This window comes from Mesorhizobium sp. WSM4308, from assembly GCF_002294905.1.
Lineage (GTDB): Bacteria > Pseudomonadota > Alphaproteobacteria > Rhizobiales > Rhizobiaceae > Mesorhizobium.
Genome location: NZ_NSFW01000005.1, coordinates 271491 through 325906, shown reverse-complemented (window position 1 = coordinate 325906; position 54416 = coordinate 271491). Strand labels below are relative to the sequence as shown.

58 protein-coding genes and 1 tRNA gene are annotated in these 54416 nt (G+C 62.1%); 26 read left to right on the top strand and 33 right to left on the bottom strand.

Annotated features, from left to right (window positions below):
* Positions 1–102: 102 nt before the first annotated feature.
* Positions 103–1776, top strand: a complete 1674-nt coding sequence (locus CK227_RS12085; RefSeq protein ID WP_095770266.1) for a radical SAM protein — start codon at positions 103–105, stop codon at positions 1774–1776.
* Positions 1773–2900 (top strand): DegT/DnrJ/EryC1/StrS family aminotransferase, encoded by a 1128-nt coding sequence (locus CK227_RS12080; RefSeq protein ID WP_095770267.1) that lies wholly within the window; start codon positions 1773–1775, stop codon positions 2898–2900. The genes CK227_RS12085 and CK227_RS12080 overlap by 4 nt, the downstream gene beginning before the upstream one ends.
* Positions 2901–3129: 229 nt before the next feature.
* Here CK227_RS12080 and CK227_RS12075 read toward each other — a convergent pair whose 3' ends face one another.
* The 7 genes from CK227_RS12075 to CK227_RS12045 form a co-directional block, all read right to left on the bottom strand.
* Positions 3130–3738, bottom strand: coding sequence for a hypothetical protein (locus CK227_RS12075; RefSeq protein WP_095770268.1), 609 nt, complete (start codon positions 3736–3738; stop codon positions 3130–3132).
* Between the two features lie 252 nt (positions 3739–3990).
* On the bottom strand, positions 3991–4641 hold the full coding sequence (locus tag CK227_RS12070; protein ID WP_095204385.1) for an OmpA family protein: 651 nt from the start codon (positions 4639–4641) through the stop codon (positions 3991–3993).
* Between the two features lie 127 nt (positions 4642–4768).
* Complete coding sequence (locus CK227_RS12065) at positions 4769–5137, bottom strand: GFA family protein (RefSeq protein ID WP_032933394.1); 369 nt, start codon at positions 5135–5137, stop codon at positions 4769–4771.
* A 104-nt stretch (positions 5138–5241) separates the two neighbouring features.
* A complete protein-coding gene (locus tag CK227_RS12060; RefSeq protein WP_095770269.1) occupies positions 5242–5613 on the bottom strand; it encodes a hypothetical protein in 372 nt (123 codons plus the stop codon).
* A gap of 305 nt (positions 5614–5918) precedes the next feature.
* Positions 5919–7050, bottom strand: a protein-coding gene (prfB, locus tag CK227_RS12055) for a peptide chain release factor 2 (protein WP_140892126.1) whose coding sequence is annotated in 2 segments (ribosomal slippage) — positions 5919–6983 and positions 6985–7050 — 1131 coding nt in all. Because the reading frame shifts where the segments join, the coding sequence is not laid out codon by codon here.
* 126 nt (positions 7051–7176) lie between these two features.
* Complete coding sequence (locus CK227_RS12050; RefSeq protein ID WP_095770271.1) at positions 7177–9633, bottom strand: penicillin-binding protein 1A; 2457 nt, start codon at positions 9631–9633, stop codon at positions 7177–7179.
* Positions 9634–9847: 214 nt separating this feature from the next.
* A complete protein-coding gene (locus tag CK227_RS12045; RefSeq protein WP_095770272.1) occupies positions 9848–11110 on the bottom strand; it encodes an N-acetylmuramoyl-L-alanine amidase in 1263 nt (420 codons plus the stop codon).
* 650 nt (positions 11111–11760) lie between these two features.
* Between CK227_RS12045 and CK227_RS12040 the strand changes: the two genes are divergently transcribed.
* Positions 11761–14676 (top strand): ribonuclease E/G, encoded by a 2916-nt coding sequence (locus CK227_RS12040; RefSeq protein ID WP_095770273.1) that lies wholly within the window; start codon positions 11761–11763, stop codon positions 14674–14676.
* Between the two features lie 107 nt (positions 14677–14783).
* Here the strand turns inward: CK227_RS12040 and CK227_RS12035 are convergent, their stop codons facing one another.
* Positions 14784–15749, bottom strand: coding sequence for a glutaminase (locus CK227_RS12035; protein ID WP_095770274.1), 966 nt, complete (start codon positions 15747–15749; stop codon positions 14784–14786).
* A gap of 4 nt (positions 15750–15753) precedes the next feature.
* On the bottom strand, positions 15754–16902 hold the full coding sequence (locus CK227_RS12030; protein WP_095770275.1) for an aminotransferase class I/II-fold pyridoxal phosphate-dependent enzyme: 1149 nt from the start codon (positions 16900–16902) through the stop codon (positions 15754–15756).
* A gap of 146 nt (positions 16903–17048) precedes the next feature.
* On the opposite strand from CK227_RS12030, the gene CK227_RS12025 reads away from it, so the two are divergent.
* The 6 genes from CK227_RS12025 (at position 17049) to aat (ending at position 22354) form a co-directional block, all read left to right on the top strand.
* Positions 17049–18440, top strand: a complete 1392-nt coding sequence (locus CK227_RS12025; protein ID WP_095770276.1) for a M48 family metallopeptidase — start codon at positions 17049–17051, stop codon at positions 18438–18440.
* A gap of 64 nt (positions 18441–18504) precedes the next feature.
* The gene (locus tag CK227_RS12020; protein WP_095770277.1) at positions 18505–19305 is read left to right on the top strand and encodes a DsbA family protein; all 801 of its coding nucleotides are present in this window, start codon (positions 18505–18507) and stop codon (positions 19303–19305) included.
* Between the two features lie 145 nt (positions 19306–19450).
* The gene (aroQ, locus tag CK227_RS12015; RefSeq protein ID WP_095770278.1) at positions 19451–19885 is read left to right on the top strand and encodes a type II 3-dehydroquinate dehydratase; all 435 of its coding nucleotides are present in this window, start codon (positions 19451–19453) and stop codon (positions 19883–19885) included.
* Positions 19886–19911: 26 nt separating this feature from the next.
* On the top strand, positions 19912–20370 hold the full coding sequence (gene accB / locus CK227_RS12010) for an acetyl-CoA carboxylase biotin carboxyl carrier protein (protein ID WP_095770859.1): 459 nt from the start codon (positions 19912–19914) through the stop codon (positions 20368–20370).
* Positions 20371–20380: 10 nt separating this feature from the next.
* Positions 20381–21724 carry an acetyl-CoA carboxylase biotin carboxylase subunit gene (gene accC, locus CK227_RS12005; protein ID WP_095770279.1) on the top strand — a complete coding sequence of 448 codons (1344 nt, stop codon included), beginning with the start codon at positions 20381–20383 and terminating at the stop codon, positions 21722–21724.
* 12 nt (positions 21725–21736) lie between these two features.
* A complete protein-coding gene (gene aat, locus CK227_RS12000; protein WP_095770280.1) occupies positions 21737–22354 on the top strand; it encodes a leucyl/phenylalanyl-tRNA--protein transferase in 618 nt (205 codons plus the stop codon).
* 8 nt (positions 22355–22362) lie between these two features.
* Here aat and CK227_RS11995 read toward each other — a convergent pair whose 3' ends face one another.
* From CK227_RS11995 to CK227_RS11985, 3 genes are all read right to left on the bottom strand, one after another.
* A complete protein-coding gene (locus CK227_RS11995; protein ID WP_095770860.1) occupies positions 22363–22749 on the bottom strand; it encodes a hypothetical protein in 387 nt (128 codons plus the stop codon).
* Between the two features lie 75 nt (positions 22750–22824).
* Positions 22825–23418 carry a DUF2155 domain-containing protein gene (locus tag CK227_RS11990; protein WP_095770281.1) on the bottom strand — a complete coding sequence of 198 codons (594 nt, stop codon included), beginning with the start codon at positions 23416–23418 and terminating at the stop codon, positions 22825–22827.
* Positions 23419–23558: 140 nt separating this feature from the next.
* Positions 23559–23957 carry an NADH:ubiquinone oxidoreductase subunit NDUFA12 gene (locus tag CK227_RS11985; protein ID WP_095770282.1) on the bottom strand — a complete coding sequence of 133 codons (399 nt, stop codon included), beginning with the start codon at positions 23955–23957 and terminating at the stop codon, positions 23559–23561.
* Between the two features lie 230 nt (positions 23958–24187).
* On the opposite strand from CK227_RS11985, the gene panB reads away from it, so the two are divergent.
* Together panB and panC are read left to right on the top strand one after the other, a co-directional pair.
* Positions 24188–25048 carry a 3-methyl-2-oxobutanoate hydroxymethyltransferase gene (panB, locus tag CK227_RS11980; RefSeq protein ID WP_095770283.1) on the top strand — a complete coding sequence of 287 codons (861 nt, stop codon included), beginning with the start codon at positions 24188–24190 and terminating at the stop codon, positions 25046–25048.
* Positions 25045–25896, top strand: coding sequence for a pantoate--beta-alanine ligase (gene panC / locus CK227_RS11975; RefSeq protein WP_095770284.1), 852 nt, complete (start codon positions 25045–25047; stop codon positions 25894–25896). Before panB ends, panC begins: the two co-directional genes overlap by 4 nt.
* 65 nt (positions 25897–25961) lie before the next feature.
* On the opposite strand, the gene CK227_RS11970 is transcribed toward panC, so the two are convergent.
* From CK227_RS11970 to gatB, 3 genes are all read right to left on the bottom strand, one after another.
* Positions 25962–26660: an AIM24 family protein gene (locus CK227_RS11970; RefSeq protein ID WP_095770285.1), complete on the bottom strand. Its 699-nt coding sequence runs from the start codon at positions 26658–26660 to the stop codon at positions 25962–25964.
* 157 nt (positions 26661–26817) lie between these two features.
* Positions 26818–27309, bottom strand: coding sequence for a GNAT family N-acetyltransferase (locus CK227_RS11965; protein WP_095770286.1), 492 nt, complete (start codon positions 27307–27309; stop codon positions 26818–26820).
* 4 nt (positions 27310–27313) lie between these two features.
* Positions 27314–28813 (bottom strand): Asp-tRNA(Asn)/Glu-tRNA(Gln) amidotransferase subunit GatB, encoded by a 1500-nt coding sequence (gene gatB, locus CK227_RS11960; RefSeq protein WP_095770287.1) that lies wholly within the window; start codon positions 28811–28813, stop codon positions 27314–27316.
* Positions 28814–29103: 290 nt separating this feature from the next.
* On the opposite strand from gatB, the gene CK227_RS11955 reads away from it, so the two are divergent.
* Complete coding sequence (locus CK227_RS11955; RefSeq protein ID WP_095770288.1) at positions 29104–29361, top strand: YjhX family toxin; 258 nt, start codon at positions 29104–29106, stop codon at positions 29359–29361.
* Positions 29362–29408: 47 nt separating this feature from the next.
* Here the strand turns inward: CK227_RS11955 and CK227_RS11950 are convergent, their stop codons facing one another.
* Both CK227_RS11950 and CK227_RS11945 read right to left on the bottom strand, forming a co-directional pair.
* On the bottom strand, positions 29409–29840 hold the full coding sequence (locus CK227_RS11950; RefSeq protein ID WP_095770861.1) for a CBS domain-containing protein: 432 nt from the start codon (positions 29838–29840) through the stop codon (positions 29409–29411).
* A gap of 112 nt (positions 29841–29952) precedes the next feature.
* On the bottom strand, positions 29953–30687 hold the full coding sequence (locus CK227_RS11945; protein ID WP_095770289.1) for a rhomboid family intramembrane serine protease: 735 nt from the start codon (positions 30685–30687) through the stop codon (positions 29953–29955).
* 389 nt (positions 30688–31076) lie between these two features.
* Here CK227_RS11945 and CK227_RS11940 point away from each other — a divergent pair, with 389 nt between their 5' ends.
* The 3 genes from CK227_RS11940 (at position 31077) to CK227_RS11930 (ending at position 33342) form a co-directional block, all read left to right on the top strand.
* Positions 31077–31709, top strand: coding sequence for a PAS domain-containing protein (locus tag CK227_RS11940; protein WP_095770862.1), 633 nt, complete (start codon positions 31077–31079; stop codon positions 31707–31709).
* A gap of 119 nt (positions 31710–31828) precedes the next feature.
* On the top strand, positions 31829–32446 hold the full coding sequence (locus CK227_RS11935; protein ID WP_010909193.1) for a PilZ domain-containing protein: 618 nt from the start codon (positions 31829–31831) through the stop codon (positions 32444–32446).
* Positions 32447–32733: 287 nt separating this feature from the next.
* Positions 32734–33342: a transglutaminase-like cysteine peptidase gene (locus CK227_RS11930; protein ID WP_095770290.1), complete on the top strand. Its 609-nt coding sequence runs from the start codon at positions 32734–32736 to the stop codon at positions 33340–33342.
* Between the two features lie 116 nt (positions 33343–33458).
* Here the strand turns inward: CK227_RS11930 and CK227_RS11925 are convergent, their stop codons facing one another.
* Entirely contained in the window at positions 33459–34118 is a 660-nt protein-coding gene (locus CK227_RS11925) for a DUF2726 domain-containing protein (RefSeq protein ID WP_095770291.1), read from the bottom strand.
* Positions 34119–34500: 382 nt separating this feature from the next.
* Complete coding sequence (locus tag CK227_RS37210) at positions 34501–34866, bottom strand: hypothetical protein (RefSeq protein ID WP_245433478.1); 366 nt, start codon at positions 34864–34866, stop codon at positions 34501–34503.
* 119 nt (positions 34867–34985) lie between these two features.
* Here CK227_RS37210 and CK227_RS11915 point away from each other — a divergent pair, with 119 nt between their 5' ends.
* On the top strand, positions 34986–35576 hold the full coding sequence (locus tag CK227_RS11915) for an ankyrin repeat domain-containing protein (RefSeq protein ID WP_245317936.1): 591 nt from the start codon (positions 34986–34988) through the stop codon (positions 35574–35576).
* Positions 35577–35628: 52 nt separating this feature from the next.
* Here the strand turns inward: CK227_RS11915 and CK227_RS11910 are convergent, their stop codons facing one another.
* Together CK227_RS11910 and CK227_RS11905 are read right to left on the bottom strand one after the other, a co-directional pair.
* Positions 35629–36156, bottom strand: a complete 528-nt coding sequence (locus CK227_RS11910) for a gamma carbonic anhydrase family protein (RefSeq protein WP_095770293.1) — start codon at positions 36154–36156, stop codon at positions 35629–35631.
* A gap of 19 nt (positions 36157–36175) precedes the next feature.
* The gene (locus CK227_RS11905) at positions 36176–36511 is read right to left on the bottom strand and encodes a hypothetical protein (protein ID WP_095770294.1); all 336 of its coding nucleotides are present in this window, start codon (positions 36509–36511) and stop codon (positions 36176–36178) included.
* 117 nt (positions 36512–36628) lie between these two features.
* On the opposite strand from CK227_RS11905, the gene CK227_RS11900 reads away from it, so the two are divergent.
* A complete protein-coding gene (locus CK227_RS11900; protein WP_095770864.1) occupies positions 36629–37360 on the top strand; it encodes a hypothetical protein in 732 nt (243 codons plus the stop codon).
* Positions 37361–37408: 48 nt separating this feature from the next.
* On the opposite strand, the gene CK227_RS11895 is transcribed toward CK227_RS11900, so the two are convergent.
* Both CK227_RS11895 and cysE read right to left on the bottom strand, forming a co-directional pair.
* Positions 37409–37612: a DUF3126 family protein gene (locus CK227_RS11895; protein WP_019857879.1), complete on the bottom strand. Its 204-nt coding sequence runs from the start codon at positions 37610–37612 to the stop codon at positions 37409–37411.
* Between the two features lie 153 nt (positions 37613–37765).
* A complete protein-coding gene (cysE, locus tag CK227_RS11890) occupies positions 37766–38614 on the bottom strand; it encodes a serine O-acetyltransferase (RefSeq protein WP_095770865.1) in 849 nt (282 codons plus the stop codon).
* A gap of 247 nt (positions 38615–38861) precedes the next feature.
* On the opposite strand from cysE, the gene CK227_RS11885 reads away from it, so the two are divergent.
* Positions 38862–39464 carry a hypothetical protein gene (locus CK227_RS11885; RefSeq protein WP_095770866.1) on the top strand — a complete coding sequence of 201 codons (603 nt, stop codon included), beginning with the start codon at positions 38862–38864 and terminating at the stop codon, positions 39462–39464.
* Between the two features lie 6 nt (positions 39465–39470).
* Here the strand turns inward: CK227_RS11885 and CK227_RS36705 are convergent, their stop codons facing one another.
* Genes CK227_RS36705 through CK227_RS11870 form a run of 4 tightly spaced genes read right to left on the bottom strand, consistent with a single transcriptional unit; the run spans position 39471 to position 41621 of the window.
* Positions 39471–39623: a hypothetical protein gene (locus tag CK227_RS36705; protein ID WP_179296305.1), complete on the bottom strand. Its 153-nt coding sequence runs from the start codon at positions 39621–39623 to the stop codon at positions 39471–39473.
* 29 nt (positions 39624–39652) lie between these two features.
* Positions 39653–40420 (bottom strand): alpha/beta hydrolase, encoded by a 768-nt coding sequence (locus CK227_RS11880; protein ID WP_095770867.1) that lies wholly within the window; start codon positions 40418–40420, stop codon positions 39653–39655.
* Between the two features lie 19 nt (positions 40421–40439).
* Positions 40440–41000, bottom strand: a complete 561-nt coding sequence (locus CK227_RS11875; protein ID WP_095770295.1) for a DUF192 domain-containing protein — start codon at positions 40998–41000, stop codon at positions 40440–40442.
* A gap of 24 nt (positions 41001–41024) precedes the next feature.
* Positions 41025–41621 (bottom strand): cold-shock protein, encoded by a 597-nt coding sequence (locus CK227_RS11870; protein WP_032920553.1) that lies wholly within the window; start codon positions 41619–41621, stop codon positions 41025–41027.
* A gap of 216 nt (positions 41622–41837) precedes the next feature.
* On the opposite strand from CK227_RS11870, the gene gloA reads away from it, so the two are divergent.
* Complete coding sequence (gene gloA / locus CK227_RS11865; protein WP_010909179.1) at positions 41838–42278, top strand: lactoylglutathione lyase; 441 nt, start codon at positions 41838–41840, stop codon at positions 42276–42278.
* A 145-nt stretch (positions 42279–42423) separates the two neighbouring features.
* Complete coding sequence (locus tag CK227_RS11860; RefSeq protein ID WP_095770296.1) at positions 42424–42717, top strand: DUF2218 domain-containing protein; 294 nt, start codon at positions 42424–42426, stop codon at positions 42715–42717.
* Between the two features lie 47 nt (positions 42718–42764).
* Here CK227_RS11860 and CK227_RS11855 read toward each other — a convergent pair whose 3' ends face one another.
* Positions 42765–43322 (bottom strand): DUF1697 domain-containing protein, encoded by a 558-nt coding sequence (locus tag CK227_RS11855; RefSeq protein WP_095770297.1) that lies wholly within the window; start codon positions 43320–43322, stop codon positions 42765–42767.
* The gene (ilvA, locus tag CK227_RS11850) at positions 43319–44575 is read right to left on the bottom strand and encodes a threonine ammonia-lyase IlvA (protein ID WP_095770298.1); all 1257 of its coding nucleotides are present in this window, start codon (positions 44573–44575) and stop codon (positions 43319–43321) included. Before ilvA ends, CK227_RS11855 begins: the two co-directional genes overlap by 4 nt.
* Before the next feature lie 430 nt (positions 44576–45005).
* On the opposite strand from ilvA, the gene CK227_RS11845 reads away from it, so the two are divergent.
* Positions 45006–46112: an alpha/beta hydrolase gene (locus CK227_RS11845; protein WP_179295906.1), complete on the top strand. Its 1107-nt coding sequence runs from the start codon at positions 45006–45008 to the stop codon at positions 46110–46112.
* 142 nt (positions 46113–46254) lie between these two features.
* Positions 46255–47418 (top strand): alpha/beta hydrolase, encoded by a 1164-nt coding sequence (locus tag CK227_RS11840; protein ID WP_095770299.1) that lies wholly within the window; start codon positions 46255–46257, stop codon positions 47416–47418.
* A gap of 26 nt (positions 47419–47444) precedes the next feature.
* Here CK227_RS11840 and ade read toward each other — a convergent pair whose 3' ends face one another.
* The gene (ade, locus tag CK227_RS11835; RefSeq protein WP_095770300.1) at positions 47445–49262 is read right to left on the bottom strand and encodes an adenine deaminase; all 1818 of its coding nucleotides are present in this window, start codon (positions 49260–49262) and stop codon (positions 47445–47447) included.
* Positions 49263–49343: 81 nt separating this feature from the next.
* A complete protein-coding gene (locus CK227_RS11830; RefSeq protein ID WP_095770869.1) occupies positions 49344–49730 on the bottom strand; it encodes a hypothetical protein in 387 nt (128 codons plus the stop codon).
* 190 nt (positions 49731–49920) lie between these two features.
* Here CK227_RS11830 and CK227_RS11825 point away from each other — a divergent pair, with 190 nt between their 5' ends.
* From CK227_RS11825 to CK227_RS11810, 4 genes are all read left to right on the top strand, one after another.
* Positions 49921–50586: an outer membrane protein gene (locus CK227_RS11825; RefSeq protein WP_095770301.1), complete on the top strand. Its 666-nt coding sequence runs from the start codon at positions 49921–49923 to the stop codon at positions 50584–50586.
* 280 nt (positions 50587–50866) lie between these two features.
* A tRNA-Leu gene (locus CK227_RS11820) sits at positions 50867–50952 on the top strand.
* Between the two features lie 342 nt (positions 50953–51294).
* A complete protein-coding gene (gene hutH / locus CK227_RS11815) occupies positions 51295–52800 on the top strand; it encodes a histidine ammonia-lyase (RefSeq protein WP_095770870.1) in 1506 nt (501 codons plus the stop codon).
* A gap of 219 nt (positions 52801–53019) precedes the next feature.
* Complete coding sequence (locus CK227_RS11810; RefSeq protein WP_245317938.1) at positions 53020–53361, top strand: hypothetical protein; 342 nt, start codon at positions 53020–53022, stop codon at positions 53359–53361.
* 43 nt (positions 53362–53404) lie between these two features.
* Here the strand turns inward: CK227_RS11810 and CK227_RS11805 are convergent, their stop codons facing one another.
* Both CK227_RS11805 and CK227_RS11795 read right to left on the bottom strand, forming a co-directional pair.
* Entirely contained in the window at positions 53405–53716 is a 312-nt protein-coding gene (locus tag CK227_RS11805; protein ID WP_095770302.1) for a hypothetical protein, read from the bottom strand.
* 400 nt (positions 53717–54116) lie between these two features.
* Positions 54117–54338 (bottom strand): hypothetical protein, encoded by a 222-nt coding sequence (locus tag CK227_RS11795; RefSeq protein WP_095770303.1) that lies wholly within the window; start codon positions 54336–54338, stop codon positions 54117–54119.
* Between the last annotated feature and the right edge of the window lie 78 nt (positions 54339–54416).

Here is a 54416-nt window from a genome sequence, read left to right as displayed (position 1 = left end):
CTCATGGAATTGCCGTATACGTTCGACATGGCCCTGTATACCACGCCATCAACGACGTGAAACGCTGCCCCCCAGTAACTCCGGTCAGATCGGCTCAACACGATGCACAGTTCGCACCTCCCTTCGCCGCGCCGGCTTCGGATTTGTCTCATCAATCCGCGCTTCCATCCCTCCATCTGGACCCGCGATGAGGTTCTCGCCATTCTACCCGGCGGCAAGCGCAGTTGGATCGTGACGGGCTCCTTGCCGGCACTGGCGTCCCTTGCTCCAGAGCATTGCGATGTCGTCCTGGTCGACGAGAACGTCGAGGACATCGATTTCGAGCACCTCGGCGACTTCGACATCGTTGGCGTGACCGGCATGATCGTGCAGCGTGACCGCATGTTCGAAATCCTCGATCGGCTCCGCGATCTTCCGGTTACCGCAGTGGTGGGCGGTCCCTATGTCTCGGTATCGGAACCGGAATTTGTCGATCGTTGTGACGTGCGCTTCATCGGCGAAGCCGAGGAGACATGGCCACGCTTCCTGACGGCCTTCGCCCTGGGCGAGTCAGTGCATCGGCGTTACGAGCAAGACGCGAAAACGAACATGGAGACCGTGCCGACGCCGCGATACGACCTGCTGAAATCCGGACGCTACATGGTGGCATCGCTGCAGTTCTCGCGAGGGTGTCCCTTCCTGTGCGAATTCTGCGACATCATAACCATCTTCGGTCGCCGCCCACGCCTCAAGTTGCCCGCGCAAATGATCCTCGAATGCGAGGCGATCGTGAAAGCCGGATTCAGCACTTGCTTCCTGGTCGACGACAATTTTATCGGCAACAAGGCCAAGGCCAAGGAGTTGCTGCGCGTCCTGATCGATTGGCAGCAGGCAAACAACTATCCGCTGGTCTTCTCCACCGAGGCCAGCATCAATCTGGCCGACGATGAGGAAATGCTCGATCTGATGCGGCTGGCCAACTTCCGCCAGGTCTTTGTCGGGATCGAATCGCCCCGCGCCTCGTCATTGGCAGAAACCAGGAAGGTTCAAAACGTCCGCGGCGACTCCATGATCGAGAAGTTGCAACGCATTCGCGGCGCGGGACTGGTGATTCAGGCCGGCTTCATCGTTGGATTCGATGCCGATGACGAAGCGATCTTCGACGAGCAGTTCGCGTTCATTCAGCAAAGCGGCATCGCACCGGTTACCGTAAGCATCCTGTGCCCGATCCCGACGACTCCACTTTACGACCGGCTGAGGACCGAAGGCCGGCTGGATCTCAGTGACCCTCATGTCAGTTTTCATCCCAAGAACATGACGCGCGAAGTCCTCAAGGCCGGCTACGACAAGTTGGTGCGGCGTCTGTATGAGCCGGATGCCTATTTCGATCGCCTGGTGGACGGGTATGCCGGATCGCCGGGCTTCCGTCGCAGCCGGGCCGCCCAGGCGATGTTGGTTGGAAGAGAGCGTTCCGGCATGGGCCGGCTCGCAGAACTGGCTGCGGCCGCTCTGACGGCCACCCGTCTTCTTGGAACCCTGATTGCCAAGCGACAGGCCATATCGCTTGGCAGCGCCTATGTCAGGCATTGGCGCCGCAATCGTCGCCTATGTGGCCGCGAGGCGATACCATTCGGCAGCTTCGTGTTTCTTTGCATCGAACATTGGCATTGCTACGTTATCTCGCAGACCAGCATCTGGTTCCAGATCGGCAGCAGCCGGCCCGAAACGATGCGGCCATTGCCCGCCAATGAAGATCTTTACCTGCCCAAGATTGCCGACGGTCGCAAAGCTTCATGACGGGCAGATTATGGGATGCCGATCCCGATCCAGCGCCTGATGTCCCGGTCGCGCGCCCGCGCCTGCCAACGACGGACGACATCCTGCCCTATCTGCGCGAGATCGACGCGAACCGCTGGTACAGCAACAACGGTCCGCTAAATCAGCGCTTCCAGGAAGCTCTCAGGGCACGGATCGCCGTGGGTCATGTCGTGTGCCTGGCAAACGCAACGCTGGGGTTGGCGCTGGCGCTGATGGCGCAGAAACCGGCGAACGGCAGTCTCTGCATGATGCCGTCCTGGACCTTCGCCGCCAGCGCGCATGCGGCGGTCCTCGCAGGGCTCGTTCCCTGGCTTGTCGACGTCGACCTCGACACCCAGCAATTGTTGCCAGAGGCGGCGATGCAACTCCTCAGTCAGGCTCCTGGCAAGGTCGGTGCCGTCATGCCGGTCATGCCATTCGGTGGCCCGATGGATGCCGCGAACTGGGATCGGTTCAAGAGCGATACCGGTCTTGCCGTGGCAATCGACGCGGCCGCGGCCTTCGATTCACTGACGCCATCGCGGGTTCCGGCAGTCGTCAGCCTGCATGCCACCAAGGCACTCGGCGTTGGCGAAGGTTGCTTCATCGCGTCCGATGACGGCGCTCTGATCGACGAAATTGTGACGAGGGCCAATTTTGGTTTTGCAAATTCGCGCGAGGCGGCATCGCCGGGGTTGAATGGCAAGCTCAACGAGTACAGCGCGGCCGTCGGCCTCGCCGCACTGGACGGTTGGGCACTTACGCGTGCCGCCTACCAGCGTGTTGCCAGAGGCTATTGCCGCTCGCTCGATTCGACTCCCGGGTTGAACGTGCAGGATGGATTCGGCGAACGCTGGATATCCTCCACCGTTACCGTTGGCCTGCCGTCGGATTCGATGGAAAGGGCGCTCATGGTGCTGACGCAAGCCGGTATCGGTGTCCGTCGATGGTGGGGCGGCGGCCTGCATCGGCACACAGCCTTCGAACATTTTCCCAGAGTACCACTGCCGGTCACCGAGACGCTTGTTGCGACTCAACTGGGCCTGCCTTGCTGGACAGATCTTCCGGATGAAGCAATCCCGCGTATCTGCTCCATTCTCATCGACGCGCTGACAGCGGGCTGACGCAATATCTTAAGTGGGCTTACAACAAAAACGGCCCACGCGAAGGGCCGTTTTGTGGCCGGACAGACAGTTGGCGACCGCCAGCACCCGGCCCTGCGACCGATTGAAATTGTGCTGGTCGCCGCCGTCGAATCGGTATGGCCGAACACGTCGACGGTCGTCTGGCGGAACTTCTTCAGGACCAACCGCAACCGAATTCAGCGCCGACATGCATTGGCCTGGCCGGCCGCTACATCGGCCCAGGCATCATCTTGGTCGGCTTCTCCAGCATCGGAAAATCGGCCTTGTTGCATTTCACGTTCGGATTCGTCGGACTGAACATGCCGTTCGGATTGTCCCTGAACAGCCAGGCGTGAAGATCGTAGTGGACGAACTCCCTCGGGATGAGCGGATAGTGTCCCTCCATCGGGCCCATGAATTTCTGGCCAAACAGTGTGGGAGCCTCCTTGGTGTCCGGTGTCAACGGCACCAGCCATTCCACGCCGACCAACTTCAGGCCTTTCTTGGTCGGCTCGTAGATCAGCACGTTGGGCTTCATCGGGTCGAGCTTCTGGCCGACGCTTGGGACGTTGACGAAATGGACGCCCATGGCGCCTTTTGGGTAATCCATCGAGCCCGGTATCTTTTCGCCACTGTAGAAGACGCAGCCAACCGTCGACAGATAGAGATCGCGGACAGCTGCGGTGTAGTCTTCATACTTGGCCAGAGATTTCTTCAAGGCTTCGATGTCGGCCTTGTTGGCGTCCTCGGCCCGAGCCGTAGTGACGCCCAACCATGCGCCAAGGAGACCTGTCAAAGCGAGGACGCCGCAGCGCCCAAGGCTGGCTGTTCTTGTCATGCATTCCTCCCAGATTTCTGATCTGGCCGTGCAAGACCGAGGCGGGAAAAAATGCTGATCGCGCGGCCAGTAGTACCGCCTCATCCCCTCCGGAACAGCGACAATACTATTCCTTTCCACGGCTGCGGGGAACTTGTTATTTAGAACTAGCTAATACGCCAGCGCGCCAATCCGAAAGAGCGCGGGACGTCCGCTTAAACAGAAACGGCCCCCATGTGGGGGCCGTTTCGCATTCGCTTGCCGAACAGATCGTCAGGTGAGCGGCGACAGCTGGATCTCGACGCGACGGTTCTGCTCGCGGCCGGCGGCCGTCGCATTGGATGCGATCGGCCGCGTCTTGCCGAAACCGGTGACGGCGAAGCGGCGCTGATCGACGCCCTGACCGGACAGATAGTTGGCAACCGCGAGTGCGCGGCGCTGCGACAGGTCGAAATTGTGCTGGTCGCCGCCGGTCGAATCGGTGTGACCGAAAACATCGACCGTGGTCTGCTTGAATTTCTTCAGCACCAGCGCAACCGAGTTCAGCACCGGATAGAAGCCGGGCTTCACCGCATCCTGATCTACATTGAAGGTGATGTCCGACGGCATGTTGAGGATGATCTGGTCGCCGCTGCGGGTGACGCTGACACCGGTGCCCTCGAGTTGCCGGCGCAGTTCAGCTTCGTTCTGATCCATGGTGGCGCCGATGGCGCCGCCGGCCAGCGCACCGATGCCGGCGCCGATCAGCGCGTTGCGGCGGTCATTGCCCCCGGCAAGCAGACCAAGGCTGGCACCTGCAAGGGCACCGAGACCGGCACCCGCGGCCGTGTTGGAAATCTTCTGGTCGCCCGTATACGGATCGGTAGTGGTGCAGGCGCTCACCAGCAAAGCCGTCGCCACGACGACGAGCACAGTCTTCTTCATAGATGGTCCCTCTCCAAGTCGCGCCTTTTTCGACGGCGCCAAATCAGCCCTTGCCGCGACTTGTACCATGAATTGCGGCGAAAAACGGAATGGGAAAAGCGCCCGCGACGGCTTTTCCCAGGATCAGTTACCAGAGATTCTTGCCGTCAATGACCACCACTTCCACCTTGTCGAGATTGAAGTCGTCGAACAGCCGCGAGTTGACGCTGATCTTCGGATTGTCGAAATCCGGCTCGCCGGTCGACCAATCCGGCGTCTCGGTGAACGTGCCGCAGCCGCAGTTGGCGCAAAACCCATGTTTCACGGTTTTCGAGCCCCACTCATAGAAGGAGACGTTTTTCAGTGGCGTGATGAGCTTGAACTGCGACGGAGTATAATAGGCCCAGAGCGAGCCGCGTTTCGAGCAGAACGAGCAGGTGCATTGCGTCACCGTTTCCGGTGCCTCTGAAACCTCGAATGTCGTCGCCTTGCAGTGGCAGCTTCCCTTGATGGTCATCAACATCACCTCTCCATTGTCGGCCGCCCACGCGGCAGGGCACCATAAAGAAGCGATCCTGACAACTGCCTGCAGGCTCCGCCCCTGAACAGCAGGCAGCGAACTCAGTAGGACGGGGGCGGCACGAACAGGCAGATCGTCTTGCCGGCATCCAACCCGGCCTCATGCGCGCACCAATGGTATTCGCCGTCCGGCGAATCCTTGATGCGCCTGTCGCTGTAGGCCAGCACCTCCCCGGTGTCCTTGATGACATAGCCTTCCGGACGCTCGCTGATCGAGGTCTGCGACACCTCGCGGCAGTCGTAATTCGCGCAGCAGGCGAACGGATAACTCCAGCCTTGCGGCTTGACCGCGGTCGGCTTGGCGTCGTGCGCCATCGCCGGCGCCGACAGGAGCGCGACCACCGCGCAAAAGGGAAGGACAAGCTGGCCAACCGACGGAACGGCGATGGCCGATCTGGAACTGGCAGCAAACATGGCAACGCTCCTTTTAAACGAGGTTTCAAGCGTTTCGCTTGCCCGTTCCCGGAACGTGTCTTCCCAGCGGCCAATGGTCAGCAGATATGCCGCGACCGGCCATAAATGCTTTTGTCTCCTCCTGCCGCAAATGGTGAGCCGAAAAGTGAGTCGGCGCAAGAAATTGCTGCGTGGAGGCTGCGCCCGTTGCTGGCCGCCCAAGGCCGCAAACGTGCCCTTCATGACCACGCCAAGTCGTCGGGAGTGATGGACCCGCTTGGTCCACGAAAGTGCGAGCGGGTGCTATGGTCTAGTGGCGGACGGTGCTAGTCCAGATCCGCCACGGCCTCGCCCGCGCCGCCTTCGATGCGTTGCGACAGCGAGGCTTCCATGAAATCGTCCAGGTCGCCATCGAGCACGCTCGACGGGCTGGTGCTTTCGACGCCGGTGCGCAGATCCTTGACCAACTGGTAGGGCTGCAGCACGTAGGAACGGATCTGGTGGCCCCAGCCGATGTCGCTCTTCGAGGCTTCGGTGGCGTTGGCGATGGCCTCACGCTTCTTCAGCTCTTCCTCGTAGAGGCGCGAGCGCAACATCTCCCAGGCCTTCGCCCGGTTCTTGTGCTGCGAACGCTCGGCCTGGCAGGCGACCGCGATGCCGGTGGCGATATGGGTGATGCGCACGGCCGAATCGGTGGTGTTGACGTGCTGGCCGCCCGAACCCGACGAGCGATAGGTGTCGATGCGCACGTCCGATTCGGAAACATCGATCTCGATCGTGTCATCGATGACGGGATAGACCCAGACGCTGGCGAATGAGGTGTGCCGGCGCGCATTGCTGTCATAGGGCGAAATGCGGACCAGGCGGTGGACGCCGGATTCGGTCTTCAGCCAGCCATAGGCATTGTGGCCCTTGATCATCAGCGTCGCGGACTTGATGCCGGCTTCTTCGCCGTCATGCACTTCCAGCACCTCGACCTTGAAGCGGCGGCGTTCGGCCCAGCGCGTGTACATGCGCAAAAGCATCGAGGCCCAGTCCTGGCTTTCGGTACCGCCGGCGCCGGCATGGATTTCGAGATAGGTGTCGTTGGCGTCGGCTTCACCCGAAAGCAGCGTTTCGACCTGGCGGGCCTTGGCCTCGCCCTGCATCGAGCGGATTGCCGCCTCGGCCTCGGCGATGACGCCCTCGTCGCCCTCTTCCTCGCCGAGCTCGATCAGGCCGATATTGTCTTCCAGCGCCTGGGTCAGGCCCTTGACCGCCGCGATGCCCTCCTCGAGGCCCTGGCGCTCGCGCATCAGCTTCTGGGCTTCCAGCGGTTCGTTCCAGAGGCTGGCGTCCTCGGCCCGCACATTCAGGTATTCAAGCCGCTTTATGGCCTGATCCCAGTCAAAGATGCCTCCTCAGCAGGGTTATCGCCTGCCTGATCTCGTCGACAATATTCTGCGTTTCCGCGCGCATGGCCTGGTATTTTGTCCTGTTGCTGAAGTGACGCCTCGGTCGGCGGGATACATAGGGACGGCGCCGCCATGTGTAAAGCGAAATGGGCCGGCCCCAAGGCCAGCCCAGCGATCCGCATCCGGCCCGTCAGTAGAGCCCGCCGCCGCCGTCCTGGATGGCCTGGTTGGCCTGCGGCGACAGTGCGCCGCCCGACGCGTTGGAGCCGTCGGCGCCCATGCCGATCACCCAATAGCTGTCGGCGGGACCGGTGCCCGGCTTGAAGGCCTCGATGATGGTGCCCGGATCGCCCGACGCGGCACGCATACCCGTCTTGCGATTGATGGCGATCAGGTTCATGCCGTCCGGAACCTTGAAGTCGACATTGGGCGTGCCGTCCAGCGCCACGCGCATGAAATCCTTGAAGATCGGAGCGGCGAGACCGCCACCGGTGGCGCCATGACCAAGGCCGCGCGGCGTGTCGTAGCCCATGTAGAGGCCGACCACGAGGTTCGGCGTGAAACCGATGAACCAGGCGTCCTTTTCGTCGTTGGTGGTGCCGGTCTTGCCGGCAATGTGGCGGCCGAGTTCGCCGATGGTGGCGCCGGTGCCGCGCTGGACCACGCCTTCCATCATCGAGGTGATCTGATAGGCGGTCATCGGATCGAGCACCTGCTCGGAATTGTCGACCAGTTCCGGCTCCGGCTGGTTCTTCCATTCAGGCGCGTTGCAGCCTTCGCAGCCACGCTCATCCTGCTTGAACACGGTCTTGCCGTAGCGGTCCTGGATGCGGTCGATCAGCGACGGTTTGATCGACTTGCCGCCATTGGCCATGATCGAATAGGCCGAAACCATGCGCATGACGGTCGTCTCGCCGGAGCCCAGCGCCATCGGCAGATACGGCGCCAGATGGTCATAGACGCCGAAGCGCTCGGCATATTCGACGACCAGCTTCATGCCCATGTCGTTGGCAAGCCGCACCGTCATCAGGTTTCGCGACTTCTCGATGCCGGAGCGCAGGGTTGCCGGCCCGGCGACGGTGCCGTCATAGTTCTTCGGCGTCCAGGTCGTGTTGCCGCTCTGTATGGTGATCGGTCCGTCCATGATCACCGAGGCGGGCGTATAGCCATTGTCGAGCGCCGCCGAATAGACGATCGGCTTGAACGAGGAGCCCGGCTGACGCATCGCCTGGGTGGCGCGGTTGAATTCGGACTGCGCGTAGGAGAAACCGCCAACCATGGCCAGCACGCGGCCGGTGTGCGGATCCATGGCGATCAGGCCGCCTTCCACCTCGGGAACCTGGCGCAGGCTGTAGGCATTGTCGGAGCCTTCGTTCTTCTGCACGAAGATGACGTCGCCGGGTTTCAGCACATCGGCCGGCGACTTGGCCTTGACCGTCTTGCCGTCGACCATATGGCGCATGGCAAAGCCCATGTCGTCCTTGCTGACGGTGCCTTCGACCCGTTCCTTGACGATGTCGCCCGATGCCTGGCGCGCGGGCTGCAGGCCTATCGAGAGGCCTGATGCCGAGGAGTCGAGCACGACGGCGAGCGACCATTCAGGGACGTCCTCCAATCCCTTCACGGCGCCCAGCGGGACGCCCCAGTCGCCGGACACGTCGATTGACGTCACGGGCCCGCGATAGCCGCGCAGCGTATCGTATTTGATCAAGCCGTTCTGCATCGCCTTGCGGGCGATGAGCTGAACTTTCGGATCAAGCGTGGTGCGAACGGACAAGCCGCCTTCGTAGAGCGCGTTCTCGCCGTAGCGGCCGATGATCTGGCGACGCACCTCCTCGGTGAAGTATTCACCGGCGAACAGATAGGTGCCGGTCCGGCGCGGCGTCACGCCGAGCGGCTCGGCCTTGGCCTTGATGCCTTCCTCGCGCGTGACGTAGCCATTCTCGACCATCTGGTCGATGACCCAGTTGCGGCGCTCGATCGCGCGATCGGCATGCTTGAAAGGATGGTAGTTGTTGGGACCTTTCGGCAGCGACGCCAGGTAGGCGGCCTCGGCCACGGTCAGCTCGTTCACCGACTTGTCGAAGTAGGTGAGCGCCGCGCCGGCGACACCGTAGGCGCCGAAACCGAAGAAGATTTCGTTGAGGTAGAGCTCGAGGATACGATCCTTGGGATAGGCCTGCTCGATGCGGAAGGCCAGGATCATTTCCTTGATCTTGCGCTCGTAGGTCTGGTCCGCGGTCAACAGGAAGTTCTTGGCCACCTGCTGGGTGATCGTCGAGGCGCCGACCTGGCGCCTGCCCGAGCCGAAATTCTGCAGGTTGACGATGATGGCGCGGCCAAGGCCGGTCACGTCGATGCCGGGGTGGTTGTAGAAGTTCTTGTCTTCCGCAGACAGGAAGGCCGCCTTGACGCGATCCGGGATAGCCTGAATCGGCAGATACAGGCGCCGCTCGCGCGCATATTCGGCCATCAGCGATCCATCCGAGGCATGGATGCGCGTGGTCACCGGCGGCTCGTATTTGGCCAGCACCTCGTAGTCGGGCAGATCCTTCGACAGATGGCTGATGTAAATCGCAACGCCCGCCGCGACCAGAAGGGCCAGCGTCGTGCCGATGCCGAAAAAATAGCCAATGAGACGAATCATACCCGCTCCAGTCCTTGGTTCGGGAATTTCCTAAACGAAGCCGCCTTCCACGCAAGCTTTCGAGCCGGTCCCAATCCGTATTCGAAAACCCATGTCGCCACCATGTGGACAAAATACGGCAAGGCCCGACTTCGTGACCGCCCGCCGCAAAATAAAGGCACCGGGTGTTGTCATACAGCAACGCCGCCTCTGGTTGCAGGCGCCGCAAGACATGTCAACCTCCGGTTCCGACCCCGGCCCTGGCGGATGCGAACAGTGCAACGGCATTGGTGATGCTTTGTGCCGCCTTGCCGCGCCATTCCGCGTTAAGCAGCTGCGCCTCGTCCTTGGCATTCGAGAGATAGCCGAGTTCGACCAGAACCGATGGCACGTCCGGCGCCTTCAGCACCTTGAAGCCCGCGGAACGCTGCGGATTGTTGATGAGACCGACGCTGGTCGACAGCTGGCCGACCAGCGTGTGGGCGAAACTCATCGAGAAGGTGTGCGTCTCACGGCGGATCAGGTCGATCAGGATATCGGTCACTTCCTTATTGTCGTCCTTGATGACCATGCCGGCGAACTGATCGGAGAGATTTTCGCGGTCGGCGAGCGCCTGCGCCTCGGGATCCGACGCCTTGTCGGAGACGGTGTAGACGGTGGCGCCGCGGATGCCCTTGACGCTGATCGTATCGGCATGGATCGAAATCAGCAGGTCGGCCTCATGCTGGCGGGCGATGCGCACGCGGTCGTCCAGACGCAGATATTCATCGGTGTCACGGGTCATGAAGACATCGTATTTGCCGATGGCCGCGAGCTTGTCGCGCAGCTCCGTGGCGAAGGCCAGCGTGACGTTCTTCTCGATGGTGCCGTTCAGACCCTCGGCGCCGCCGTCGACGCCACCATGGCCGGGATCGATGACGACGGTGAAGCGGTGGCCGGGATTGGAGACCGGTCCGGTGCCAACCCGCCCGCCCTTGTCGGTCGAAACCGTCGAGCCGGTGGTCAGCGCCTGGTTGGCAAGGGCGGCGTCGAACTCCCGTTCGGAGGCGGCCGACATGTCGATGGCAATGCGGTAGCCGGTTCCGTCCTCATTCTTGAGCACATCCAGCTTGTCGACGGCGAACGGCCCCTTGCCGGTGACGATCAGCCGGGAAACGCCCTCGCCGAGCGCGCCCAGCCGCACATCCTTGACCAGGCCCCGCGGCTTCAAATCCTTGGCGTCGATGGCCAGCCTGGTGTTCGCCAGATCGATGACCAGACGATTGGGTCCGCGCAGCAGAAACCATTTGATATCAGGCTCGCGATCGAAATCCATGACGATGCGCATCTTGGTGGCATCGCCCGCCATCTTGTAGCCTTTTGCCACCAGCGGCGCATCGGCGGCGTCGGCAACGGAGAAAAAGGCTTGGGAAATCACCACCAGCAGCGACAGGCATAGAGCGGCAAGAATCCGGCTGCCAACACGACATCCCTTGTCTGTGAAGTCTGCCAGTCCCATCTCTCTTCCAGTCGCTCCCGGTTTGGCGCCAGGCGCCCGCTCGTTTCGTCGAAGTGCCGGTTAGGCCGCGAACTCGATTAACGATTGGTATCCAGAGAAGGTTAACCAAGCCTTTTCACGCAGGGTTCGGACCCAAGCTTACGTTACGGAACTGCTTTTTGCCGGCATCGGAAATCGGGGTTGCCTTCCACCCCGCCAAATCATAAAAGCGATAGTGGATCACTGCAATCCTGGAACCGCCCTCCTCCGCAGCTTCCTGCTACAGGGTCAGATGAAAGGCGGCTCCTTTCGCTTCACGCGAAAAGGCTTCAGGTGATTGCGACGAATTTCGCAGGTGTGCTCCCGTGGCGGGGGAATCACCTGCGTGAGGAAAACGGCCGGGTTTGTTCCCGTGCCGGCTCTGTATGAGCAAACAAGCTGGTCCGGTTTCCGGGCTTTGGTTCAAAAGGTTCCGCTGGTGACGATGGCTTCAAGCGCAATCATGGAAAGGTCCGCATCAAACCGCGCCAGTATGGCAGCGGGCGGCACCGCCATGACACGCGGGCACCGTCCGGCGGACATTCAATTATCCGGCACCCACTCTCCAGACACACAGCAGCGGGCTTTGCCCCGCCAGCTGCGGCTGACGGCTGCCGGGGGGAAACGAAATAATGCCCAACAAAATGCTGATAGACGCCTCCCACCCGGAGGAAACACGCGTTGTCGTCGTACGCGGTAGCCGTATCGAAGAATTCGACTTTGAATCCCAGGACAAGAAGCAGCTCAAAGGAAATATCTACCTCGCCCGCGTAACGCGCGTCGAACCCTCCCTTCAGGCAGCCTTTGTCGAATATGGCGGCAACCGTCACGGTTTTCTCGCCTTCAGTGAAATACACCCCGACTACTACCAGATCCCGGTCGCCGACCGTCAGGCATTGCTGCGCGCCGAAGCGCAGGAAGCCGAGGACGAAGAGGACGAGGATGGTGACGGCGATGACCGCCAGAGCCGCGATCGCGGACGGCGCGGACGCCGGCGCGGCGGCAAGAGCCGCGAGCGCGGTGAGCACAAGCGCGATACCGGCGAGGCAGGCGAAGGCTCCGGCGAGCCAAGCGAAGGCAACGACATCGCTGTCGAGGAGATTTCACCCGAGATCATCGAACACGCAGCCGATACATCGGAACATTCAGATCCCTCGGGGCATGCCGATACATCAGGCCATGATGAAGGTTCCGCCGAGCAGGACGAAACCGAAACCCGCGAGGGTGGTCCGACATCGATCGCCGCCGCGGTCGAAGGCGATGTGATTTCCGAACCTGTCTCGCAGACGGAACAGGCCTCTGAAACCACATCCAGCGACAATGATCGCGGCATGCTGGAGGAAGTACAGTCCTCGCATCCCGACGATCACGAGGTCGAATCGGTCGGCGCCGAGGATGCTCTGGAAGAAGTGCGCAACCGTCGCAAGCCGGTGCGCCGCCAGTACAAGATCCAGGAAGTGATCAAGCGCCGGCAGATCCTGCTGGTTCAGGTCGTCAAGGAAGAGCGCGGCAACAAGGGCGCCGCACTCACCACCTATCTGTCGCTTGCCGGCCGCTATTCGGTGCTGATGCCGAACACGGCGCGCGGCGGCGGCATTTCGCGCAAGATCACCAGTGCGGTCGACCGCAAGCGCCTGAAGGAGGTCGTTGCCGATCTCGAAGTGCCGCAAGGCATGGGCGTCATCCTGCGCACCGCCGGCGAGAGCCGCACCAAGGCCGAGATCAAGCGCGACTACGAATATCTGATGCGGCTTTGGGAAAACGTCCGCAGCCTCACCTTACAATCGACGGCCCCTGCCCTGGTCTATGAGGAAGGCAGCCTGATCAAGCGCTCGGTGCGCGACCTCTACAACAAGGATATCGACGAGATCCTTGTCTCCGGCGAGGAAGGCTACCGCGAAGCCAAGGACTTCATGCGCATGCTGATGCCGAGCCACGCCAAGGTGGTTCAGCCGTTCCGCGATACGACGCCGATTTTCGTGCGCAACGGCATCGAGGCGCAGCTCGACCGCATGCTGCAGCCGCAGGTGACGTTGAAGAGCGGCGGCTACATCATCATCAACCAGACCGAGGCCCTGGTTGCCATCGACGTCAATTCGGGCCGCTCCACCAAGGAGCACTCGATCGAGGACACCGCCCTCCACACCAATCTGGAAGCGGCCGAGGAAGTAGCCCGCCAGCTCAGGCTGCGCGATCTTGCCGGCCTGATCGTCATCGACTTCATCGACATGGAGGAGAACCGCAACAACCGCTCCGTCGAGAAGCGGTTGAAGGATCACCTCAAGAACGACCGGGCCCGCATCCAGGTCGGCCGAATCTCGCATTTCGGCCTGATGGAGATGTCACGCCAGCGCATCCGCGCCAGCGTGCTGGAATCGACCATGAAGCCCTGCCCGCATTGCGGCGGCACCGGCCATGTCAGGTCCGATTCTTCCGTCGCGCTGATGGTGGTGCGGGCGATCGAGGAATTCCTGCTCAAGGATTCGCGCAGCCACATCACCGTGCGCACGCCGGCGGCGACCGCGCTCTACGTACTCAACCACAAGCGCGGCACGCTGGTGGAACTCGAAAGCCGCTTCGGCCTGACCATCACCATCGAGGCCGACGATACGGTTGGCGCGCAGCATTACGCGATCTTCCGCGGCGCGCTGGCCGAGAAGCCCGAGGGCTTCGTCGAGGTGCGCAGCCTGCCGGCCTATGTCGAGCCGGAAGAGCCCGAGGACGAGATTGCCGTCGTCGAGGAAGACGATGAGGTCGTGGTCCAGGCCGAGCAGCCGCGCCAGCAGCCGCAGCAGCCGCGGCCTGCCGGCAGCGAAGATGGCGAAGGCCGCGACCGCAAGCGTCGCAAGCGCCGCAGACGGCGCGGTGGCCGAGATCGCGACCGCGAGCATGGCGCCCCGACGGACGGGGCATCCACCTCCACTCCGGCCGGCGATTTCGCCGGCGCGGCAGACGTGGCAGGCGATGACGACGGCGAACAGGACGACGACGCCCCGATCGTTGCCAGCGCGTCCGACGAGGCGGTGCAGGCCGCCGATGACAGCCAGGGCAAGAAGCGCCGGCGCGGCAAGCGCGGCGGCAAGCGCAACCGTCGCGAAGACGGTGAAGGCGAGACCGAGGCAAGCGCCAATGAGGCGACCGATGCTTCCGAAAGCGAGCCTGCCTCGATCGAGCCGGTGGCTGTTGCTGCCGCGACGGAAGAGCCGGTGGCCGCGGTGAGCGAAGAGGTGGCGAGCACCGAGAAGCCCAAGAAGCCGCGTCGTGCAGCCAAGCCGAAGAAGGCAGCCGCCGAAGCCGTGGCCGAAACGACCGTCGCCGAAGCGGCCGCGGAAACGCCGGTCGAAACACCGGTGGCGGTTGTTGAAGAGACAGCGGTTGCACCCGTTGCGGAAGAGCCTTCCAAGGCCCGTCCGTCCAGGCGCAAGCCCGCGGCAATCGATGCACCGGTGGTGCCGGTCGTGTCCTCGACCGTCGCCGATGAGCCGGAAGCCAAGACCGAAGAAAAGCCGAAGCGCGCCGGCTGGTGGCAGCGGAAGGGCTTTTTCTAGGCCTTTCAACTGGTTGAAGTGGCTTTTTAATAAGAAAATCCCGCGCCGATCGAAAGACGGCGCGGGATTTTTCACATCGGGCGTTCCAACCGTTGGCGAAACGCTGGCTAAGGCGCGAAGATCGACCAGTTCATCATCCTGGCCAGCTTTTCCAGCGCGATCGAGCCCAGCTTGGAGTTGCCGTTGGCGTTGAGGCCGGGCGACCACACCGCAAGCGATGCCACACCCGGCACAATGCCCAATATGCCGCCGCCGACGCCACTCTTGCCGGGTATGCCGACGCGGAAGGCGAAATCGCCGGAGCCGTCATAGTGGCCGCAGGTCAGCATCATGGCGCCGATGCGCCGCGCCCGCTCCGCCGACACCACGGAATGGCCGGTCGCCGGGTTCCTGCCGCCATTGGCGAGGAAGCGGCCAGCCATCGCCAGCTGCCGGCAACTCATGGCTATGGCGCAATGGTGGAAATAGACGCCCAGCGCCAGTTCCGGCGCATGATGAAGATTGCCGAAGGATTTCATGTAGTTGGCGAGTGCGAAGTTGCGGTAGCCGGTGGCACGTTCGGACGCCGCGACCTCGCGGTCGATGATGATGCTTTCGTCGTCGGCAAGAAACTGGATGAAGCGCAGGATCTCGCCGATCGCCTCGCGCGGCTGGTGGCCGGCAAGCAGTATGTCGGAAATGACGATGGCGCCGGCATTGATGAACGGATTGCGCGGAATGCCGTTCTCGTGCTCGAGCTGGACGATCGAGTTGAACGGGTTGCCCGACGGCTCGCGCCCTACCCGCTTCCACAGCGCGTCGCCGACATTGCCGAGCGCCAGCGTCAAGGTGAACACCTTGGAGATGCTCTGGATCGAAAATGCCTGGTCGGCATCGCCCGCCATCAGCACGCGGCCGTCATTGGTGACGGCGGCAATGCCGAATTTCCTTGGATCGACCTTGCCCAATTGCGGAATGTAGGTGGCGACATCGCCACGATCGGTGCGTTCGGCCATTTCGGCGGCGACTTCGGCCAATGCCTGATCAAGTTTGGGGGCCTGATCAAGTTTGGGGGCCTGTTCGAGTTCCGGCATGGCGCTACCTCAACCAGCGTTCGATGCGCGCCATCGCCTCGACCATGTCGTCGTGGCTGCCGGCATAAGAAAACCGCATCGTGCGATGGCCTGCCTGGGTGTCGAAGTCGCGGCCGGGCGTCGCCGCCACATGCGCCTCCGCCAGCATCTTGCGCGCGAAGGCCATGCTGTCATTGGTGTGGCGGGTGACATCGCAGAACGCATAGAAGGCGCCGTCCATTGGTGCGGCCAGCGGGAAGCCGAGTTCCGGCAGGCGTTTCATCAGCAGTTCGCGGTTCCAGGCATAGCGGCCCTTGACCGCTTCCAGCTCTTCGGTCGCGGCAAAGGCTTCGATCGCGGCGATCTGCGACAGTTCCGGTGGCGAAATGTAGAGGCTCTGGGCGATGCGTTCGACCGGCCGCACCAGCGCTTCCGGCAACACCATCCAGCCGATGCGCCAGCCGGTCATGCAATAGTATTTCGAGAAGGAATTGATCACCGTGACGCTATTGCCGAAGGCAAGTGCGGTGGTGTCGGGCGCACCATAGGCCAACCGGTGGTAGATCTCGTCGGAAATGACGGCGATGCCCAGTGACTCCGCCGTCTCGACCAGCGCCGACAGTTCGTCGGCCGGTATGACGGCTCCGGTCGGGTTGGCGGGACTCGCGAAAAGCACACCCTTCAACGGCTTCTCGCGATGCGCGGCCTCCAGGTGACCGGCATGCAGATAGGCTGCGTCGCCAAGCTCGATCTCGACCACATCGATGCCGAGTGCCGCCATGATGTTGCGATAGGCGGGATAGCCGGGTGCCGCGATGGCAACGCGATCGCCCGGATCGAACATCGCCAGGAAGGCGAGATTGAAGGCCGCCGACGAACCCGTGGTCACCGCGATCCGCGCGGGCTCGACTTCGAGCCGATAGTGATCCGCGTAATGCGCTGCGATCGCCTTGCGCAGTCCAGCCAGCCCCAGCGTGTCGGTGTAGCCGATGCGGCCGACCTGCAAGGCCTCGGCCGCGGCGGCGCGAACCCGCGCGGGCGCCGGGTCGGACGGCTGCCCGACCGCCATGGAGATCACCGGCACTCCTTGCGCCTTCAGCCGGTTCGCTTCGGCCAGCACATCCATGGCGTGGAATGGCTCGACATTGCTGCGACGTGAGAGCGAAACGACCATTTTATCCCTATCCCGACGGTTTGGCGCGCCGCGCCCCCGAATACATGCGCCGCACAAATGCCCGATTGATGTGAGGATCACAAGTTGAGGAAGTTTCCGGTGCCGACTTTTCATCTTTCGCCCGCTCGTCTACCAGTGGACACGTCATGTTGAGCCGACCCAGATCGACGATTGCCAGGATTGCGCGTGTTTTCACGACGCTTTCGCTTGGCCTTGCCGTTGGCGTGGCAAGTTCGGTCACCGCCTTCGCCCAGAGCGTTCCGGTGGTCCGCGATGCCGAGATCGAGGCTTTGGTGCGCGACTATGCGCGGCCGATCTTCAAGGCGGCAGGGCTGGCGAATGACGGCATCGACATCGTCCTGGTCAATGATTCCAGCTTCAACGCTTTCGTCACCGGGCGACGGCTGTTCATCAACACCGGCGCGCTGATGACGGCTGAAACGCCCAACGAGATCATCGGCGTCATCGCGCACGAGGCCGGCCATATCGCCGGCGGCCACCAGCAGAAACTGCGTGACCAGCTCGAGCGCGCCAAGACGATGGCCATTATTGCGACCTTGCTTGGCGCGGGCGCGATGGTCGCTGGCGCGACCACCAACAGCCGCGGCCTTGCCGGCGCCGGCATGGGCGTGGCCGCCGGCGGCGGCGAGATGGCACAGCGCAGCATCCTCGCCTACCAGCGCACGGAGGAGATAACGGCCGACCGCTCCGCCATCACCTATCTCAACGCCACCGGCCAGTCCGGCATGGGCATGCTGAAGACGTTCCGCCGCTTCCAGACCGCGCTGTCGCTTTCGGGTGCGCAAGTCGACCCCTATCGGATCAGCCACCCGATGCCGCAGGAGCGCATCGCCAATCTCGAAGTGCTGGTGAAGCAGAGCCCCAATGTCGACAAGTTCGACCCGCCGGCGCTGCAGCAGCGCCATGACATGATGCGGGTGAAGATCGCCGTCTACATGGAAGGCCAGGCCACCGCAGCGCGGCTGATGCAAAAAATGAGAGGCAGCCTCGCCGGGCAGTATGGCGACGCCCAATCGACCTACCTTTACGGCGACATCGCCGGCGCGCTCGCCAAGACCAATGCCCTGATCAAGGCGCAGCCGAAGAATGCCTATTTCCAGGAGTTGCGCGGCGACATCCTGATGAAAGCCAACAAGCCCAAGGACGCGGCGGAAGCCTACGCCAAGGCGGTCAGCCTCGATCCGGCGCGGTCGGGCTTGCTGCCTGTCTCGCTCGGCCAGGCGCTGATGGCGGTCGGCACGCCTGACTCGCTGAAGAAGGCCGTCGTGCAGATCAACAATGGCCTGGGACGCGACAAGGAAAATTCCGAAGGCTATCGCTACCTGGCGCAGGCTTACGGCGAGCTGGGTGACATACCGGGCGCCGAGCTTGCCACGGCAGAAGGTCATTTCTATTCCGGTAACTACAAGGATGCGAAGATCTTCGCCATGCGGGCGCAGCAGCAGATGAAGCGCGGCGAGCCGCGCTGGATACGCGCCCAGGACATCATAAACTACAAATCGTCAAACAAGATCTAGTGAACCTTCCGGTCACGCACTGCGACACAGCCGGACCAGGAAACAGGCAAAAGGAACGAGAACGATGAAAAAGGCACTGCTGCTGGGCACCACGGGGGTCGCTGTAGTCCTTGCCATGCTGGCTTTCGGTTTCGTGGCCGGCAGCCCACAGATTGCCAAGGCCGGTGCGGCACAGCCCGTCCAGACGGCGGCCGATACCAAGATCGACCGCGCCGAGGTCGAAGGGATCATCCGCGACTATCTCCTGAAGAACCCGGAAGTGCTGCTCGAAGTGCAGGACGCGCTCGAAGCCAAGCAGAAGGAAGAGCAGCGCATCGCCGCGCTCGGCGTCATCAAGGACGCCAAGGACCAGATCTTCAACTCCGCCTTCGATGGCGTCGTCGGCAATCCGAACGGCAAGGTGACGATCGTCGAGTTCTACGACTACAATTGCGGCTTCTGCAAACGCGCCATCGAGGACATGCGGGCGCTGACCAAATCAGATCCGGATCTGCGCTTCGTGCTCAAGGAGTTCCCGATCCTCGGCCCGGATTCGCAGAAAGCCAGCGTCGTTTCGATGGCGTTCCACTTGATGATGCCGGAAAAGTACGGCGAGTTCCACAATGCGCTGCTCGGCGGCCAGGGGCGCGCCACCGAGGCGGCCGCGATCAAGATCGCGCTTTCGCTCGGCGCCGACGAGGCGACGCTGCGCGAGAAGATGAAGGATGCTTCGATCCCCGAGGCCTTCTCCAAGACCTACGATCTTGCCAACAAGCTGGCGATCACCGGAACGCCGTCCTACGTCGTCGGCAACGAGGTCGTGTTCGGGGCTCTCGGCCAGGAGGTGTTGGCGGAAAAGATCAAGGCGGTGAAAGCCGCACTTTGATCAGCCCGGAGTTTTCTTCACGGGCGCATTTCGGCCTGTTGTGGACAGTGAAAGAACGCACTTGCGCTCTTTTCGCGGACGACTATGCCCGGTATAGAGGCCCAGCGCGCCGGTTTGATACCGGCGCCGGAAAAGGTCGGTTTTTTTGAAAACGGTTTTCGTCCTGAACGGTCCCAATCTCAACGCGCTCGGCAAGCGCGAGCCGGGCATCTATGGCGGCAAGACGCTTGCCGCGATCGCCGACGACTGCAAGCAGTTGGGCACGGCGCTCGGGCTCGAGATCGATTTCCGCCAGTCGAACCACGAGGGCGACCTTGTCGACTGGATCCAGGAAGCCGGCGACAAGGCTGCCGGCATCGTCATCAATCCAGGCGCCTACAGCCACACCTCGATCGCCATCCATGACGCCATCCGTTCGGTCGCACCGCTGCCGGTCGCCGAAGTTCACCTTTCCAACATCCATGCGCGGGAATCATTCCGCCACGTCTCCATGGTCGCGCCGGTCGCCGTCGGCATGATCTGTGGCTTTGGGCCGCTCGGCTATACGCTGGCGCTACAGGCGCTGGCCGCACGCCTATGACCGGCCAACAAACAGAAGGCTCGAAAATGTCGATAAAGAAGACCGGTGTTGACCAGCAACTGATCCGCGATCTGGCGGGCATACTGAACGACACCAATCTGACCGAGATCGAGGTCGAACTGGGCGACCTGAAGGTGCGCGTGTCGCGGCAGGCCCCTGCCGTCCATGCGATCGCGGCACCCCAGCCCAACTATGCGCCGGCAGCAGCCCAGCCCGCGGTCGCTGCCGCCCCGGCCACGGTCGACGTGTCGAAGAACGCGGTGGCCTCGCCAATGGTCGGCACCGCCTATCTGGCGCCGTCGCCCGATGCCAAGCCGTTCATCGAGGTCGGCCAGACGGTCAAGGAAGGCCAGACGCTGCTGATCATCGAGGCGATGAAGACGATGAACCAGATCCCCTCGCCGCGCGCCGGCACCGTAACGGCGATCCTGTTCGAGGATGCGACGCCGGTCGAATACGGCATGCCGCTCGTCGTGATCGAGTAGAGCGGGCCGGATGTTCCAGAAGATCCTCATCGCCAATCGCGGCGAAATCGCGCTTCGGGTGCTTCGCGCCTGCAAGGAACTCGGCATCCAGACGGTGGTGGTGCATTCGACCGCCGACGCCGACGCCATGCATGTGCGGCTTGCCGACGAGAGCGTCTGCATTGGCCCGCCGCCATCGCGCGACAGCTATCTCAACATCCATCAGATCGTCGCGGCCTGCGAGATCACCGGCGCCGATGCGGTACATCCGGGTTATGGCTTCCTGTCCGAGAACGCCAAGTTCGCCGACATACTGGCCGCGCACAACATCACCTTTATCGGTCCGACCGGCGACCATATCCGCGTCATGGGCGACAAGATCGAGGCCAAGCGCACCGCCAAGCGCCTCGGCATCCCGGTGGTGCCAGGTTCCGACGGCGCGGTGACCGAGGAGAAAGAAGCCAAGCGCATTGCCGTCGAAATCGGCTATCCCGTGATCATCAAGGCCTCCGCCGGCGGCGGCGGACGCGGCATGAAGGTCGCGCACACCGAGGCCGACCTCGAGGTCGCTCTGCAGACGGCGCGCTCGGAAGCAGGCGCCGCTTTCGGCGACGACGCTGTCTACATCGAGAAGTATCTGCAGAAGCCGCGCCATATCGAAGTGCAGGTGTTCGGCGACGGCTTTGGCCGCGGCGTACATTTCGGCGAGCGCGACTGTTCGCTGCAACGGCGCCACCAGAAAGTCTGGGAAGAGGCCAATTCGCCGGCGCTCAACGCCGAGGAACGGGCCCGCATCGGCGGCATCTGCGCCAAGGCCATTGCCGACCTCGGCTATTCCGGTGCCGGCACGATCGAGTTCCTCTACGAGAATGGCGAGTTCTATTTCATCGAGATGAACACACGCCTGCAGGTCGAGCATCCGGTGACGGAAGCAATCACCGGCATCGATCTCGTGCACGAGCAGATCCGCGTCGCTTCCGGCGGCGGGCTTTCCGTCAGGCAGGAAGACATCAAGTTCAATGGCCACGCCATCGAATGCCGCATCAATGCCGAGGATCCGCGCACCTTCACCCCCTCGCCTGGTACCATCACGCATTTCCACACGCCAGGCGGTCTCGGCATCCGCGTCGATTCCGGCGTCTATTCCGGCTACAAGATCCCGCCCTACTACGATAGCCTGATCGGCAAGCTGATCGTGCATGGGCGCAACCGCGTCGAATGCATGATGCGGCTGCGGCGGGCGCTGGATGAATTCGTCGTCGACGGTATCAAGACGACGTTGCCGCTGTTTCGCGATCTGGTCGGCAATGCCGACATCGCCAATGGCGATTATGACATCCACTGGCTGGAAAAATACCTGGCCAAGGAAGAGTAGTTCGGGGACGCGATGACCCGTCCTTACGCGCCCGGCTATCGCATCCCCACCGACCTTCTTCTCAAGGCCTACGCTTCGGGCGTCTTCCCGATGGCCGAAAGCGCCAGCGATCCAGAGGTGTTCTGGGTGCGGCCGGAGACACGCGGCATCATCCCGCTCGAAGGGTTCCACACGCCCAAAAGCCTGAGGAAGACGATCCGCAAAAACCCGTTCGACATCCGTTTCGATTTCGATTTCGAGGCGACGATCGACGGCTGCGCGGAAAGGCGGGAGGAAAGGCGCTCGACCTGGATCAACGCGCCGATCCGCGAGGCCTATGTGCAGTTGCATCGCATGGGCCACTGCCATTCGGTCGAGGCGTGGCATGAGGACAAGTTGGTCGGCGGCCTCTATGGCGTGTCGCTCGGACGAGTGTTCTTCGGCGAAAGCATGTTTTCCAAGGAAACGGATGCGTCGAAAATCTGCCTCGTGCATCTCGTCGAGCGCTTGAAGGCACGCGGCTTCACGCTGCTCGATACGCAATTCACCACCGAGCATCTGAAGCGCTTCGGCGCGGTCGACGTCCCGCGCGGCAAGTATGAGAAGATGCTGGCTGACGCGCTGAAGGGCGAGGCGATCTTTTTTCCGTAGCGATTGGGCTACTTCGCGGCCGTTGCCTCGATCGGCGTCTGCGAGTGGAACATCATCTTCCAGCCGTTGACGCGATGGACATAGCCGGTGCTGACCAGCGCGGCGTAAGGTTCGCCGTTCTCGCGCGTCGCATGCGCCTCGTAGGTCAGCATGACGATGTCGCTGCCCGGCTCGATTATTCCCTTGAGCTCGATATCGAGATCGCGCCAGCGATTAGGCTTGGTCGCGGTCTTGGCAAGATCGGCATTGTCCATCGCCTTTGCCATTCGCGGAAAGGCCACCAGGCATTCCGTGTCGGCATTGGCCGCGTAATAGGCCGCATCGCCGGTCCAGAAGCCTTTTTCGAGTTCCAGCAGTTCTTTCTTGCTGGCCGTGATTCGCTTGGTGTCCGACATCGAAATATCCTCCGGGCGCGTCGATGCGCGGTCGTCCGTGATCCAACGCATGGTGGCCACGACGGTTCCCAGGGATCAGTTGGCGTCTGATGTGTCCGGTTGCGTGGGATCGGACTGTTCCGCGTCCGGGCTGGCCGCAGGCTTGGCGGCGGCTGGTTTGGTCGCGGCCGGCTTCGAAGCGTCAGCCTTGGTGGCGTCGGCCTTGGTGGCATCTGGCGCCGGCACATCGGACTTCTGTTTGCATTCCTTCAGCCAGACATCATAGACGGCATGCTCGACGGCGTTGAGACCAGGGCTTTCGGCGAACATCCAGCCGGTGAAGATGCGGCGGATCTTGCGGTCGAGCGTGATCTCGTCGACCTCGACGAAGGAATCGGTCTTCGGCTCCTCGTTCTGCGGTCGGGAATAACAGACGCGGGGCGTCACCTGCAAAGCGCCGAACTGCACCGTCTCGTCGATATAGACATCGAAGGTGATGATGCGGCCAGTGATCTTGTCGATGCCGGCGAACTCGGCAACCGGGTTGGCGATGCGATCCGATCCCGCTGGCGGTGCCGGCGCGGGGGCCGCCGGTGCCGGTGCGGGCGACGCTGCAAAGGCCGCGGCGCTGACGGCGAGGCCGGCGGCTAGCGTCAAACCGCCCGTCGATATCCGATTGAAAAAGCTCATATAGGGGTACCGGTGGTTCGCGCCCGGGTGATTCCGTCGATCGCCAAGGCTAGTCGCCGTTTTCTGATCAGCAAGCAGCTAAACACCAATTGTGGCGATAAAGGACCGGCCCGCACTTTGTGCCGTACAAGCCGGGGCCGTTACGACCCTGGCGTCCAGGCGTCATAGTCACCCGTAACCTGCGGGCGATGCTGATTGGTCAGCACCGAGCCCTTCGGGCGGTAGGCCGCTGGCGTGCCGGTCAGATTGGGCTTGTGCGGCTTCTGCCAATCGCGCGGCTTGTAGTCCTCGCTGGCCGGAGCGAGATCGACGCGGTGGTGGATCCAGCCATGCCAGCCGGGCGGAATGGCCGAAGCTTCCGAATAGTTGCGGTAGATGACCCAACGGCGGGTGCGGCCTTCCGAATCGATGCCGCCTTCGTAGTAGACATTGCCGACCTCGTCCTGGCCGACCCTCTTGCCGTACCGCCAGGTGTGCAAGCGTGTTCCCAGCGTCTGGCTGTTCCACCAAGTGAAAAACTGCGTCAGGAAAGTCTTCATCTCAGAGCCCTTTGCGCTGGCGGCGCCTGTTTCCTGCTTATGGCGTCAGGCCTTCGGGAAGGCAAGGGTTTTGCCATGGAGAGCGTGCAAATGGCGCGCCGGGGTGCCGACACATGCCTGTGCCCCCAAGAGGCGGCAGGATGCACGCTTGCCAAGCCTTTCGGCTCTTTCTAAAGCTCAGCGCGCCCATGCGGATATCCAATCCGGCCATGGGCCGAAGGAGGTGACGATTGGCCACGAAACTGCCGACCACCGACATTCGCATCGGCGCTGAGCTGATTCGCCGCCGCAAGGGCGGCATCCCGTTGGTCTGCCTGACCGCCTACACCTATCCTGTCGCCCGCCTGCTCGACCCGCATGTCGACCTGCTTCTGGTCGGCGACAGCGTCGCCATGGTCCTGCATGGCCACGAGACAACGCTCGGCGCCTCGCTGGAGATGATGATCGCGCATGGGCAAGCCGTGATGCGCGGCTCGGCCAGGGCCTGCGTGGTCGTCGACATGCCGGCCCGCAGCTACGAGGATACGACGGAGCAGGCCGTGGCCTCGGCGCGGCGCATCGTTGACGAGACCGGCTGCCAGGCGGTGAAGCTTGAAGGCGGCGTCGACATGGCCGGGCAGATCGCGGCAATCGTCGCCGCCGGCATTCCGGTCATGGGTCATATCGGCCTGCTGCCGCAATCGGTGGAGAAGGACGGCGGCTACAAGATCAAGGGCCGCACGGACGAGACTGTCGCGGCGCTGATAGCCGACGCCTTCGCTGTCGAAAAGGCCGGCGCGTTCTCCGTGGTCATCGAAGGCACCATCGAGGCGGTCGCCGCCGACATCACACGCCGCATTGCGATTCCAACCATCGGCATCGGCGCCAGCAGCGACTGCGATGGCCAGATCCTAGTCATCGACGACATGGTCGGGCTGACCGTCGACCGCGTGCCGAAATTCGTCAAGGAATATGCCGATCTGCGCCGCGTAATCGCGCACGCCGCCGAGCGCTACGCAGCGGAGGTGCGAGGCCGGACTTTCCCCGGTGCTGCCCATGTCTTTTCAAGTTCAAAAGCCTTTTCGGGCAAAAGCGGCGGAGATGAAACATGAGCTGTCCCGAGGTCGTCGACAGCGTCGCCGCACTTCGCGCGCAGGTCAGTGACTGGCGGCGCGATGGCCTGCGCGTCGCCATGGTGCCGACCATGGGCGCGTTGCATGAGGGGCACCTCTCCCTGATCAGGATCGCCAGGGAAAAGGCCGAGCGCTGCGTGGTGTCGATCTTCGTCAATCCGACGCAGTTCGCGCCGAGCGAGGATCTCGACAAGTACCCGCGCCATCTGGCCCGCGACCTCGACCTGTTGGCGACGGTCAACGCCGATCTTGCCTTCACGCCGACGGTCGGCGCGATGTATCCCGCCGGCTTTGCCACCAGGATCTCGGTCGGCGGCCCGTCCGCCGGGCTCGAATCGGACTTCCGCCCCACTTTTTTCGAGGGCGTCGCCACCATTGTCGCCAAGCTTTTTCTGCAGGCGACACCTGACTGTGCGGTCTTTGGCGAGAAGGATTACCAGCAGCTTTGCGTCGTCAGGCAGCTCTGCCGCGACCTCGACCTGCCTGTCGAGATTATCGGCGCCCCGACCATACGCGACGGGCATGGCCTGGCCATGTCGTCACGCAACGCCTATCTCGACGAGACCGAACTCGCTGTCGCCCGCCAGCTCAACGTCATCCTGCACAAGACGGCTGCCGCACTGGCGGCAGGCGCGCTCGGAGATGACGCAACTGGGGAAGCCAGCCGCGCGCTCATTGCCGCCGGCTTCCAGAAGGTCGACTATGTCGAGGCCCGCGAAAGCCTGACGCTTGCGCCCTGGCGCCGCGACCGAGCTGGGCGCCTGCTTGCCGCGGCCTGGCTGGGCAAGACGCGGCTGATCGACAATGTGGAAGTTCCCGTTGCCTGATCGGATCGGGCTACGCCACGCCTTGTGCCCTGGCATGTCACCCGTCCGAAATTTCCGGCACGCGCTCACTCTTCCGTCGGCATATGCAGATACATCGACTGGATGCCGACACGGCCCGGACCGGTGAAGCGGTTGACGATGAAATTCATATTGGCGCCGAAGAAGCCGCTCGACAGGCGATCGATCTTGGTTTCCATCCTGACGGAGGCATCCTTGAACAGCCAGCCGCCCGGCTCGATGTCGATGGTCTCGCCGGCGGCAAGCGTCTTTTCAAAGACGTTGCCGTAGCCGTGCAGCCAGACTATGCCGTCGCCGCTATCGCCGCGAAAACGGTCGATGAAGAAGCCGCTCTGGCCGAACAGCATCGTCGCCAGGCCGCGCACACGCTCGAATGTGTATTCGACATTGCCGGTTGCGGCGAGAAACTGGTGTTCGCGCACCTGGATCTCCTCGCCACGCCTGAGATGGATCGGCACGATGTGGCCTGGTCCATCGCGGCTGAAGGCGATGATGCCCGCTCCCGACGCCTCGGTGACGAAGATCTGCATGCCGGCCATCATGCGCTTCAGCGCGCCCTTCAGCGATTTCAGACCGATTGTGATGGTCGAGTTCTTCCACAACAGGATGTGGTGCTCGAAATAGACAGGCATCCGCGTCACATCGACCGAAAGCACGGGCACCAGTTCGCCGGCTATGTGATAGGTGACGCCACCAAAGGTCTCGTCCGACACCTCTGTCGGCATCAGTTCCGGCAGGCTTGGCATGGTTCCCCCCAGCGCTACCCAGCGTGCCAGTCCATTCCGGCTTCCGCGCGGTCAGCACCGGCAGCTTTGGTGCGGAGCCCTCACGCGGTCAAACGAAAACGGGCGCATCCAGCGCCGCTCGCGCGAAGGTGATCAAGCGAGGTTCACTTCGAAGGAATCAGCCGGCAAGAGACCGGCGGTAGACCAGTGTCGGCTCGCCCGGGGCACCCGCGTGCCCGCCGGCATCGCCGGATCGCACGAAGCCGTTCGCTTCATAGAAGGCGATGGCGCGGGTGTTCCGCGCCTCCACTTCCAGGCGGATGCCGCGGGCTTCCGGAAAACTCTCGATGATCTCGTCGAGCAACATGCCGCCAATGCCCCTGCCCTGCAGGCCCGGAAGCACGTAGAGCTGTTTCAGGACAACCTCTTCTCCGCCACCAATGCCCTCGGCAAAAGCCACGCCGCCAATGCGCTTGCCGTCATCGGCGACGAGGAACTCGCTGTTCGGCTTGGTCAGTCTCGTTTTCAGAGACGCAATCGAGTGCCATTCGTCGGTGATTTCGGTAACCCGCCCGGCGCCATAGATCGCGTCGTAGGTGGCGTGCCAGGTTTCAACCAGCAGCGCGCGGATGGCAGCGAGATCGGGTTCGCCGGCGGTGCGGACGAACATGGCCTTACTCGATGCCGAGCTTGGCCTTGACGAGGTCGTTGACCGCCTGCGGATTGGCCTTGCCGCCGGTCGCCTTCATCACCTGGCCGACGAACCAGCCGGCCATGGTCGGCTTGGCGCGCGCCTGTTCGACCTTGTCGGGATTGGCCGCGATCACCTCGTCGACCGCCTTCTCGATGGCGCCGGTGTCCGTGACCTGTTTCATGCCACGGCTTTCGACCAGCGCACGCGGATCGCCGCCTTCGTTCCAGACGATCTCGAACAGGTCCTTGGCGATCTTGCCGGAGATGGTGCCGTCCTTGATCAGGTCGATGACCGCGCCGAGCTGGTCGGGCGAAACCGGCGCATTTTCAATGTCCTTGCCCACCTTGTTCAACTGGCCGAGCAGATCGTTGATGACCCAGTTGGCGGCGAGCTTGCCGTCGCGGCCGGCGGCCACCTTCTCGAAATAATCGGCGACCGACTTTTCCGACACCAGGATCGAAGCGTCGTAGGTCGAGAGACCCAGCGAGGAGATGAGCCGCGCCTTCTTGTCGTCGGGCAATTCCGGCAGCTCTTTGGCCAAAGCATCGACATAGGCCTGATCGAATTCCAGCGGCAGCAGGTCGGGATCGGGGAAATAGCGGTAATCGTGCGCTTCTTCCTTCGAGCGCATCGAGCGCGTCTCGCCCTTGACCGCATCATACAGCCGCGTTTCCTGATCGATCTTGCCGCCGTCCTCGATAATGGCGATCTGGCGGCGTGCCTCGAAGTCGATGGCCTGGCCGATGAAGCGGATCGAGTTCATGTTCTTGATCTCGCAGCGGGTGCCGAACTCACCACCAGGCCGCCGTACCGAGACGTTGACGTCGGCGCGCAGCGAGCCTTCATCCATGTTGCCGTCGCAGGTGCCGAGATAGCGCATGATGGTGCGCAGCTTGGTGACATAGGCCTTGGCCTCATCGCCGGAACGCAGGTCAGGCTTGGAGACGATTTCCATCAGCGCCACGCCGGAGCGGTTGAGATCAACATAGGACATGGTCGGATGCTGGTCGTGCATCGACTTGCCGGCGTCCTGTTCCAGATGCAGCCTCTCGATGCCGACCTCGATGTCCTCGAACTCGCCCTGCCGGTCCGGTCCGACCGAAACGATTACCGTGCCCTCGCCGACGATCGGCTGCTTGAACTGCGAAATCTGGTAGCCCTGCGGCAGGTCGGGATAAAAGTAGTTCTTCCGGTCGAAAACCGACTTGTGGTTGATCTGCGCCTTCAGCCCGAGACCGGTGCGGATCGCCTGTTTGACGCACTCCTCGTTGATGACAGGCAGCATGCCCGGCATTGCCGCATCGACCAGGCTGACATTGGCGTTGGGGGCTGCACCGAAAGCGGTCGAAGCGCCGGAAAACAATTTTGCTTCCGAGATGACCTGCGCGTGCACCTCGAGACCGATGATGATTTCCCAGTCACCGGTGGCGCCGGGGATCAAGCGTTTTGCATCGGGCGTGCGGGTATCGATGAGGGTCATGGCGGCCTGCAAATTACGATGAGTGAACTCACGTTTGAACGTGACTTTCACGTCTGAAGTGAAAGTCATTCGCTAGTGCAAACCGCCAGAAGAGACAAGCGCAAAGCCGCCGGCTGGCCTTTTCAGCCGCTTTCGCCTATAGGACTCCCATTCCAATGGAGAGTGGATGTCCACTTACGCTCAGTCCCGTTAAGGCCCTGACCTCATAGCGAGGCAGGGCAGAAAACCTGAAACCCCGTGCCGCGAAGCTTCGCGGCGGCGGCATTTTTTGTTTTCCCGGAACGCTCCACATGGATATTTCGCGCACTGAACAGCGCATCCTGCACCTGCTTGCGCAGGGCGGACGCATTGAAATCGAAAAGAACCAGAAGAAACGGATCGCCTCCGTCAAATGCCTGACCCGCGATGGCTGGCACTATCCAGACGTCGATCTCGACCTATTTCGAAAGCTGAAACGCAAGAAGGCGGTTTCGTCGTCGGGCGGCGGTCCCTACCGCATCACCAGGCGCGGCCTCGAACTCGTCCGCTCCGAACTCGACAATCGATAGACTACCGTTCCGCCGGCCGGGTTTCCGGCCGGCGTTCCTTTCACCGCTCAGGCGGTGGCGATGTAGGCCCTGATCTCATCCGCCTCGCGCTCGACATCCTCGATGCGGCGCTTGACCACGTCGCCGATGGAGACGATGCCATCGAGCAGGCCGTCCTTTTCCACCGGCAGGTGGCGGAAACGGCCCCTGGTCATGATCTCCATCACCTCGTTGACGGTGTGGTTCTCGTTGCAGATCTTCACCTTCGGCGTCATTGCCGAACGCACGGCGATATCGAGCGCGGCGGCACCTTCCTTGGCGAGAACCCGCACGATGTCGCGCTCCGACAGGATGCCGACAATCTTGTGATCGCCATTGGTGATGACCAGCGCGCCGATCTTGTGTTCGGCCAGGATGCGGATGGCTTCGCTGAGCTTTTCGTTCGGCCCGAGCGTCAACACGTCGTGGCCCTTTTTTTCCAGAATTGCCTTGACCGTCATGGCGTCCTCCTCTGCTTCGCCTGCCGGTTCCCTGCCCAGACCGGCTTTCACGTAAGAGTGAACATCGTGCGCCGTGATCGGCTGCATTTCAAGTGCGGGGGTCGGAGGTCTCTCATTCCGGCGGCTGCCGTCGCCGATCAAACCAGCGCAGGCCGAAAAAGCCGGCGACGAAGCCGCCAATATGAGCCTCCCAGGCGATCTGACCATCTACTCCAGGCGCAAATCCGAGCAGGCCGGTGGCGAGGTTGATGATCATCCACACGGCAAGGAAGATCACGACACCGCGCGAACGCAAGACAAGCGCGATCGGCAGCACAGGGCCGGCGAAGGCCGCCTTGCCTGCAGAGCGGTCGGTGCGGAAACCGAAACGCGCCGCCGCACCCATCATGCCCGATATGGCGCCGGAGGCGCCGACCAGCGGTGCCTCGCCATAGGGGTGCATGGCCCAGAAGAGCGCCACGGCGGCCAGCCCGGTAATGGCGAAGAACAGAGCAAACCAGATCCCGCCGAGGCGATTGGCCAGCGGCGAACCAAAAGCGGCGAGCCAGACCATGTTGACGGCGATATGGGCAAAACCGCCGTGCATGAACGCATAGGTGAAGGGGCGCGTGAACAGAAACCAGTCGAAGCCGTATTGCCCGGTATAAAGGACGGGAATGAAGGCTCCATCGTAGAGCAGCGTCATCTGCTGCGCGTCGTTCAGCACATATTGCTGCAACAGGAAGACGGCCGCGCAAATGCCGATCACCGCCAGCACGATCGGCGGCAGGTTGAACACCGGTTCGCGCGCAGGCGGCGGCAGGCTTTCGGCCGGCTCGACCTCGGTTGGATTTTGCTGTTCGCTCATCTGCAATCGCACTCGGTGCTGTTCGACCTGGCGAGCATCTAGATCACGGCCATTGGAACCGCAAACGGCGAATCGCCCCAGTGCGAATCAAAAAAGAAGCCGTCCAAGGTTTCCCTTGAACGGCCGGTCGAGCCCCCTGCTCCCCTAAAACTCTTGACTGAAGTGCTGCCGATCGTCGCGAAACGACCGCTTCTGGAGTGGTTTTGGTGTGCCACAGGGCCTGCTCGGGGGCAACGTAAACCAGTTGTTAACCTTAACGTCCCCGACCCGTGAACAAGTGTTAACGACGCTGGCACGCTTCCTGCTCCGCAACGCATGTAGGTCATCGGAGGGCGCCCTTCTGTTCACCGATGGGACATCAGACGACAGAATGCGCGGAGCAGCATACCATGAACCAAAACGGATCGATCACGCTGTTCCATTATTGGAACCGCCTGCGTGACGGACGCCCTGCTCCGAAGCGATCGGAAGTCGAGCCGGCCGATATCAAGTCGCTTTTGGCCGACACGTTCATCCTGGAAAGAGACACGCGCGGCCAACCGGTCTTCCGCCTCGCCGGCACCAGGCTCTGCGCCTGTTATGGCCGCGAACTCAAGGGGTTCTCCTTCCCGTCGCTGTGGCGCGAGAAGGATCAGCGTCTGGTCTCACGGCTGATTCACGGGGTTTTCGACCAGAAATCCGTGGTGCTGATCAATTTCGAGGGCTTCAGCCGCAATGGCCGCTCCAACAAGTTCGAATTGCTTGCCTTGCCGCTCGACGGCGGCATCGAGAACCCGCGCTGCCTTGGCGTGATCAGTGCCGCGGAGAAGCCGTTCTGGCTGGGGGCCGACCCGATCACGGACGCAATGATCGATTCGATCCGTGTCATCGATCCGGAGAAAGAGATGCTCAACAACCGTCCGGCGATCGACGTTCCCTCGCTTGTTCCAGCCGATCTCGAGGCGCCCGATACGATCTCGGCGCTTGGCCGGGCGCGCCGCATCCGCCATCTCGTCGTCTTCGACGGTGGACGCGACGAATAGTTGATGATCGTACGGTCTCGCAGGCTCGTTTTTCCCCTTTGTTAACCCGCTTTGTTGTACTTCTGTGATGAAGTTCCTCGCATTGACGCGCGGGAATGCCAAACGGGGTCTAGGCAGTCATGAGGTCAGCGGCGGTCGACTACGCACCGTCCCAAGCTGAAAGGCGTAACTTTCAGCGCGTCCGGGTCAAGATATACGGGCGATTCATGCTGGAAGACCGCACCGAGCACCCTTGCCAGGTTGTCGACATGTCGCCTGGCAATGTCGCGTTCCGCACCGATCGCATCGGCATGCCCGGCGAAAAGGTGATCGCCTATATCGACCATATCGGCCGCATCGAAGGCGTCGTCACGCGCACGCTGCAGGATGGCTTCGCCATGACGGTGATTGCGTCCGACCGCAAGAAGGACAAGCTGGCGGCGCAACTGACCTGGCTCGCCAACAAGCACGAACTCGACCTGCCGGAAGACCGCCGCCACGAGCGCGTCGCGCCGCGCAACCCGACCAGCGTGCTGCAGCTCACCGACGGCCGCCAATACCAGTGCCGGATCATCGACCTGTCGCTGTCGGGCGCCGCGATCGAGATCGACGTCAAGCCGGCGATCGGTGTCCAGGTCATGCTCGGCACCATGCGCGGCCAGATCGTTCGTCATTTCGAGGATGGCGTCGCCATCGAATTCGCCGTCATCCAGCGCCCCGAGACGCTCGATTCCGAATTCAACACGCCACGCGCCTGACCGGATCAAACGGACGCCGCAAGCTAACCGGCCCTGCGTGGCCGGTTTTTTGTTTCCGGCCGGCGGCGATTTGTCCCTTCGCGAGTGGCCGGGCTGGCTTCCAGCAGGCAGGCTGCCTTTCGGGGCATGCGCTCCGATGCCCGCCCGGGCAATCCAAACAATTCAATACTCAAATGATTCAAATTTTATGTTTATTCTATTGGCGTTTTACTTAAAGTCTGCTTCGCGCTTTTGCGTCAAATAAATCCAGCCGTGGCAATGTCTCCTTCGAACGGGGAGACTAGAAAATGAAAAAAACGAGGGGCAAGCTGTTGCTTATGGCAATGGCGATGCAGCTTTCCGCTTGGGGATCAGCATATGCCGCGGGACCGGCCTATATGCACACTGGCGGCCGTACCACACAGCCTGTTGGCCACTATGAATTCTGCCAGCGCATCCCTGGCGAATGCAACGAGAAGACGCCCAAGGGCGCGCCGGTCGACCTGAGCCGCAAGCTCTGGGCGACGATCGTCAGCATCAACAATTCGGTCAACACCCGCATCAAGCCGCGCACCGACATGGAAAACGACGGTGTCGAGGAGTACTGGGCCTATCCCGACAATGGCTATGGCGATTGCGAGGACTATGCGCTGGAGAAGCGCCGCGAACTGATGGACGCGGGCGTGCCGGCAGGCGATCTTCTGATGACGGTCGCGCGCCAGCCCAATGGCGACGGCCACGCCGTGCTGACCGTGCGCACCAGCCTCGGCGAGTTCATCCTCGACAATCTGGAAACCAAGGTGCTGTCCTGGACGGACACCGACTACACCTATCTCAAACGTCAATCGGCGGAGAATTCCGGCGTTTGGGTGACGATCAATGACGGCCGCTCCGACGCGGTCGCCAGCGTCCGCTAGGACGAACGAGAAACCCGGTCGAGTCCCCACCCTCCCCGTCCCCAACGACCGGGTCAAAGGAGCCGGCCCCGTCCCCGGGCCGGCTCCGCCATTTCTGGGGTCAAAGCTAGTGATCGCTACCGGGCCGATGCGGGCTTCTCTACGAGTCTTTGGACTAGCTGTCTAAGTTCGGACGGCGTCGTATGACCGCCGACGATCTCGTGATAGCTGATGCCCGCTCGACGCAAGGCTTCCTTTTTCACCGCGTCACGCGCAGCCGCTGAACCCTGATAATGTGCATGGCCTTGGTATTCGAGTGCATGCCGAGGCTGACAGTTCTCGTCTACAAGAAGGAGGTCCACCCGCTTCGAGTTGATGCAGCTGTAGGCGACGGCATCCGTGCTATGCAGAATTTCGCCCAATGACACTTGAGCCATCACTTGCCATCCCGGATTGCAGCCAATCACCATGCGATCAAGTTCCTTAAAGACGCGCACTTCGCTCTTGTTGAGGAGCGGTTGAATAGTGAAGTTCGCACCCATGACAATCCGCAATTGGTCAGCGGGATCGGTTGGTTTCGGTGGTGCGGAAACAGGCTTCGGGGCGATCCATAGGCCGCTAAGGATGTCGCCGCCGCTGCGCTCTCTCGCCCAACGCAAGCGGTTCTTTTCCCTCCACGCCTGTCTCCGCTTCCTCGATAGGAAACGCTCCAAGGCCATGCCGACAATCACGCCAGCCAACAGCATGCCGAATGGCAGAATGATTTGCTGGACAAGCTCGCTAAATTCGGGTGGCATGCAAGAAGCTACCTCCGCGATGCAGGTCTTCGTTGGAACCGGAGGTTCCACTATAACAGTAAAGGGTCGAGCGGTCTGCAATACCAATTTTGCGACGCTTTCACATCGTACTTTCCGCGACTCTTAGAATGCTCCGGCACAGCGCGCCATTCTCCGGTGTATCCAGATCGACTTGATCGTCGCCAAGTTCTAGAATATCGTAGGTATGTGGAGGCGTTCTAAAGTTCGTCTGGAAGCCGTTGTGGGTGACCTGATGGATGCTGTTCTTACGCTCGGCATTTACCACAAAATACTGCGGAGTGGCACTCAAAGAGTGTTGTCTCGTGCGAGGGTTATCCCGTCCGAATAAGGGGCAATCGATCACGGTTGCTGCACATCCGCTTCATGTTGATGAAGAAAAAGGATGTGTAAAATGAGCAAAAAACTGGCAAAACTCAGAACCGTTCAAGCCAACAAGCAAGGTTGGCGATGCTTCTACTGCAAATTCCGGATGTGGGACGGAGATCCGGCGCCGTTTTCGGAGCGCTGTCATCTCCCTCTCGGATTGCTCGGTCGATTCCGCTGCACCGCTGAACATCGGAAACCAAAAAAGAGTGGCGGCGAAGACAGGCTCGAGAACATTGTTGCCGCATGCGAATTTTGTAATCGCACCCGGCATAGGGTGCGAGATGCGCTGTCGCCTGCTGCCTATCAGCAGCGCGTCCGAAGGCGAATAGCGGCCGGGAAATGGCATCCGCGTGAGTGTCATCACTCTTTAAAATGACATTACGTCCGACGCACTTGGATGGTGGTGGGCCGCTACGGACATCGGACAAAGCCAACCCTTGTACGTGATCTTGCTTTCAAATGGCTTTTGATCGCCGCAGTATGAGCGATCAAAGCCACCTCTGGATCACGGCGATGTTGGAAATCCCGGAAGATCGATGCGAGCGCCATCGCCTGTTCAAGGCGATCGACGATGCCTTCAAGGCCGGCGACTTCGATGGCCTTGGCAAAGCCCTGGGCGGTTCGCCCCGTTGGTTCGACGAACGTATGCCGTTCGAACTCGGCCTCGGGCATCCTTTGGAATACGCGATCTATTGGAGCCCGGTCGGCTTCATCTCGACGTTGCTGGATGCAGGCTCGGATCCGAATTACGGGGATCACGGCGGGTTTCCGGCAATCATTGCCGCGCTGTCCACCGACCGGGCCGACCGACCGGAAATCATCCAGATGTTGATCGAGGCTGGCGCCGATCCCAATATGCGGGGCGTGAACGACTGGACGCCGCTACACTATTCGGTGGCCGTTCGTAGCGCCGAGGCGATCCGCCTGCTTTTGGCGGCTGGCGCCGACCCTACTCTTGCAACCCGCATCGATGACTATGCGACAGCCATCGAGGAAGCGGACATTGCCGGTTTTGAAGCCGGTGCTTCATTGCTGCGTGATGCCATAGCAAGGCGCGGCTCTAATAGATAATAGCCCGGTCCGGGACGCACCCCGTGGCGATACGGATCGGCCGAAACTGGCGTCAGACCTTCTTCAGCCCTGCCTTGAAGCGCTTGCCATTGGCGACGTAGTGCGCGGCCGAACCGCGCAGCCTGGCTACGGCTGCGTCGTCCAGCACCTTGATCGCCTTGGCCGGTGAGCCGACGATCAGCGAATTGTCCGGAAATTCCTTGCCTTCGGTGACCAGCGCGCCGGCGCCGACCAGCGAATTCTTGCCGATCCTGGCGCCGTTCAGCACGATGGCGCCCATGCCGATCAGGCTGTTGTCGCCGATCGTGCAGCCATGCAGCATGGCCCGGTGGCCAATCGTGCAGCCCTCGCCAATGGTCAGCGGAAAGCCGGGATCGGTGTGCATGACCGTGTGTTCCTGCACATTGGTGTCGGCGCCGATAATGATCGGCTCATTGTCTGCGCGAATGACGACGCCGAACCAGAAACCGGCATTGCGGCCAACGCGCACGTCGCCGATCAGCGTCGCATCGGGCGCGATCCAGTTTGAACCCGCGTCGGCGAAGCTGGGCTGCGTTCCGTCGATCGCATAAAGCGGCATTGTCGGCCTCCGAATCGTCTCAGATGCCGGACCCTAAGAGACGGATCGTCCATGAGGCAATGGCAAGCACGACGATGCCCAGCGCCAGCGACCAGGCGATCGCCGTGCAACCGCATGACAAGAGCGCCATCGTCGAAATGCGCTTTTCGCGGCGGGCATCGAGGGCATCGTTGACCAGCATGAACGGCCCGGCACCAACGGTGGCCGCCAGCGAGCGCAGCACATGCGCCGGCGACACATAGGGCTCGGCGAAGGCGACCTTGCGGCCCGACAACAACTCCATCGTCGAGCCCGTCAGCCCGCACGCTGTCAGCCCGACGACAAAAGCAAACAGGAAGAGTTCCATCTGAGCCATCTTAACCCTCCATTTACCATGAAATCGCACAGTCGTTTCAGGAAGGTTGCAAGAGCCGTGCCGCGCGATGTGTGCCGCCGGGGGACACCGGAAATGGCGGTTGGGATGAGGACCGAGATGAAGCAGGCAGCGATCGCCGACGGCCCTGAACTCACCGTGGTCGATTCCACGCTGATGAAGCGGGTGTTCTATGCCTTCGCGGCACTTGCCTTGCTGTCGGTCGCTATCAGCCTTGGCGGCAAATGGTTCGGCCATAGCATCGCCATGGCCGGATATACCGACGACACGACGGTGCGCCGGGTGGTGATCGGCAACAATGTGATTTCCGTGCCGGCCAATTTCATCCGTTTCGACCAGGCCCGGCGCGACGGCATCGCTTCGCGTCTCGACCTTTATCTGCGCTATCCCCAGATGGACGGGTATAGCGAGGCGGCCCGCGACGATTTCAATCACTCGGAAGCCAACAGGAAGATCATCTTCCTGTCCTTCGAACAGCAGATGATGTCGCGCGACATGAGCGGCCGGTTCACGCCGATCTACAGCGCGCTGATCGTCCAGCCCGGCATTCCGGGACCAGGCGGCACGACGGTCTACGGTTTCAATGAGAAATCAGGCTACCTGAACGAGGTGCTGGTGGTCGGCAAGCGCGGGGGAAAGGACCTTTTCGTGGCCCGCTGCCTGAGCGGGCCGACTACCGGTCAATCGCTGGCGCCGTGCGAACGCGACATCCATGTCGGCGACGATCTCAGCCTCACCTACCGTTTTCCCAAGGAATTCCTTGGCGACTGGCAGGCACTCGACGCGGCAATGACCGCTGAGGCCGGGCGAATGCTGAAGAGCGGACATTGAGAGACAGTCGCAGGCCGCGCCTGGCGCGGCCTGCCATTTGATACGGGATCAGCCCAGATCGATGTCGAGGATCGCCATCGAGAAATTGTAGTCGCCGTCGTCCTCATCCTTGAAGACGATGCCGAGGAACTCGTCACCGACATAGACTTCGGCGGAATCTTCCTTGCGCGGCCGTGCCTTGACCTCAAGCTTGGGGTTCTGGAAGACGCGCTTGAAATAGGCGTCCAGCTTTCTGATTTCGTCCGGCTTCAACAGTCTTCTCCGATCATCGGGCTTGCTGGTTTGAAGGGCGCTTCTGGCACGTCGACAATGGCGATGTAAAGGCAAGCCGGCCGTATTGCACCGCAAGCGGCAGCGCCGCCGGACAAAATCGCAATCGCGCCGGACGGCGCGCCGGCGCAGAAATCAGATATCGAAGCTGATCACCTGGTCCATCGACTGCGACGGCAGGAGCTGGTCCATCTGGCGCGAAGGCTGGTCGCAGCCGGTCTCGCCGACCACGCGGGCCGGCACACCGGCAACCGTCTTGTTGTGCGGCACGGGTGACAGCACCACCGACCCGGCGGCGACCTTGGAGCAATGGCCGATCTCGATATTGCCGAGAATCTTGGCGCCGGCGCCGATCAGCACGCCGCGGCGGATCTTGGGATGGCGGTCGCCGCCGGCCTTGCCGGTGCCGCCCAGCGTCACGCCGTGCAGGATCGACACATCGTCCTCGATGACCGCGGTCTCGCCGACGACGAGGCCGGTGGCGTGATCGATGAAGATGCCCTTGCCTATGCGCGCGGCCGGGTTGATATCGGTCTGGAAGACCGAGGACGAGCGGCTCTGCAGATAGAGCGCGAAATCCTTGCGGCCCTGGGTCCACAGCCAATGCGCCAGCCTATGGGTCTGAATGGCGTGAAAGCCCTTGAAATAGAGCACAGGCATGATGAAACGGTCGCAAGCCGGGTCGCGGTCGTAATAGGCCTGGATGTCGACACGCACGGTCGTCGGCCATTCCTTGTCGTCGGCCAGCATGGTCTTGAAGGTCTGGCGGATCAGGTCGGAGCCGATATCCTGGTGGGCAAGCCGCTCGGCGATCCGGTGGATGACGGCCTCTTCCAGGCTCTCCTGGTTGAGGATCGTCGAATAGAGAAACGCGGCAAGCAGGGGGTCGCGGTTGACGGCGTCCATCGCTTCGTCGCGGATCGAACGCCAGATCGGATCGACCGGCTGCAACGCGCTATGGCGGGAAATGCTGATGCTGTTCATCGACGTCGCGTCCTGCTGGCTTGCCTGTTGTCCGGCGGCACATATAAGCCAGATCATAGCATGATTGAACTCAATTTTCCTTAGTGCTGTGTCAAATGGATTTGGTTCGCAGGAATTCAAGCGGCCATGGAAAACGAACCCTTGATCGCTGAGTCGCCGGAAAGCTGCCTTTCGCGCCCAGCGGCCGGGACGATCCGAGTGACTGGCTCGAAGAGGCTGAGATCGATTAACTGGACGGATGACCAACATGGAAGACCAGCCCTTGATCGACGAACCGCTGAAACGGGAACTCGCGGCGCTCTACCTGGCCGAAAGCCGTCACTATCACAACCTTGCCCATATCGAGGCGATGCTGGCGCTGGCCGGCGATTACCGAGCGCTGCTCAGCGATCCGGAAGCCGTCGAAGCGGCGATCTGGTTCCACGACGCCATCTATGACAGCAAGGCCAAGGACAATGAGGCCAGAAGTGCGGCGCTTGCCGCGCAAAAGCTCGCGAGCCGAACCGACCCGGAGCGCCTGGACCGCATCGGCGCGATGATCCTCGCCACCGCCACGCACCAGTTGCCCGGGTTCGATGACGACGCGGCCACACGCGACGCCAGCCTCTTCCTCGACATGGATCTGTCGATCCTGGGCGCCGCGCCGGATGCGTTCGACACCTATGAACGCGCGGTCCGCCGCGAATATGGCTGGGTGGAGGAGCCGGTGTGGCGTACCGGGCGGGGAGCCGTGCTGAAGGATTTCCTTGCCCGCGCGCACATTTTCCTCACCGAGGAATTTCGCCAGCGCTTCGAGCCACAAGCCAGGCTGAACATGGCGCGCTCGCTGGAGGCCCTCGCTACAGGCTAGCGGCGATCAGGTAAAGGCGCCTATTGTCGGCGCCATTGCCGCGAGGATGGCCAGCCCCGCTTCCACCGACAGCCTGTTGAGAACGATCCCCAGCAGGCCAAGGACGCGATTGTCGTTGGAGCGGCAGCGCCAGGCATGGCGGCCGTGCTTCTTCCCCATTGTGCCGCTATTGCCCACCGGCAGACCGCTCAAAGCGGATATTCAGCATAAAACTCCAGCACGCGTTTCTTGAAGGTTTTGTCCCCGACCGCCAGCATATGGTCCCTGCCCTCGATGTGGAAAGCCCTGGCGTTCGGCATCAGGGCGGCGAGTTCGTCTGGGGAGCCGCCAATGTCGTCTGTGGTGCCGACTGCGACCAGCGTCGGCTGGGCGATGCGGGCAATATCATCCTCGCTCAGCAACTCCCGCGATGTGGCGATGCAGGCGGCAAGCGCCCGGCGATCGCTGCGGGTCTGGTCGGCGAAAGCGCGGAAAGAGCGGCCGCGCGGATGGGTGGTCGTGGCCGGATCGTCGACAAGCAGGGCGTCGGCAATCGGATCCCAATCGCCGACGCCATCGATCATGCCGATGCCGAGGCCGCCAAAGACCAGCGTCGCCACCTTGTCCGGATCCGACAGAGCCAGAAACGCCGCGATGCGAGCGCCCATCGAATAGCCCATGACATGGGCCCGTTCGATGCCGAGATGATCGAGCAAGGCTGCGGCATCCGAGGCCATTTTCGCCGGCGTATAGTCAGCCTCGTCATAGCTCTTCGATGACGAGCCATGGCCGCGATTGTCGAAGGCAATGGCGCGATACCCGGCATCGTTGAGCGTCTTGAACCAGCCGGGCGACACCCAGTTGACGTAGTGGCTCGAGGCGAAGCCGTGGATCATGAGCACGGGATCACCCTGCCCCGATGCCGGTTGGCGGTCGAGGAAGGCAAGATCGAACCGGTCATGAGAGAAGAACTGCATCGGCTGCCCCACCTCGCGTTCAGCCGCCGCCGTTGGGTGCGTCACCATTGTCCGGCGGTGGCATGCCAGGCCCGGATACGGTGCCAATTGCCGGGTGGCGCAAGAGGTCGCCATACCCGATGCCGTATTTGGCGGCGGCGCCGGCCTTGAGCTCGAGCACGAAGCGCACGGGCACGCCGGGCGAAATGATGGCCTGGGATTGCGGCTCGCCATGTTTGACGGCCCGGATCTTGCCATCCTGGCCGACAAAGATCAGGTCCAGCGGCATCGGCGTGTTCTGCATCCAGAAACTGACCTGTTGCTGTATCTCGAAGACAAACAGCATGCCGTGATCGTCCGCCATGTCCTGGCGATACATCAAGCCGGCCTCGCGCTCCGCGTCGTTGTCGGCGATTTCGATCGAGAAGGAGCGATTCCCATCTTTCGTCACCACGACCAGCGGCGTCGGGTCGACCGGAAGGATCATCGCCCGACTGTCGGCCGAGGTCGGCCGTTCCGAATAGAAGAAAGCGCCTGCGGCCACGATCACGGCCGCAATGGCGCAAAAAACGCCCGCCGTCAGCCAGTTCCTGCGAGTCATCCACGATCCTCTGCCGAAATCGTCCTAGTGCGAAACCGGCAAGGTGCCCATATCGGGGTGAATTTCGGCGGCCATAAGGCCTTTATCACCGCGGCCGAAACGGACAAGCACGACCTGCCCCGGCCGAAGCTCGGTGATGCCATAGCGGCGCAAGGTCTCCATATGGACGAAAATGTCCTCGGTGCCTTCGCCGCGCGTCAGGAAGCCGAAGCCCTTGGTGCGGTTGAACCACTTGACCAAAGCGCGTTCGAGCCCGCTCTCCGGCGTCACCGCGACATGGGTGCGCTGTTCCTGCATTTCCGCGGGGTGGACGGCGGTGGTGACATCCATGGAAAGCACACGAAAGGCCTGCAGCCCGCGATCGCCCTGCTTGACAAGGCAGACCACGCGCGCGCCCTCCAGGGCAGTCTGGAAACCGTCGCGTCGAAGGCATGTCACATGGAGGAGGATATCGCCCGAGACACCGTCATCGGGTAGGATGAACCCATAACCCTTGGCCACATCGAACCACTTGATGGCGCCGGCAATTTCGGTCAGGTCGGCGGCGTCGCCACCTTCGTCGCGCTTCAAGGCGTCGCCAAGGGTTCCGGCCCGCCCCGTCAAAGAGGCCTTTTCCCCCATAAGAATGCCCCCTTTTTTCAAGAACACCGCAACTGATTCTTGACACCAGATTAACACCGCGGCTTCCGGTGTGTGCAAGACCTTCCCTGCCTTTTTTCACGGTTCATTGCGGGAATACCGGATTTGTTCTTTGCCGGCATCGCCGGCCGCGGGAGATTGCCCTTTCGCCGGGCCGACCCTATGTTGCGCCGCATCCCAACAGATCGAGGAAAACTCATGCGCTATCTGCACACCATGGTCCGCGTCGCCGACGTCGATGCCTCGCTCGATTTCTACTGCAACAAGCTCGGGCTGAAGGAGGTCCGCCGCTACGAAAACGAGCAGGGCCGCTTCACGCTGATCTTCCTCGCCGCCTCCGAAGATGAGCAGAGCGGCATCAACGACAAGGCGCCGCTGATTGAACTCACCTACAACTGGGATCCGGAAGACTACAAGGGCGGACGCAATTTCGGCCACCTCGCCTATGAGGTCGATGACATCTACGCCACCTGCCAGCATCTGATGGACAATGGCGTCACCATCAACCGGCCGCCGCGCGACGGCAACATGGCATTCATCAGATCGCCGGACGGCATTTCGATCGAGCTTCTGCAGAAGGGCCCAGCGAAAGCCAAGGCCGAACCCTGGGCTTCGATGGCCAACACGGGAAGCTGGTAGGCGTCGGCCTGGCACCGGGCGGAAGTTGCCCGGCCGCCTTTTGGCGTTTTTCACGAAGACACCTATCTACCCGAACATGGCGCCAGCCTGACAGGTCTGGCGCCATGTCAAGCAATGGGCGCCTGCCCTTCCGGAGAGTTCACTCATGCCGACCAGCCGTGCCGATGTCGCCACCGAACATGCCAGCCGCTATCTGCAGCAACTGTGCAAGCACTGGGCGCACAAATTTCCCGTCGAATTCGATCCCACCCATGGCACGATCGATCTGTCGCTCGGCCGTACTGTCATGGATGCGGACACGGCAGCGTTGCACATCGTGGTGTCAACCGACGAAGCGGGATCGCTCGAGCGCCTGGAAAGTGTCGTGGCAGACCACATCAAGCGCTTTGCCTTCCGCGAAGAACTGACCTTCGACTGGAAGCCGGCGACGGCAGCGTAGGTGTTTGTTTGAGCACGATCCTGAAAACCGGTACCCATTTTTCGGGGTCATGCCTTCCCGCCGGCCCGGCCGGCCATCTCCAGCAGCGCCAGCACCGAGCGCCAGTTGCGCGCGGTGCCCGGCACCTTCAGAACGCGCGGAATGAGGTTGGCGAAGACTGACTTGCCGAGCCCGTCCGGCGCGCTGAGGTAGAGCACGTCTCCCTTGACTTCGAAGCGCTCGGGGCCGGTGCATTTTTCAGCCAGCCGCGCCACCTCTTCGGCGGTCGGCTCACGCTCCAGCGCATAGGCGTGGAGCTTGGTGTGATCGGCGGCCGCTTCCGGATACGGATTTTCGCTCACCAGCCGATCCAACCAGGAGAGATCGCGCACCATGATGCGCGAATGAAAACCCCATTTCTTCTCGAACGCCGCTTCGATTTGTCTGGTCAGCGCGGCGGCGTCGCCCTTGCCGGCCCGGAACACGACATTGCCGCTCTGCACATAGGTGCCGACGCCGGAAAAGCCGAGATCCTCGAAGAACGAGTGCAGCTCCGCCATCTTGACGATGCGGTTGCCGCCGACATTGATGCCGGAAAACAGGGCGATGAAGACCTTTGCGCTCATATGATGAAGCCCGCCAATGTCTCGTTGTCGGTGATGTCCTGATACTGGACGCCCTCGGTGTCGAAATTTGCCTTCAGCAGGTCGAAATTGCGACGGTCCTTGGTTTCGATGCCGATCAGCACCGAGCCGAAATTGCGCGCCGACTTCTTCAGATACTCGAAGCGCGCGATGTCGTCGTCCGGACCCAACATTTCGAGGAAGTCGCGCAGCGCGCCAGGCCGCTGCGGGAAGCGGATGATGAAGTATTTCTTCAAGCCTTCGAAGCGCAACGCCCTTTCCTTGACATCCGGCAGCCGCTCGAAATCGAAATTGCCGCCCGAAACCACGGCGACAATGGTCTTGCCGCGGATCTCCTTCCTGGAAAAATCCTTCAACGCATCGATAGCCAACGCGCCGGCCGGTTCGAGCACGACGCCTTCGACATTGAGCATCTCGATCATGGTCGCGCAGAGCCGGTTTTCCGGGATCAGCCGCACCGTGTCGGCCGCGAATTCCTTGAGATACCGCAAGGGTTCGCGGCCGATCTCGGCTACCGCCGCGCCATCGACGAAGTTGTCGACCTTAGCGAGCTTCAGCCGCTTTCCCGCCGCAAGGCTGTCATGCAGGCTCGGCGCGCCGGCCGGTTCGCAAAAGACGAAACGCGCCTCCCGGCCTTGGTCGGCGAAATAATGCGTGACGCCGGCGGCGAGCCCGCCACCGCCGACCGGCAGCATGATGATGTCGGGCATGCGCGCACCCGGCATCTGGTCCGCGATCTCGTAGGCGACCGTCGCCTGACCCTCGATAATGTCCTTGTGGTCGAAGGGGGGCACCATGTGAGCGCCGGAGCTTTCGGTGAATTCGAAAGCGGCGCGATAGCAGTCGTCGAAAAAGTCGCCGACCAGCCTGATCTCGACGAAATCGCCGCCGAACAACCTAGTCTTGTCGATTTTCTGCTGCGGCGTCGTCACCGGCATGAACACCACGCCCATTTTGCCGAAATGGCGGCAGACGAAGGCAAAACCCTGGGCATGGTTGCCGGCCGACGCGCAGACGAACAGTTCGGCCTGATTGCCGGCGGCAAGCGCCTTGCGGAAGAAATTGAAGGCGCCACGGATCTTGTAGGAGCGCACCGGACTCAGATCCTCGCGCTTCAGCAGCACCCGGGCGCCGGTCTTCTTCGACAAATAGTCGTTTTCCTGCAGCGGCGTTTCCGGAAAGATCTGGCGGATCGCAGCGGCCGCGGTGGCAACGCGGGAGGAGAAACTGTTCATCGGGAAGCCACCTTGTGCCGCATGTCCGCGCGGACCCTTGTCATCGACATGGCCGCGCAGCGTGTGTTTATTGCACGCTGATCTCTCACAGCCGATCCTGCCTATGGCATATCCGGCCCCGCAACGCCATTGTCCGGTCGTTCGCAACTCTCTTCAGCCGAAATTCGTATAATATTCGCAAGCGCTTGTACCCATTTGTTCATGCCGTTGTATCGACTGGTCGCGAAATCGAAGCGACGCGAGCCTTCGCGGCCGACGCATCCGGCATCCGCCTCGAGCTGGAGGTGGCTGCCCTTTTCCCGGCTTTTCCTCCGCCACTTTGGCTTTCGCGCAACAGTCCGATGGTCGTAGCCAGGCGATGACCACATTTCGGCTGGACACGACTTAGTTCTGCCGCACTCTCCCTGTCCGGGAGGTGTCGCGGGGGTAGATGGGCCTTTTGGCCGGAGTGGAAATTTCAGGCGTGCCTTTGAAGAAGATCGTTACTGTTTGTCTCGCCTTGCTCGTCGCCGGCTGCGCCGGCCCGCAAACGCAGGAATTGCTTGGCAGCGCCATTGTCGCCGCGCCGGTGACGGATATCGCCGGCAACCACTCGATCTTCATCACCACGACGCGCAAGAAATCCGACGATCCCAACAAGGTTTTCGATGGCGAGCGCTCGGCGACGCTGAACTATGCCCGCGTCAACGTCACCGTTCCGGGGATCCACACGACCGGCCAGATCGAACGGCGCTCCCGCGGCAAGTCGGATGACCCGGCCAAATATTTCATGGCCTCCGAGGTTGTCGGCTACGACACACAGCCGAAATTCTCCAGCGCGCTCAACGCCGATATCGCGGCGCGCGGCGGCCGCGTCATGGTCTTCGTGCATGGCTACAACACCGGTTTCGACGACGCGGTCTACCGTCTCACCCAGATCGTCCACGATTCCGGCTATCCGGGCACGCCGATGCTGTTTTCCTGGGCATCGGGCGCCAAGACCACCGACTATGTCTATGACAAGGAAAGTGCCAGCGCCGCACGTGACCAGCTCGAAGTGACATTGCGCATGCTGCAGCAGTCCGGTGCGCGCCGCATCGACATTGTCGCGCATTCGATGGGAACCTGGGTGACCATGGAAACCCTGCGCCAGATGGCCATCAGCGGCGACCGCGACCTTGGCGGCAAGCTCGGCGACGTGGTGCTGGCCTCGCCGGACATCGATGTCGACGTGTTCAAGAGCCAGATGCGCCGCTATGGCAAGCCCGACAAGCCGTTCATCCTGCTGTTGTCCGACGACGACCGCGCGCTGAGGCTTTCCGGCCTGATCGCCGGTTCACGGCCACGCGTCGGCGACTACAAGGATGCTGCCGATCTTGCCTCCTACGGCGTGACGGTGGTCGATCTCTCCAAGGTCAAGGGCAGCGACAGCTTCAACCATACGAAATTCGCCGACAATCCGGCCTTGGTGAAGATGATCGGCCAGCGGCTGCGCGAAGATGACGGTTTTGCCAGCGACAGGGACGTGACCGACCGCGTCAGCCTGCTCGGGCAGTAGATGCGGCGGCGCGAATTTCGCCGTGCCTGTTCACCATTCACGAGGTATCGGGCCACTTTGAACTGGACCGCGCCGGTCTCTGGCTCTATCGCAATAGCGGTGACGTCATGCTTTTGACGTCCCCCTTCATGGGAGCCGGCGCTTGAGCTTGCGCTTGAACAGTTTCGTCCTCGCGTTGACGCTCGCCCTTGCCGGCTGTGCCGGCCAGAACACGCATGATCTGCTCAACAAGACGAATGTGTCGGTGCCAGCCTCCGACATCGCGGCCACGCACGAAATTTTCGTCGCTACAACCCGCCAGCAGGCGACCAAGGATCCGCGGCAGGTGTTCGACGGCGATCGCTCGTTGACCACCAGCTACGCCCGTGTCGACGTCACCGTGCCGAAGGTCCACCAGATCGGCGCCATCGAGCGGGCCAAGGGCTCGGCCAACTCGATCCCGGCAAAGCAATTCACCGCCACCAATGTCGTCCACTATGGCGATGCCTCGCAATTCGCCAAGGCGGTCGGCGCCAACATTGCCGTGCGCGGGGATCGCGCACTGGTGTTCGTGCACGGCTTCAACAATGGCTTCGACGACGGCATTTACCGGCTGACGCAGATCGCCCACGACACGAAATATCCCGGCACGCCGGTGCTGTTCTCATGGGCGTCGAGCGCCAAGACGACGGGCTATATCTACGACAAGGACAGCGCCAGCGCCGCCCGCGACGATCTCGAGGCGACGCTCAGAATGCTCGCCAAGACACGGGTCAAGAGCATCGACATCATCGCCCATTCGATGGGAACCTGGCTGACCATGGAGGCGCTGCGCCAGCTCGCCATCACCGGCGACCGCGATCTCGGCGGCAAACTCGGCTATGTCGTGCTGGCGTCGCCCGACATCGATGTCGACGTGTTCAAAAAGCAGATGATCCGATACGGCAAGCCGGACAAGCCGTTTGCCGTGCTGCTGTCCGGCGATGACCGTGCGCTCAAATTGTCTTCACTTATCTCCGGCGACAAGCCGCGTGTCGGCGACTATGGCAATGCGGCCGATCTCGCCAGCTATGGTGTCTCCGTGGTCGACCTGACCAAAATCAAGGGCGGCGACGGTGGCCTCAACCACGCGAAATTCGCCGACAATCCCATCCTGGTGCAGTTGCTCGGCGATCGCCTGCGCACCCCTGCTGGCCTGGCCTCCGACGAACCCGATCCGGCGCAACTCAACAATCTCGGCCAAGGCCTCGGCAAAGCCGTCGGTTCGGTCGCCGAGGTCGTCATCACGACGCCGTTCAAGGTGCTGACCATCGTCACCGGCGGGTGAGCCAATCACCCGCGTCGAAGGTTGGTCTAAACGAACAGGTCGACCTTCTGGAACGTCGTCACGTCGATCAGGCCGACGTCGGAAATCCTCAACTCCGGAATGACCACCAGCGCCAGCAGCGAGTGCTGCATGTAGGCGTTGTTCAGGGAGCAGCCCATCTTGCGCATCGCCTCGGTCAGTTTCTCGGCCTTGGCGGCGACGATCTCGGCGCGCTCGTCCGACATCAGGCCCGCGATCGGCATTTCGACAAGCGCCAGTTCCTTGCCCTTCGAGAACAGCACGACGCCGCCGCCGACTTGGCCCAGCCGGTTGACCGCCAGCGCCATGTCCTGCTTGTTGGTGCCGACGCAGATGATGTGATGGGCGTCATGCGCCACGCTCGAGGCCATGGCGCAATCCCCCATATAGCCGAAGCCGGAGACGAATGCGTTGGTGACGCCGCCCGTGCCCCTGTGCCGCTCGACCAGCGCGATCTGGCAGACGTCGTTGCGGCGGTCCATGGCGACCAGACCGTCCTCGACCGGCAGATCGGCCTCCAGGGCTCGCGTCGGCGCCTGGTTCTCGATGACGCCGATGACGCGCACCCGCACCTCGTTGGCACCCTTGGGAGCCGTGATGTCGAAATCGCCAGCCCTGAGCTTCTTGCCCAGCTTGACGGTGTTCTTCGCCGTCTTCGGGTAATCATAGGCCGGAATGTCGATGTCGAGCTTGCCACCCTTGGCCAGCCTGACGCCGCGCGCATAAACCTCATCGATGGTCATTGCGGCGAGGTCGGAGACAATCAGCAGGTCGGCCAACCGTCCAGGCGCGATCGAACCGATCTCGCGTTCCAGCCTGAAATGCTGGGCAGTGTTGATCGTCGCCATCTGGATCGCCGTCACCGGCTTCAGCCCCTGTTGGATGGCGTGGCGCACCACCCGGTCCATGTGGCCTTCATGCACCAGCGTGCCGGAATGGCTGTCGTCGGTGCACAGGATGAAGTTGCGCGGATCGATGCCGCCTTCGGTCACCGCCTTGATCTGCAAGGCGACATCGTACCAGGCCGAGCCCAGCCGCAGCATCGCCTTCATGCCCTGGCGGACACGGGCGATGGCATCTTCCGCGCGCGTGCCTTCGTGATCGTCCTCGGGTCCGCCGGCGACATAGCCGTGGAACGGCAAGCCCAGGTCGCGCGAGGCATAGTGGCCGCCAACCGTCTTGCCAGCCTTGACCGTCGCGGCGATCTCGCCCGACATGACGGGATCGTTGGCGGCGACGCCCGGAAAATTCATCACTTCGCCGAGGCCGATGATGTTTTCCCAGGTCATGGCCTCGGCAACGTCGGCGACCGTCAGCTCGGCGCCGGCATGCTCCAGCCCCGGTGCCGACGGCACGCAAGACGGCATCTGCACATGCACGTTGATGGGCATCGCCACCGCCTCGTCATGCATCAGCCGCACGCCCGGCAAGCCCAGCACATTTGCGATCTCGTGCGGATCGATGAACATCGACGTGGTGCCGTGCGGGATGACGGCACGGCAGAACTCGGTCACCGTCACCATGCCGCTTTCGACATGCATGTGCGCGTCGCAGAGGCCGGGCACCAGGTAGCGCCCGCCGGCATCGACCACCTTGGTGCCCTGGCCGATGGCGTGGCTGGCATTCGGCCCGCAATAGGCGAAGCGGCCGCCGGCAATGGCGATGTCGGTGCCGGCGATGATCTCGCCGGAGTGAACGTTGACCCAGCGGCCGTTGCGGATGACGAGATCGGCGGGCTTGCGGCCCGTGGCGACGTCGACCAGATGCGTCGCCATCTCGGTCCAGGGTTTTGGTTTCGTCGCATGCGCCGCCGGCTTCTTTGCCATGAAGGGACTCCTGTTTGGGCGACTGTGCCAAGCCTGCCTGGTTTTGACCAGCGCCAAACGGCGGACCGGCCCGTCCAGCCTTCACAAAGGCTGTTCAGCCGCGACCTCGACCGTGACTTTCGCACCGCCGGCCGAAATCCGTTCCGCCAGGCGCTGGAGTTCGCCCGGGGCGAAGGTGCCGCTGAGCATTACCTCGCCGCCGAGGATGGGTTCGACCAGGCGCGGCGACGCCACCACGGTACCGTCGACGCCGAGGTCGACCACCTTGCCGACATTCGCCCTGGTGAAGTCGCCGAACGCCTTCGCGCTGTCCGGTGTCATTCTCAGGTTGAGCGCTGCCTGTCCCGACGCTTGATCGGATACGACCGCTGCCTTGGCGATGGCGAGCGTCAATGGCTCGGCCATGGCGAGACCGCAGGTGAACAGTATGATGGCCGTTCCAGCGATAAGACGAGCCAGGCTGTTCATCAGGATTTTTCCCTGCAAGACGGCCATTTTGCACGCTGACATTCCCCCGGCAATGCCGGCTGTCCTCGGCTTAAAGCCTGTGCCTCGGCGAGCGACACACGGCCACAGCCGGAAATTGGATTCCGTTTTGCCGTAAATCGGTCTACCTTGGCTCTCAAGATTTTTCCGGCTCTTCATCCGGGGAGTTCGAATGTATCGCCTTGTCGTCGCAAGTGCCGGTCTGCTTGCCGTCCTGTCGATGCCGGCTTTCGCAGCTGACGCGACGGTCGATGTGCCGATGACCGCGCCCGGCTTCGACTGGACAGGATACTATGCCGGCCTGCAGGCGGGCTATGGCTGGGGCCAGTCCGACATCTCAGGAACGGAAGGCGAGCCGTTTTCCGTCTCGCCCGACATAAAGGGCGGTTTCATCGGCGGGCACGTCGCCGGGCTGTGGCAGTTCGACCAGGCGGTGATCGGCGCTGAGGCCGACCTCAACTATTCCTCGGTCGACGGCACGGCGGAAGCCGAACCCGGAAACAATTTCGGCGCCGACATCAAATGGTTCGGATCGGTCAACGCCAAGGCCGGATACGCTATGGATCGTGTGCTGGTCTATGGCATAGGCGGCATCGCCTTCGCCGGGGTCGAAACCTCGCAATCAGCGGGCTCAGCCTTCTCCGAGACACGGGCGAATATCGGCTGGACCGTGGGCGCCGGCGTCGACTACGCGCTGACCGACAAATTCGTCGTCGGCGCCCAGTATCGCTACTACGATTTCGGTTCCGAGCACTATGACGGGTCCAGCGACTTCGTCGGTCGCGACCAGGATACCAAACTGAACACCGTGGGCATCAATCTCAGCTACAAGTTCTGAGCCTCGCCGGCATCGATCGGCGAGCGACAGCTGTGACGTGATCAGCAAAGTCGATGAGGGGCGGCCGGCGCCCCCAGTGGGCGGGGGAATGGGTTGGGCCTGGTAGACGCCGGCCTCGGCGGATCAAGTCCGCCGTGCAAACACCCTACCCATTGCGCGCGGCGCGCTAAATTCCGCGATCACACCAGTATCGCCATGCCATCACCTCTGGGGTGTGTGTTCAGCATGGCCAACAACACGACTTGACGGCCTGTGTCTGGCATCTGAAAAGAGCGGGCCTGCGGACGTGGCGGAATTGGTAGACGCAAGGGACTTAAAATCCCTCGATCTCTGATCGTACGGGTTCGATTCCCGTCGTCCGCACCACCCTTCGCTGTTCGAGCAGCGGGTGGCAGGCCACCCACAGCTCGGCTCCGTCAAACTGCCCGCGCGGGCTAGCCGCCGCATATGCCGCGTGAGCTGCTGATCCGATAAGTCTTCGACGTCATCCTCGAAGTGATTTCAAGCGGGCGCCGGATTTCCCAGCGCCGGATCGCAGGCGGCATGTCTTTTATTGCCGACGACGTCGCTACAGTCGCATCAGCCGGCAATTCCATCGCCATTATGCCCGTGATTGGGCGGTACGGCGCCGAAGCAGCGGTTCTCACGCCACCTTTCGAGCGGGCCGACAGCCGCCTGCGCAATCGCAAAGCTATTTCGGAACGGGCAATGACAATAACGATAGATAGAAACGCCAGCTGGCGCGACATCGCACGCGTGAGCGAAGGCGAATCCCTGGCGCTTAGCCGGGCAGCTTGGGAGAGGATCGCCTTCGCGAACCAGATCGTGGCGGCCATCGTCGAAAAAGGCATCCGCGCCTATGGCGTCAATACCGGGGTCGGCGCCTTGGCAAGCAAGGTCGTGGCGCCTGCCCTGCAAAAGAAACTGTCGCGCAATATCATTCGCAGTCACGCCTGCGGCGTGGGCGACCTTGTGCCGAGACGCGGCGTGCGCGCCATCATTGCCGCTCAAGTGGCAAATTTCGCGCACGGCCATTCGGGCGTGAGCCCTGCGATCGTCCGCAATTTGCTCACCTTTATCGAGCGCGACTGCGTTCCCGACGTGCCATCCCGGGGATCGGCCGGGTATTTGACCCACAACGCGCATGTAGCACTGGTCCTGATCGGCGAAGGCAGTGCAACCGTGGCAGGCCGCTCCATGAGCGGGCTCGAGGCCCTGGCTGAAATGGGTCTGGAGCCATTGGAGCTTGGCGCCAAGGAGGGCTTGAGCCTCGTCAACGGCACCGCATGCGCAACAGGCCTGACAAGCATCGCCGTGCTGCGCGCCGAGCGTTTGTTGGGATGGGCTGATGCGGCGGCGGCTTTGACACTTGAAGCCGCAGGCGCGCAAATGCCGGCTTTTGGCGAGGCAATCCTGGCAATGAGGCCCTCACCCGGCATTCAGGGCGTGGGCAAATCGCTGCGTGGCTGGCTTCATGGCAGCGAACTTATCGCGCTGGCACACGGCAGTCGCACGCAAGACGCACTCAGTCTTCGCGCCGTGCCGCATGTTCATGGCGCCGCCCGGGAGGTGCTGGACCGGTCCGCCGAGCTTGTCGACCGCGAATTGGCTGCCGTCACCGACAATCCGGCGGTATTCGGGTCTTTGAACGATCCTCAGGTCGTTTCGGAGGCGCATGCGGTTGCGCCGGCCCTCGGGCAGGCCGCTGACGGCCTGACCATCGCCTTGGCTCAGGTGGCTGGAATGAGCGAGCGTCGGATCGATCGTCTCGTCAATCCGCTTGTCAACAATTTGCCGGCCTTCCTCGCCGACGAGGACGGAGCCAATTCCGGCTTCATGATCGCCCAATACACGGCCACATCGCTCAGCAACGTCAATCGGCGTTTGGCCGCCCCGGCGGCGACCGACGGCGGCGTCACATCCGGCCTGCAAGAGGATTTTCTGGCTCATCCAACCGTCGCGGCCAACAAGCTGCTGGCGGTTATCGACAACGCCGAATACATTCTCGCGATCGAGCTCATGGCAGCCGCGCAGGCCCATGATTTTCTGGCGGTGCGCGGTGCACGCGCGCCTGGTACCGATGCCATCTACCAAATGGTCCGGGGCAATATCGCACACTATTCCGACGACCGGCCTCTGTCCCGGGACATGGAAGCCTTGCGCAACTTCATCCGCGAAATGGACGTGCCGGCCTGTCCGCGGCACAGTTCGTAAGGCAAATGCTCGGCCAGCTTCGAGCGGCCAGGCCTTCATCGGGTTCGGCTTCAGACGCTGGACCAGGATGATCGCCTTGGCATCGACGATGCGGTCGTCGGCTATGCCGGCCAGCTTCGTCGAGCGGCATTGTCCAGGACCCCGATGTCCTCGCCCTCTTCCGGGCAACCGCATCGAGGACGGCCAGGCGCATTCGTTTTAGCAAAGGCGAAACAAAGGATGCATTTCCGCGTTGAGGATCGTCAAAACGGCGGGAGATTTTTGAAAATGGATCCGGCAACTGCGGCAGTGATGGTCTTGCTCCAGTGCAGCCCGGTTGAGGGTTCTGTCTGCAAACCCGTCGATATGGCGCCAACCATGTATGCGTCGCTCGACTTATGCATGGCTTCGCTGAAGGACAGGCTGGCAAGCGCTCCGAACGGCGAAACCGTTGGCCGGTGTCGCCTCGTCGATACGACCGTCACAGATGGCTTGCCGGTTGGCTATACAAGGGTTTTTGTGACTCGCGGGCTGGGCGACGACGCCATCACCAGCAGCTACGTCGTACAGCGCGAGCGTTAGCGCCTCGTTCCCGCTGCCCTAAGGCGGGCGTCTGCCCTGTTTGCTAGATGCGCGTAGCGCCAGTCTCCTGGCCGCCGGAATGTGGCACCGGCGGTCGCTGATCGGCGCTTTGCTCATGGCCCGGCCCAGAGCCCACCTCGATGATTCCGACCAGCGCGCGAACAAACTCAACCATATCGTTTGCCGTGATGGCTGCCCTGTCGGGATCTTGCCCGATGTGCTCGGCGGCCGCGCAACATGACAGGCGGATGTGATCGTAGTGGGATTCCCTTTCATCCTCCGGCAACATCGCCAGTTTCATGGCCCGGCGATAAATCAGCCGCAGTAATTGTTCGAGAGCGGCTCCGACACTCATGCGTTCTACTCCGCATTGGTCTAGCGTTCCGGCGCTCGAGGGCGCATGTCGGAACGTCGATGGGAGGTATTTCCGTCCCAGTGCCAAAGGGTGCATTATAGCCATTAATATATCGTATATTGCTAATATACGATGCCCCGAAGCGTCTTTCGGCCTCCATGATATCGTGACGCCCCAGCCTGACGCCGACGGCGCGTGAGGCGGAGCCTAGCCGGGGCGGCGCGGACCGAGCGACCCATCGAGCGCGTTTGCTTCGGCCAACTTGGTCACCGCTCGCTCGACTTTCTCCGCCGCGGCATCGGTGTGCTTGATATCCCGGATAATTCGCTGCGTCAGAAGCGCGAACCTGGCAGCGCGATATACCTCACCGCCGCGGTTTCGTGGTGAAATGTCGCCATCATCATGGGGAACCGCCAAAAATTATTGGCGGATCAATCTTTGTCAGGCGCTCCCTGGCCTCGATCAGCCGGCGCCGCGCGGTCCTGATCCGACTGCAAAGCGCGATATTGATTCCGACGCCGCAGTCCTCGTCCAGCATTTCTTCCGCGCGTTCCAGAGCGAGTTCCGCGCGGTTGACGCGCTGTCTGGCCTTGGCCAGTTCCATATTGAAAAGCTCAACCATTGCTCCGCTTCCGTTGCGGTCCCTTCGAGAGTTAAACCGTCGCTGATCGCTTTTGTTCCGTGATGCGAGGATGGAGCC

What these genes read in the sequence shown, in the direction of transcription:
- CK227_RS12085 (WP_095770266.1), top strand. Translation starts at nt 103, where the DNA reads ATGCACAGTTCGCACCTCCCTTCGCCGCGCCGGCTTCGGATTTGTCTC.
- CK227_RS12080 (WP_095770267.1), top strand. Translation starts at nt 1,773, where the DNA reads ATGACGGGCAGATTATGGGATGCCGATCCCGATCCAGCGCCTGATGTC.
- CK227_RS12075 (WP_095770268.1), bottom strand. Translation starts at nt 3,738, where the DNA reads ATGACAAGAACAGCCAGCCTTGGGCGCTGCGGCGTCCTCGCTTTGACA.
- CK227_RS12070 (WP_095204385.1), bottom strand. Translation starts at nt 4,641, where the DNA reads ATGAAGAAGACTGTGCTCGTCGTCGTGGCGACGGCTTTGCTGGTGAGC.
- CK227_RS12065 (WP_032933394.1), bottom strand. Translation starts at nt 5,137, where the DNA reads ATGACCATCAAGGGAAGCTGCCACTGCAAGGCGACGACATTCGAGGTT.
- CK227_RS12060 (WP_095770269.1), bottom strand. Translation starts at nt 5,613, where the DNA reads ATGTTTGCTGCCAGTTCCAGATCGGCCATCGCCGTTCCGTCGGTTGGC.
- CK227_RS12050 (WP_095770271.1), bottom strand. Translation starts at nt 9,633, where the DNA reads ATGATTCGTCTCATTGGCTATTTTTTCGGCATCGGCACGACGCTGGCC.
- CK227_RS12045 (WP_095770272.1), bottom strand. Translation starts at nt 11,110, where the DNA reads ATGGGACTGGCAGACTTCACAGACAAGGGATGTCGTGTTGGCAGCCGG.
- CK227_RS12040 (WP_095770273.1), top strand. Translation starts at nt 11,761, where the DNA reads ATGCCCAACAAAATGCTGATAGACGCCTCCCACCCGGAGGAAACACGC.
- CK227_RS12035 (WP_095770274.1), bottom strand. Translation starts at nt 15,749, where the DNA reads ATGCCGGAACTCGAACAGGCCCCCAAACTTGATCAGGCCCCCAAACTT.
- CK227_RS12030 (WP_095770275.1), bottom strand. Translation starts at nt 16,902, where the DNA reads ATGGTCGTTTCGCTCTCACGTCGCAGCAATGTCGAGCCATTCCACGCC.
- CK227_RS12025 (WP_095770276.1), top strand. Translation starts at nt 17,049, where the DNA reads ATGTTGAGCCGACCCAGATCGACGATTGCCAGGATTGCGCGTGTTTTC.
- CK227_RS12020 (WP_095770277.1), top strand. Translation starts at nt 18,505, where the DNA reads ATGAAAAAGGCACTGCTGCTGGGCACCACGGGGGTCGCTGTAGTCCTT.
- accB (WP_095770859.1), top strand. Translation starts at nt 19,912, where the DNA reads ATGTCGATAAAGAAGACCGGTGTTGACCAGCAACTGATCCGCGATCTG.
- accC (WP_095770279.1), top strand. Translation starts at nt 20,381, where the DNA reads ATGTTCCAGAAGATCCTCATCGCCAATCGCGGCGAAATCGCGCTTCGG.
- aat (WP_095770280.1), top strand. Translation starts at nt 21,737, where the DNA reads ATGACCCGTCCTTACGCGCCCGGCTATCGCATCCCCACCGACCTTCTT.
- CK227_RS11995 (WP_095770860.1), bottom strand. Translation starts at nt 22,749, where the DNA reads ATGTCGGACACCAAGCGAATCACGGCCAGCAAGAAAGAACTGCTGGAA.
- CK227_RS11990 (WP_095770281.1), bottom strand. Translation starts at nt 23,418, where the DNA reads ATGAGCTTTTTCAATCGGATATCGACGGGCGGTTTGACGCTAGCCGCC.
- CK227_RS11985 (WP_095770282.1), bottom strand. Translation starts at nt 23,957, where the DNA reads ATGAAGACTTTCCTGACGCAGTTTTTCACTTGGTGGAACAGCCAGACG.
- panC (WP_095770284.1), top strand. Translation starts at nt 25,045, where the DNA reads ATGAGCTGTCCCGAGGTCGTCGACAGCGTCGCCGCACTTCGCGCGCAG.
- CK227_RS11970 (WP_095770285.1), bottom strand. Translation starts at nt 26,660, where the DNA reads ATGCCAAGCCTGCCGGAACTGATGCCGACAGAGGTGTCGGACGAGACC.
- CK227_RS11965 (WP_095770286.1), bottom strand. Translation starts at nt 27,309, where the DNA reads ATGTTCGTCCGCACCGCCGGCGAACCCGATCTCGCTGCCATCCGCGCG.
- gatB (WP_095770287.1), bottom strand. Translation starts at nt 28,813, where the DNA reads ATGACCCTCATCGATACCCGCACGCCCGATGCAAAACGCTTGATCCCC.
- CK227_RS11955 (WP_095770288.1), top strand. Translation starts at nt 29,104, where the DNA reads ATGGATATTTCGCGCACTGAACAGCGCATCCTGCACCTGCTTGCGCAG.
- CK227_RS11950 (WP_095770861.1), bottom strand. Translation starts at nt 29,840, where the DNA reads ATGACGGTCAAGGCAATTCTGGAAAAAAAGGGCCACGACGTGTTGACG.
- CK227_RS11945 (WP_095770289.1), bottom strand. Translation starts at nt 30,687, where the DNA reads ATGAGCGAACAGCAAAATCCAACCGAGGTCGAGCCGGCCGAAAGCCTG.
- CK227_RS11940 (WP_095770862.1), top strand. Translation starts at nt 31,077, where the DNA reads ATGAACCAAAACGGATCGATCACGCTGTTCCATTATTGGAACCGCCTG.
- CK227_RS11935 (WP_010909193.1), top strand. Translation starts at nt 31,829, where the DNA reads ATGAGGTCAGCGGCGGTCGACTACGCACCGTCCCAAGCTGAAAGGCGT.
- CK227_RS11930 (WP_095770290.1), top strand. Translation starts at nt 32,734, where the DNA reads ATGAAAAAAACGAGGGGCAAGCTGTTGCTTATGGCAATGGCGATGCAG.
- CK227_RS11925 (WP_095770291.1), bottom strand. Translation starts at nt 34,118, where the DNA reads ATGCCACCCGAATTTAGCGAGCTTGTCCAGCAAATCATTCTGCCATTC.
- CK227_RS37210 (WP_245433478.1), bottom strand. Translation starts at nt 34,866, where the DNA reads ATGACACTCACGCGGATGCCATTTCCCGGCCGCTATTCGCCTTCGGAC.
- CK227_RS11915 (WP_245317936.1), top strand. Translation starts at nt 34,986, where the DNA reads ATGAGCGATCAAAGCCACCTCTGGATCACGGCGATGTTGGAAATCCCG.
- CK227_RS11910 (WP_095770293.1), bottom strand. Translation starts at nt 36,156, where the DNA reads ATGCCGCTTTATGCGATCGACGGAACGCAGCCCAGCTTCGCCGACGCG.
- CK227_RS11905 (WP_095770294.1), bottom strand. Translation starts at nt 36,511, where the DNA reads ATGGCTCAGATGGAACTCTTCCTGTTTGCTTTTGTCGTCGGGCTGACA.
- CK227_RS11900 (WP_095770864.1), top strand. Translation starts at nt 36,629, where the DNA reads ATGAAGCAGGCAGCGATCGCCGACGGCCCTGAACTCACCGTGGTCGAT.
- cysE (WP_095770865.1), bottom strand. Translation starts at nt 38,614, where the DNA reads ATGAACAGCATCAGCATTTCCCGCCATAGCGCGTTGCAGCCGGTCGAT.
- CK227_RS11885 (WP_095770866.1), top strand. Translation starts at nt 38,862, where the DNA reads ATGGAAGACCAGCCCTTGATCGACGAACCGCTGAAACGGGAACTCGCG.
- CK227_RS36705 (WP_179296305.1), bottom strand. Translation starts at nt 39,623, where the DNA reads ATGGGGAAGAAGCACGGCCGCCATGCCTGGCGCTGCCGCTCCAACGAC.
- CK227_RS11880 (WP_095770867.1), bottom strand. Translation starts at nt 40,420, where the DNA reads ATGCAGTTCTTCTCTCATGACCGGTTCGATCTTGCCTTCCTCGACCGC.
- CK227_RS11875 (WP_095770295.1), bottom strand. Translation starts at nt 41,000, where the DNA reads ATGACTCGCAGGAACTGGCTGACGGCGGGCGTTTTTTGCGCCATTGCG.
- CK227_RS11870 (WP_032920553.1), bottom strand. Translation starts at nt 41,621, where the DNA reads ATGGGGGAAAAGGCCTCTTTGACGGGGCGGGCCGGAACCCTTGGCGAC.
- gloA (WP_010909179.1), top strand. Translation starts at nt 41,838, where the DNA reads ATGCGCTATCTGCACACCATGGTCCGCGTCGCCGACGTCGATGCCTCG.
- CK227_RS11860 (WP_095770296.1), top strand. Translation starts at nt 42,424, where the DNA reads ATGCCGACCAGCCGTGCCGATGTCGCCACCGAACATGCCAGCCGCTAT.
- CK227_RS11855 (WP_095770297.1), bottom strand. Translation starts at nt 43,322, where the DNA reads ATGAGCGCAAAGGTCTTCATCGCCCTGTTTTCCGGCATCAATGTCGGC.
- ilvA (WP_095770298.1), bottom strand. Translation starts at nt 44,575, where the DNA reads ATGAACAGTTTCTCCTCCCGCGTTGCCACCGCGGCCGCTGCGATCCGC.
- CK227_RS11845 (WP_179295906.1), top strand. Translation starts at nt 45,006, where the DNA reads ATGGGCCTTTTGGCCGGAGTGGAAATTTCAGGCGTGCCTTTGAAGAAG.
- ade (WP_095770300.1), bottom strand. Translation starts at nt 49,262, where the DNA reads ATGGCAAAGAAGCCGGCGGCGCATGCGACGAAACCAAAACCCTGGACC.
- CK227_RS11830 (WP_095770869.1), bottom strand. Translation starts at nt 49,730, where the DNA reads ATGAACAGCCTGGCTCGTCTTATCGCTGGAACGGCCATCATACTGTTC.
- CK227_RS11825 (WP_095770301.1), top strand. Translation starts at nt 49,921, where the DNA reads ATGTATCGCCTTGTCGTCGCAAGTGCCGGTCTGCTTGCCGTCCTGTCG.
- hutH (WP_095770870.1), top strand. Translation starts at nt 51,295, where the DNA reads ATGACAATAACGATAGATAGAAACGCCAGCTGGCGCGACATCGCACGC.
- CK227_RS11810 (WP_245317938.1), top strand. Translation starts at nt 53,020, where the DNA reads ATGCATTTCCGCGTTGAGGATCGTCAAAACGGCGGGAGATTTTTGAAA.
- CK227_RS11805 (WP_095770302.1), bottom strand. Translation starts at nt 53,716, where the DNA reads ATGAGTGTCGGAGCCGCTCTCGAACAATTACTGCGGCTGATTTATCGC.
- CK227_RS11795 (WP_095770303.1), bottom strand. Translation starts at nt 54,338, where the DNA reads ATGGTTGAGCTTTTCAATATGGAACTGGCCAAGGCCAGACAGCGCGTC.